This is a genomic window from Hydrogenophaga sp. (assembly GCF_011390835.1).
GTDB lineage: Bacteria > Pseudomonadota > Gammaproteobacteria > Burkholderiales > Burkholderiaceae_C > Hydrogenophaga.
In genome coordinates this window covers 113,142-170,812 of the sequence record NZ_JAABRQ010000002.1, presented here as the reverse complement: position 1 = coordinate 170,812, position 57,671 = coordinate 113,142, and the positions used below count along the sequence as shown (strand labels likewise).

Genomic DNA, 57,671 nt, shown 5'->3' with positions numbered 1-57,671 from the left:
AGCCATGGTCAAGCTCGACAAGGGCCAGATGACCGAAGAGCCGGTGAAGAGCCAGTTTGGCTGGCACATCATCCGCGTGGACGACGTGCGCCAAGCGCAGCTGCCCAACCTGGACGACATCAAGCCCCAGATTTCTCAGCAAATGCAGCAGCAAAAGCTCACCGAGTTCCAGCGCACGTTGCGGGAAAAAGCCAAGATCGAGTGACGCGATCCAATTGCCAGTTGCTCACAGCGCGGCCTCGGCCGCGCTTTTTTTCGTCTGTCTACTGAGCTCTAGGCTCGGCGGGTGGCTCCTTGCAGGCAAGGGCAAGCGGATAGTTGACCCCCGCCGCCGCTGACCATAATGCCGTCAAACCTTTTGATCACACCCATGACACCCGCACCGACCAGCATCCAGGCCTTTCTCAGCGAACACCGCATCCACGAGGTGGAGTGCGTCATTCCCGACATGACGGGCATCGCGCGCGGCAAGATCCTGCCCAAAGACCTGTTCCTGAACTCGGGACACATGCGCCTGCCCAAGAGCGTGCTGCTCAACACGGTCAACGGCCAGCAACCGGACAACGCCGCCTTTGTGGGCGACACCGATCCCGACATGGTTTGCGTGCCCGACCTCGCCACCGCCCGCGTCGTGCCCTGGGCGGCCGAGCAGGTGGCGGTGATCATTCACGACTGCGAAGAGTTCGACGGCTCGCCGGTGGCGCTTTCGCCGCGCAGCGTGTTGCGTCGGGTGTTGAAGCTGTACGACGCCCAGGGCTGGCAGCCAGTGGTGGCGCCCGAGATGGAGTTCTACCTGGTGGCGCGGCATCAGAACCCCCACGAGCCGCTGCAGCCGCCGCTGGGGCGCACCGGCAAGCCGGAGGCTGGCCGCCAGTCCTATTCCATCGACGCGGTCAACGACTTTGATCCGTTTTTCCTGGAGCTTTCGCGCTTCTGCGAGGTGCACCGGCTGGGCGTGGAAACGCTCATCCACGAAGCCGGCGCCGGACAGATGGAGATCAACTTCACCCACGGTGATGCGATGGACCTGGCCGACCGGGTGTTCCTCTTCAAGCGCACCGTGCGCGAGACTGCCCTGCGACACGGCATCTTCGCCACCTTCATGGCCAAGCCCATGGAGACCGAGCCGGGCAGCGCCATGCACATCCACCAGAGCATCCTGGACCGGGCCAGCGGCCACAACATCTTCAGCGGGTCGGGCGGCGAGGTCACACCCGCATTCCGCCACTTCATCGGCGGCCTGCAGCGCTATATACCGCAGTCCATGCCGATCCTGGCGCCGTATGTGAACTCCTACCGCCGGCTGGCGCGCTTCATGTCTGCGCCCATCAACGTGCAATGGGGCTATGACAACCGCACCTGTGGCATCCGCGTGCCCGAGTCGGACCCCGCCAACCGCCGGCTGGAGAACCGCGTACCCGGTGTGGACGTCAACCCCTACCTGGCCATGGCGACCACGCTGGCCTGCGGCTACCTCGGCATGATGGAGAAGCGTGAGCCCACCGAGCCCATGAGTTCCAGCGCCTGGGACGTGGACTTCGAACTCCCCAGCCACATGGAAGACTCGATCCGCCGCATGCGGGAATGTGAACCCATGCGCGAGTTGCTTGGTCATGCCTTTGTGGACGCCTTCCTCGCCGTGAAGCAAGTGGAGTACGCCACCTACAACCGCGTCATCAGTTCCTGGGAGCGCGAGCACCTGTTGCTGCTGGTGTGAACAGGCGTCACCCCCTGCGCCGCTTCGCGGCCTCCCCCTTTCTCTGGCCTTCGGCCGGAGGGGGACGCAGCCCCCAGGCCCGGCGAAGCCGGTTCCACGGCTGCCCTGGGTTGGGGGCACGCGCTCCGCAAGCACTGCAAGCAGTCAAACCTGAAAACAGAGAGGCCAGATGAAAACCACCACGCCTTCCCACGCCACCCGCCTCGGCCTCGACTGGTCTCGCGCCCAGGCTTTCCTGGCCCGTGAGCGCGCAGCTTATGAGCGCCGCAACCCGCGCTCCGCCGAACTTGCCGCCCAGGCCCGCCAACACCTGCTGTTTGGCGTGCCGTTGCACTGGATGACCGACTGGGGCACGCCGTTCGCCCTGCACGTGGACCACGCCCAGGGTGCCCAGGTGACCGATGTCGATGGCCACACGCTGACTGACTTCTGCCTGGGCGACACCGGCGCCATGTTTGGCCATGCGCCGGCGCCGGTGGCTGCTGCGCTGCAGGCGCAGGCCACGCGCGGCTACACCACCATGCTCGCCACCGCCGACGCAGCCACCGTGGGCGCGGCGCTGGCACAGCGATTTGGCTTGCCACTGTGGCAGTTCGCCATGAGCGCCACCGACGCCAACCGCTACATCGTGCGCTGGATCCGCGCCGCCACCGGCCGCAAGAAGCTGCTGGTGTTCAACGGCTGCTACCACGGCACGATCGAAGATGTGTATGTGGACCTGGTCGAAGGCCAGCCTACCCAGCGCGACAGTTTGCTGGGCCAGGTGCACAACCTGCTGGAGCACACGGTGGTGGTCGAGTTCAACGACCTGCCGGCACTGGAAGCTGCGCTGGCGGCGGGCGACGTGGCCTGCGTGCTGGCCGAACCGGTCATGACCAACATCGGCATGGTGCTACCCGAGCCGGGTTACTGGAAAGCCGCGCAGGCCCTCATTCGCCAACACGGCGCGCTGCTGGTCGCAGACGAAACCCACACCATCAGCACCGGCCCCGGCGGCTACACCCAGGCCCATGGCCTGAAACCCGACGCGCTGGTGCTGGGCAAACCGGTGGGGGGCGGCGTGCCTTGCGCGGTCTACGGCATGAGCGCCGAGCTGGCCCAGCGCGCCGTGCAGGCCAAGCAGGACGCGCCCCCCGGCCACAGCGGCATCGGCACCACCCTCACCGGCAACATGCTGGCCATGGCCGCGATGCGCGCCGCGCTCACCGAGGTGATGACACCCGCCGCCTACGCCCACATGCTACCGCTGGCCGAGCGCCTGTCCAGCGGGATCCGGAAGCTCATTGAGCAGCACCAGCTGCCCTGGTGCGTGACCCAGGTCGGCGCGCGCACCGAATTCCAGTTCACCGCTACCCCGCCCCGCAACGGCAGCGAGGCCGGCGCCATCCTCGACGGCGAGCTCGAACACCTGATCCACCTCGGCCTGCTCAACCGCGGCGTGATGATCACGCCCTTCCACAACATGATGTTGGTCTGCCCCCAGACCACGGCGGCGGATGTGGACCAACTGCTGGCGGCGCTGGATGAGGTGTTGGGCGAGATCGTCTAGACTCCCGCCAAATCCTCAAGATCCAAGCTCATGATCAAGACCCTCAGCTCACTGGTGTTCTGTGTCGCAGTGGTCGGATGCGCCTCGGTGGAACCAGAAAGCCTCAAGCAGGTGAACATCGGGATCAACCTTGGCGAGCCTGCGCAGTTCAACTGGGTTGACCAACGGTCTGCCGAAGAGAAGCAAACCAGGCTTGACCCAAGCGTGGGCAGTGGCAATCAGCTGTTTATCTTGGGAGACGACAAGGTATCTCCTCCGCCTGCGGACCTGATGAGGGCCTGGTTGCAGCAAACCGCAGGGAATAGACTAAGTGGTCGATCCGTGTCCTTGGACAAGTTCGAGCTGCGAATTTTTGACCCCAGTGTTTCGGTAGATCAGGAACGGTTGTTCACCGCGTCCGCGTCTGTTCCCGGAGGGCTGATCGCGGCGCCGCTGGCTGGGGCGTTCATCTATGGCATAGAGAAAATGCGCCGGGAAATCGGGGTCTATACCAATATTCACATAGCGATCAATGGGACGGCGATCTTCGCTCAGGGTGAGCGCAAGTACCGCGGCAGCGTGAGTGAAAAAGAGATTGCTCAATCCGTGCAAGTGGCGTTGGACGATCTGGCCAGCAAGATTGAGATCCACTTGCCGACGCTGGAGCCAGCGACTATCGAGTTGTCATCCATAACGTCAGCCCAGCCAGGAGCACCGGCTGATGCAGCAGGTAATAGCTCAGGCTCCAACGCCCCAACACCACCAGGGGCTGCTTCCAGCCGCTAGCTGCGGCGTCGCTGGAACCCAGCCAGTGCGGCTGGTGTTGCAGCGCCCAGCGCCCGGCTGCGACGCCCCACCACATCACGCCCAGCCAGGGGATCAGCGGTACATAGTCTTCGGTCCGGGGCAGGCGGCTAATCAGGCCAAGCCAGTTGAGTGCCGGGCCGTTCAAGACCTCCAGCACGGGCACAGCAGCGATGGCCAGCGGCGCGGCGAACTTGGCGGCGATGGCCAGCGCGCCCAGCGGCCAGAGCCAGAAACCCCAGCCGGCGGTGAGCCGCACCACGATCAGCATCACCGCAATGCCGTGCAACACGCCAAAGTAGATGAAGCTGTTCGGAAACATCACCAGCGAGCCCGCGGTGACCAGCAGCGCCGCACCCGCCACCTGGGCCCAGCGCTTCCAGAAGCGCGACCAGCTCTGGCCTTGGTGTACCGCCACCGCCTGCGACAAGCCGGCGGTGAAGAGAAAGAGGCTGACGATGGCCGTGCGCTGCCAGGTCCAGAACGGGTCGCGGTAAAAGTCTTGGTCGATGAGACCGAAGTGGTCGAGGTCAAAACAGAAGTGGTAGACCGTCATCCAGACCATGGCCAGCGCCCGCAGCAGGTCGATGCGGTCCAGGCGCTGACTCACAGCCGCTTTTCCTGAGTGGCTGCGGAGCGCGTGGCCTGCTGGTGCACGCCGAGCAGCAAGTCGGCGAGGGCCTGCGGCTCGCTCACCATGGGATCGTGCCCGGTTTTCATCTCATGCACCTGCCAGCCTGGCTCCTGCCGCACCCGGATGCGCGAGGCCGCGATGGTGGGCAAGGCCGGCGCGGTGCAGTCGATGAAGGTGCGCGGCAAGGCCGCCACGCGCGCCGCGTCGAAGTGCAGCGGCTGCCGGTACACCGCGAAGGGCTGCGGCGTCTGGCGGCGGTTCACCCAGTCGCGGTCGGCGCCGTCCAGGCCAAACACTGCCGCATCGGGCGGCGGAAAACTCAAACCACCGCTGGGCGCCGCCGCGTCGATGCGGGCCTGTTGCGTTTCCGGTGTGTGGCGGCTGCTCCAGCTCTCACCAGGCTCTGGCACCACCGCGTCCAGATACACCAGGTGGGCCAGGCGTTGCTGGTGCTCGCGCTGCAGGCGGTCCGCCACCCCGGTGATCACGATGCCGCCGTAGCTGTGGCCCACCAGCACCACCCGCGCCAGCTCCTCGGCCTCGATCAGCCCGATCACGTCCTGGATGTGCGTGTGCAGGTCGATCGCTGGCCTCATGAGGTGCGCCCGCTCGCCCACACCGCTCAGCGTGACGGCGTGCGTCTCCACCCCTCGAGCCCGCATCAAAGGCAGCACCCGCCGCCAGCACCAGGCGCCGTGCCAGGCGCCGTGTACCAGCAACACGGCCGGCCATTCCGGATGGTTGGTTTCGGTCAGATGGGGGGCTTGGGTCATTGGTGCTTTCCGGGACAAATCTGCATGCAATTCTGCACGCCTCGGACCCTGTCACCAGCGGCTGGCCCAGCGCATCCACCGGTTCGGTGTCTGCACCTGTAGCGGCGCGAACAGAATCCTGCTTGACGACCAGTCCGTGCCCACGCATCAGCCCGTATGGCTTACATGTGCAATGGCGGCGTGCGATGCACGCTCGATCCATTTCATGGGCTGGTAGAACAGCGGCATTCGCAGGTTGGTGAAGGCCCGCATTCGGCACGGTGCCGGGTCGATCGAGGTCGTTCTGGTGCAGCGTTCGAGGCGACTCGCTCCTGCTGCATCGATCTGATCTTCCGGCATGGAGCCAGTGCAGTTGCAGTGTTCTCGGACCAGCAGGATGGGCCCTGGCAAGCCTGGCCCTTGCCGCCATCCGGCACGATACTGCGACTGCCCAGCGCCGTGCCGAGTCCGGTTTCAGCGCTCGAGCAGGCGCTCAATGGCGGCGCACAGTGCCTCGACCGTGTCGGGCTTGAAGATCACCTCGTCGACGCCAGCCGCAGGCGCCTGTCGGCGCAGTTCCTCGCTGATGTAACCCGAGGCGATGGCCACCGGCAGGTTCGGGTGCAGGGCTTTGATCTCACGCGCCAGCCGCAGCCCGGACATACCCGGCATGTTGAAATCCGTGATGCACAGCGCCACGTCCAGCGGCGCCTTGCGCAGCGCACCCAGTGCGTCCTGCGGGTCGGTAAAGGCGCTAACGCGATAACCGTTGCGCTCCAGCAGGCGCCGCACCAGAAAAGTGATGGCTTCGTCATCGTCGACGTAGAGCACGTGGGGCGCAGGCGCGTTACCAAGCAGTTGAGCGGGTTCAGCGACTTTGGGCGGCTCAGCCAGCGGCGCGTCGGGCACCGCATCCGTCAGGCCGGGGAAGACAGCGGTGAATACCGTACCCGCACCGAGCTCGCTGCGCACCCGCAGGGTCGCGCCGTGCTCGCGCAGGATGCCATGAACCACCGCCAGGCCCAGCCCGGTGCCGGCGCCGGGCGCCTTGGTGGTGAAGAAAGGCTCGAACACGCGAGCGAGCGTCTCGGGCAGCATACCGCTCCCGTTGTCGATCACCGACAGGCGCACGCCTACGCCGGTCCAGATCGCGAGCGGTGGCAGTGCTTCCAGCTCGTCGCCCCCCTTGAGCGCATCGGGCTGTTCGATGCGTTCCAGCTGCAGTCGGACGGCCGCGCCAGCTTGGCCCTGCACCGCCTGCACCGCATTGTTCGCCAGGTTCAGCACCACCTGCTCGATCTGCGTGGCGTTGGCCATCACCGCAGGCAGGGTCGGGTCCACCATCAGCTGCAGTGACACATCGGCCGGCAGGGTGGCGCGCAGCAGATCGTGCGCCTCTTCGAGCACAGCGCGCAGGCAGGTGGGTTGTCGGGTGCTGTCCTGCCGACGGCTGAAGGCCAGGATCTGCTGAACCAGATCGCGCGCCCGCCGTCCGGCCTTGCGAATTTCATACAGGCTGGTGCGCGCTGGGTTGCTCTCGGGCACGTCGTCCAGTCCGAGTTCCACGTTGCCCAGGATGGCCGCCACGATGTTGTTGAAATCGTGCGCCACACCACCGGCGAGGGTACCCAGCGCTTCCATCTTCTGCGACTCGCGCAACTGCGAGAGCAGGTGCAGACGGGCGTCTTCAGCGGTCTTGCGCTCAGACAGGTCGTAATCGATACAGAAGAACTCGGGTGTTTGGCCGTCTCGCTGCAGCAGCACATGGCTGGAGTACACCGAGACGGCGCTGCCATCCTTGCGCTGCAGCGTCAGTTCCCCCGCGGGAATCGCCTGGCCGCTGGCGACCATCTGCTCCGTGGCGGCCACCACGTCGGCGTGCATCGGCGGCGGAATGATGAGGTCCAGCAAACTGGCTCCGACCGCTTCCTGCGCACTGAAACCGTAAAGGCACTCGGACGCGTGGTTCCAGAAGCGGCACACCAGGTTGGCGTCGTAGCCCTGCACCGCCACGTTGGGAATGCCGTCGATCAGTTGCCGGAAGCGGTCTTCGCTTTTGCGCAGATTCTCTTGCGCCTGCTGGCTGTTAGACACATCCAGAATGAACGAATGCCACAGGATGCTGCCGTCGGACTGTGGCTTCGGTCTACCCACCCCGTGCAACCATTTGCGGCGCCCGGATGGCGTGGTGATGCGCCACTGGAAAGACCAGTCCGTCCCGTGCTTGGCGGAATCGGCCACGGAAGCGGCCATGGCTGGCAAATCGTGCGCATCGACCATGCCCCACATGGGGCTTGCGTCCATCACTAGGTCCGCAGCTTCGATCTCCCAGATATCCACACAGCCGCTGCTCATGTGCTCGACCCGGTCCGTGCCGTCGGGCAGCACGCGGTAACGAAACAGTGCTCCCGGCACGAACTCGGCCAGCTGGTCGATCTCGAGTGGGCCTTTCGCCTGCTCGTGCTGTAACGTCATTTAACTCAGTATCCTTGCTTGCTGCCGCTTGCGCAAGCAGCTGAGCTCTGTCTTTCCTCATCAAGCGCAAGCCGTGTGACTTTTTGGTTCTTTTGGGTCCGCCATGGCCCGCCAGCGCGGTTTCAAAGCGCTTCCCGCGCCTCGACCTGCAGCTGCCGGACGCTCGCGCCACTTACCTTCACAACCGCCCTCACCCGCAACGCCTGCTCGGCCTCCAGCCGCACGCGCTGGTGGTACTCCAGTCCATCAGTCTGGCCAGGGTTGTGGGCCGGGATGCGGCGGCTCCACTGGCGCTTGCCATCGAACTCCACCGTGAGTTCCAGCCAGGCAGCGTCGGCGGCTGGCTGGACGGGCACGTCCACCACCAGGGTGGCGTCCACGTCGAAGACGCGGGCGCGGGACAGCAGGCCGGGGATGGTCATCACGGCGACCGTACCGGTGCCGGCGTCGTGCCGCCAGTGTTCGGGCTGAGGGTCTTGGGGCTTGAGCGTCATGGCCCAGCACTGTAGCCCAGCGCTGGCAGCCCCGGACACCGCTGGAGATTCGTGGCAGGGGGTGCGCCCGGCTACTCCACCACCACTGCCGTGCCGCTGGCCGAGACCATGAGCATGCCGTTGCCCTGGCCGAGCACTTCGTAGTCCAGGTCCACGCCCACCACGGCGTTAGCTCCCAGCTCCTGGGCGCGTTGCTGTAACTCGGCAATCGCGATGTCGCGCGCCTTTTGCAGCTCGCGCTCGTAGGTGGCTGAGCGCCCGCCGACCAGGTCGCGGATGCCGGCAAACAGATCCTTGAACAGGTTGGCGCCGAGGATGGCTTCGCCTGCCACCACGCCGTGGTACTTCGTGATGCGCTTGCCTTCGACGCTGGGGGTGGTGGTCACGATCATGGGGTGGCAGCTCCTGCGGGAGTCAGATGTAGGCGTTGACCGGCTTGGCATGCCGCATGTGCAGCGACATACCGAGCGCCGCCATGTGGTTGCTGTTGCGGCTGAGGATGGTTTCGGAGAGAGGCAGGAATTCGGCTTCCTCATAGCCGGCGTGGGCCTTGTATTCAGCCACCAGGCGTTGCAGGTCGGCGATGTTGAGATCGGTTCCCTGTCCCTTGGCCACGCGCTTCAAGCCGCTTTCCAGCGTTTTCCAGAGCGCTTCCACGCGCCGGTGTTCGTCGGTCAGCCGTTGCGTCATGGCTTTCACGCGGGTCAGCTCATCGCCGGGCTGGGCGCTCGCGATCACAGCCGGGAACAGCTCGCGCTCTTCTTCTAGGTGGTGCTCGAAGATGGCTTCTCGGAAGAACTCCAGCGCCTCTTCCGCAATTTGTCGGGCCCGGGCAGCTGGCTCCAGCAACGCCGGCAACTCGCCCAAGGTGTGGAGCTTCTTGAGAATGCCCTCATGACAATTCGAGAAGCTGGCTATGGGGGCGCCGTCGTCAGTGGGAGCAGCTGGGGTGGTGGATAGGGCCATGGTTGTTCCGTTTCACGCAGGCAGCAGACCCCAATTGGGCATGCCCCCACAGGGAGACAGTCTAGGTTTCACAATGGCAAACGTCTTGACCCATGTCAACCGCTAGCCGCCTCACGGCGCCCGATGCGCCAGCAGCTCAAACAGGTCCTTTTCACTTTCGCTGCCGTTGGCCGAGGTCACGCGGCGTTGCATGCGCACATAACGCTTCATGTCTGGTGCGTACCAGATCAGGTAGTGCACGCGCACCGGCTCGATCTGGGCTGTGGCCGAGGTGCCGGTTTGGGCTCGGCTGCTCCAGACTTCGACCTTGTACGCTTGAAAGCTGCCAGCTGGCACGCTCACGGACTCCTGACCCAGCACCTTGGCCTGGGAACTCCAGCCCGACCACGCCGTGTCCAGACTGGGCGTGGGCAGGCCGCTGAGAGAAGCTTGCTGCGCCAGCTGCACAAAGGCGCCGAAATAGGGGCTGAACTCCTGCCCGATGAGGTCCCAGGCAATGAAGTCCGGCTTGCCGCCACGCGAACGCTTCAGTTCAGCGCCAGTCGTGGGCTCCAGCACGTTCAAGGCATCGGTGACCACATCCCCAGCCACCGCCTGCACCACCACCTCAAAACGCCGTTTCGGACTGGTGGGCCACTTGCCACTTGAACGGTAGGTCCAGCGCTCACCTTTCAACGGAAGCGGCGACGCCACGCTGGGTGCAACGGGTGCAGGTGCAGGTGCCGTGGCAAGGACAGGCGCAGGCGCTGCAGCAGGCGGTGCCGCGTCGGGCGACTTTGCCTGGCGCGGCGGCACCACCGCCAGTCGCTGGCGGATGGTCTTGCTGCCTGATCGCGCGGTCAAGGTGAACACGGTGGGCGCATCAAGAGGCACCGTGACGCAATCCTGATCGGCTTTTTCCAGTTCACCCGGCCGTGGCGACAAGGTCAGGCTGTCGGCATGGGTGACGCGGTAGCACAGCCGTGCGCGCCCCGATATCGCTTCGGCCTTAAATTCGCCGATCAAGGGTGCCGGTCGGGGTGCCGGCGTGGGCGCCACAACTGGTGGGGTCGCTGGAGCTGGTGATGGTGATGGAGCTGCAGGAGGTGGGGCAGGAGCAGGTTTTGGTGAGGGTACGGGTGTCTGGGCTGGGGCAGGCGGGTCTTTGGGCGCCACCTCGGAGGGAGGCCCTGGCGCAGCTTCGACAACGACCACAGGCGCATCTGCTGGTTGCAAGTCCCTTCGGTCTGTCGCCGGAAGAGAAGTGTCGATCTGAGGTGGGTCGGTGCCCTTGCTTGCCCACCAGCCCAGTCCGGCTATGCCCACTGCAGCCACGGCACCCAGAGCGCCGACCATGATCCACCGCTGACTGGTCTTCTTTCCCCCTCCGGCACTTTCAGGTGTCGCCGCCAGCACGGGAGCCGTAGAAATCGACGCAGCGGATGCCGCTGCAGTCTCAGGTGCAATCAGAGCCGGTTCATTCAATTTGGGCGCGGGTTCAAGCTGTGGCGCGGCTCTGTCCAGAATGCCCTCCAGCGTGCGAATCAGTTCTGCAGACGAAGCGTCCCATTGCTTGTGGCTGATTTCGATCGCCTGACGCCGGGTCAGGGTCTTGAGCTCTTCGGGCAACTCCGCGGCCAGTGGCATGACCGCGCCTCCAACCAGAACGGGCACCACGCGGATCTTGCGCTTGAGGGCCGTGCCGGTTTCCAGCCGAATGAAATCGTTGGGATCGTCGAGTCGCCGCCGGCCAGCCGCATCGGTGCCGTGGGTCCATTCGTCGCCGATGATGACGATGAGCACCCGGCACGAGTCCACTGCGGCCTCGATGGCTTCGACGAAATCAAGCCCGGGCTCGATGCCTTCGACATCCATGAAGACGCGCTCGGGACCGAAGTACGCAGCCAAGCGGTCGTACAGGCGTCCGGCGTAGCCCGCCGAATCGTCGCGCCGGTAGCTGATAAAAATGCCATCCATCACCGACCAGTCTCCCCATCACCACCCTAAGACGGTGTCTCACCGTGAACGCCAAGAGGTTTCGAAGGAAACCGGCAATCACAAGGCAGATGCTTCTGCGGACCATGATGAAGCATCCCCGAGCAGGGTGCAACCCTGGCGGGAGGTCGATATGGGTAGAACTGAGACCAGTGCCCCCCGCAGGCTCAGTGACCCATGGGCGTCACAGAAGACCGCATTCGCTTGATGAGGCCGAGGATGCCAACCACCGCCACTCCCGCGGCCAGGCCCGCAAGGGCTCCGGCGACGCTGGACAACAGCGCACCCAGCCAGCCCAGCGGGGCCATGGCAGCCTCGATGCCGTGACCCAGGGCGGGCACACCGTGCACCAGGATGCCGCCGCCCACGAGAAACATCGCGGCAGTGCCCACGATCGAGAGCGTTTTCATGAGCCAGGGCGCGGCGATCAGGATGGCACGGCCCAGCGACTGCTTCCAGCTCGCGGCTTGCTCGCTGAGGTGCAGGCCAGCGTCATCGAGCTTGACGATACCGGCCACCAGGCCATAGACGCCCACGGTGATCAACACCGAAATGCCCACCAGCACCGCCAGCTGCCGTTCAAAGCTGGCAGCGGCGACCGTACCCAGGGTGATGACGATGACTTCGGCCGAAAGGATGAAGTCGGTGCGCACCGCACCTTTGATCTTGTCCTTCTCGAAAGCCACCAGGTCCACCTGCTTGTCGGCCAAAGCCGCCAGCCGATTGGCGCGTTTGGCCAGGTCCTCTTCCTTCTGGTGGAAGAACGCGTGTAACACCTTTTCAGCACCCTCAAAACACAGGTAGAGGCCACCGAGCATGAGCAGCGGCGTGATCACCCAGGGCGCCACCGCGCTGATGGCCAGCGCCGCCGGTACCAAAATTGCCTTGTTGCGCAAAGAGCCCTTGGCCACCGCCCAAACCACAGGCAGCTCGCGATCGGCGCGCACGCCAGTGACCTGCTGGGCGTTGAGCGCCAGATCATCACCCAGCACGCCAGCCGTTTTCTTCGCCGCGACCTGCGTCAAGGCCGCCACATCGTCGGCAGCAGCCACGCCCTGGCGAGCCGCCACTTTGGTCATCACCGCCACGTCGTCCAGCAGCGTGGCGATGTCGTCAATGAGGGCGAGAAGACTGGTAGCGGCCATGGAGAGGGTCTCGCAAAAGAATGAGCAGCAGAGGCGTCAGCCCACCCACTTGCGCGCATTGCGCCAGATGCGCATCCACGGACTGGCGGCAGCAGGGTCGCCGCTGGTCCAGCTCATCTGCAGATTGCGGAACACCCGCTCGGGGTGCGGCATCATGGCGGTGAAGCGGCCGTCCGCCGTGGTGACGGCAGTGAGGCCACCCGGACTGCCGTTGGGATTGAACGGGTACTGCTCGGTGGCCGCGCCATGGTGGTCCACGAAGCGCATGGCGGCGATGGCCTTGGCCGGGTCGCCGCGATGCTTGAAGTTGGCATAACCCTCGCCGTGTGCCACCGCGATCGGCAGGCGGCTACCCGCCATGCCTTGCAGGAACAGGCTGGGCGATTCCAGCACCTCCACCAGAGAGTGGCGGGCTTCGAAACGCTCGCTCTGGTTGGTGGTGAAGCGCGGCCAGGCGTCTGCGCCGGGGATGATGTCGGCCAGTTCGGCAAACATCTGACAACCATTGCACACGCCCAGGCCAAAGGTGTTGTTGCGCTTGAAAAAGTCGCGGAACTGGTCGGCCAGCACGTCGTTGAAGGTGATGCTGCGAGCCCAGCCAATGCCGGCGCCCAGCGTGTCGCCATAGCTGAACCCGCCACATGCCACCAAGCCCTGGAAATGGCTCAGGTGGGCGCGTCCCATCTGCAGGTCGGTCATGTGCACGTCAAACGCCTCGAACCCGGCCTGGGTGAAGGCGTAGGCCATTTCCACATGAGAGTTCACGCCCTGCTCGCGCAGGATCGCGACTTTGGGACGAGCCAGGTTGAGGAACGGCGCGGCCACATCCTCGGTCGGGTCGAAACTCAGCGACAGGTGAAGGCCCGGGTCGTCGGGCAGGCCCGCGGCGGCGTGCTCGGCTTCGGCGCAGGCCGGGTTGTCGCGCTGCTGGTTGATCTTCCAGCTCACGCTGTCCCAGACCTGGTGCAGATCGAACAGGTTGGCGCTGAAAACGGCCTTGGCGTCGCGCCAGACCTGCAGCTGGCCCTTGCCCGCGTCGATGGGCGACTCAACCGGGTGGGTTTTGCCGACGAAATGGCTGTGTTTGGACAGGCCGTGTTCGCGCAGGGTTTGCATCACCGCGTTGCGATCTTCGGTTTTCACCTGGATCACCACGCCCAGCTCTTCGCTAAACAAGGCCTTGAGCGTGAGTTCTTCGCGCCGGGCGCTGACCTGCTTGCTCCAGTTCTTGGCGTCACCGTACTCGGCGCGGCTGTCGGAAATGCCGTCGCCCTCGGTGACCAGCAGATCGACGTTGATGGACACGCCCACGTGGCCGGCAAACGCCATTTCTGCCACGGTGGCGAGCAGGCCGCCGTCGCTGCGGTCGTGGTAGGCTAGGATGCGGCCTTGGACGCGCAGCGTGTTGATGGCATCGACCAGGCGCACCAGGGCCTGCGGGTCGTCCAGATCGGGCACCCCGTCCTGCACCGGGCAGCCCGGCTGGTTGAGCGTCTGGCCGAGGATGCTGCCGGCCAGCCGGTGCTGGCCTTGGCCGAGGTCGATCAGGATCAGCGTGGTGTCGCCCACCTCGGTGCTGAGCTGGGGCGTGAGCGTGCCGCGCACGTCGGCCAGGGTGGCAAAACCGCTCACGATCAGGCTGACCGGCGAGGTCACCTTGTGCTGTTCTTCACCGTCGGCCCACTGCGTGCGCATCGACAGGCTGTCCTTGCCCACGGGGATGGATATGCCCAGCGCCGGGCACAGCTCCATGCCGACGGCCTTCACCGTCTCGAACAGCGCGGCGTCTTCGCCCGGCTCGCCGCAAGCCGCCATCCAGTTAGCGCTGAGCTTGACGCGCGAGAGCTCGATGGGTGCGGCCAGCAGGTTGGTGATGGCTTCGGCCACCGCCATGCGGCCAGAGGCCGGGGCCTGCAGCGCGGCCAGCGGCGTGCGCTCGCCCATGCTCATGGCCTCACCTGCAAAGCCCGCAAAGTCGGCCAGGGTGACGGCGCAATCCGCTACCGGCACCTGCCAGGGACCGACCATCTGGTCGCGGTGGCTCAAACCTCCCACGGTACGGTCGCCAATGGTGATGAGAAACCGCTTGGAAGCCACCGTGGGATGGCTGAGCACGTCGATCACGGCCTGCTGAAGCTCAACACCCGTGAGGTCCATGGGCACGGCCTTTCGCACCACCGTTTTGACGTCGCGGTGCATCTTGGGCGGCTTGCCCAAAAGAACATCCATGGGCATATCGACCGGTGGTTCCTTGCCTTCGTCAAACAGCGTCAAATGCCGCTCTTCGGTCGCCACGCCGACCACCGCAAACGGGCAGCGCTCGCGCTCGCAGAAGGCCTTGAATTGCGGCAGCGACTCGGGCGCGATTGCCAGCACGTAGCGTTCCTGACTTTCGTTGCACCAGATTTCCTTGGGTGCCAGGCCGCTTTCTTCCAGCGGCACGGCGTTGAGGTCGAAGCGCGCACCGCGCCCGGCATCGTTGACCAGCTCGGGAAAGGCGTTGGACAAGCCGCCCGCGCCGACGTCGTGGATGAACAGCACCGGGTTCTTTTCCCCCTGCGCCCAGCAGTGGTTGATGACCTCCTGCGCCCGACGTTCGATCTCAGGGTTGCCGCGCTGCACCGAGTCGAAGTCCAGCGAGGCGGCGTTGGTGCCGCTGGCCATGGAACTGGCCGCGCCGCCGCCCATGCCGATCTTCATGCCCGGGCCGCCAAGCTGGATGAGCAGCGAGCCGGCGGGGAAATCGATTTTTTTCGTCTGGGTAGAGTCGATCACGCCCAGGCCGCCCGCAATCATGATGGGTTTGTGGTACCCCCGCATGACGCCGGTGACGGCCTGCTCGTACTCGCGGAAGTAGCCCAGCAGGTTGGGCCGGCCAAACTCGTTGTTGAACGCCGCGCCGCCCAGCGGCCCCTCGGTCATGATCTGCAGCGGGCTGGCGATGTGCTCGGGCTTGCCGCCCGGCTGGTCGCTCAGGCCGCCCCAGAGCTTGGAGACGGTGAAGCCGGTCAGGCCGGCCTTGGGCTTGGAGCCGCGACCGGTGGCACCTTCATCGCGGATCTCGCCACCCGCGCCGGTGGCCGCACCGGGGAATGGCGAAATGGCGGTGGGGTGGTTGTGCGTTTCCACCTTCATCAGGATGTGGTGGGTGGCGGGCTCGGCGCCGTACGCGGGCGATGCCGAGGTGTTGCCCTGCCCGGCTCGCGCCACGAATCGTTCCACCGCGCTGCCTTCCATGATGGAAGCATTGTCGGAGTACGCCACGATGGTGTGCTGCGGCGCGGTCTGGTGGGTGTGGCGGATCATGCCAAACAGCGTTTTGTCCTGCAGCGCGCCGTCGATGGTGAACTGAGCGTTGAATATCTTGTGGCGGCAATGCTCGCTGTTGGCCTGCGCGAACATCATCAACTCCACGTCGGTGGGGTTGCGCTTCAGGCCGGTGAAGGCGTTCACCAGGTACTCGATCTCGTCGTCCGCCAGCGCCAGGCCCCATGACGTGTTGGCGGTCTCAAGCGCCGCCTTGCCGCCGCCCAGTACATCCACATGCGCCATGGGCGCTGGATGCAGCTCGGTGAACAGCGCCTCAGTCTGGCTGCGTTCGGTGGTGACGGCTTCGGTCATGCGGTCGTGCAGCAGGTCGGCCACGTCACGCAATTGCTCGGGCTTGAGGGTGGCCTTGGCGAGCAGCCCGGCCTTGAGCGTGATGCGATATTCCACCAGCCGCTCCACCCGGTGCAGCGCCAGACCACAGTTGTGCGCGATGTCAGTGGCTTTGGAGGCCCAGGGCGATACCGTGCCCAGGCGCGGCATCACCAGCAGCACCGGAGCAGCGGCCTTGGTGGCCGCTTCATGGGCAGGCAGCACCGGTTCGCCGTAGGTCATCAGTTGACCCAGCCGCTCCAGCGCGCGCGCATCAGGCTCGACGTCGAACGCGGCGAGGTGCACAAAACGGGCTGAGAGGCCGGTGATCTTGTCGAGGCCCGGCGTGGGCAAGGCCGCCAGGCGGCTCAGCAGTTGCTGGACTTTGAAGTCGCTGAGCGCGTTGCCGCCCTCAAAAAAACGCAGGTGCAGGGTCACGGCGGGTGGCCTAGGTTCGGGAGAGGGTGGAAACCTGCGATTTTATCCGGCCAGGGTCTGCGGTCTCCGCCCGGGCAGCACCCCGGATCGGGCATGGGTGGGATAATTCGACGCTATGAGCATCACCTACAAAGACGAAGCGGGCGTGGCCGGCATGCGGCTGGCTGGCCGGCTGGCGTCCGAAGTGCTGGACCATCTCACGCCGCTGATCCAGCCAGGCGTGACCACGCTGCAGATTGACCAGTGGGCGGCGGCATTCATGAAGGAACAGGGCACCACCTCGGCCACGATCGGCTACCAGCCCAGCGGCTATCCGCCCTTCCCTGGCCACCTGTGCACCTCGATCAACCATGTGATCTGCCACGGCATCCCCGGCGACAAGGTGCTCAAGAAGGGTGACATCGTCAACGTGGACGTGACCGTCATCAAGGACGGCTGGTACGGCGACACCAGCCGCATGTTCCTGATCGGTGGCGATGCGTCGGCCTCGATCGCGGCCAAGCGCCTGTGCCAGGTGACGTACGAGGCCATGTGGAAGGGCATCGTCATGGTCAAACCGGGTGTGCGCCTGGGCGACATTGGCCACGCCATCCAGGTCTTCGCCGAAGGCAACGGCTATTCGGTGGTGCGCGAGTTCTGCGGCCATGGCATCGGTCAGCGCTTCCACGAAGAACCGCAGGTGCTCCATTACGGCCGCCCGGGCACGCTCGAAGAGCTCAAGCCAGGCATGACCTTCACCATCGAACCCATGATCAACGCTGGCAAGCGCGACATCAAGGAGATGGGCGACGGCTGGACCATCGTCACCAAAGACCGCTCCCTGTCCGCTCAATGGGAACACACGGTGCTGGTCACGCCCACCGGCTACGAGGTGCTCACCCTCTCCGATGGCTACCCGCCGCTGCCCGACTTCGCCGCCCCTGCGTCTGCCGTGGCGGCCTGAGCGCTTGCCCGTGGACCAGCCTGTCGCCGCCCCTGCGGCTCTGCCCACCGAGAACATCGCAGTCCTGCGCCAGCGCTACCGCGATGGCAAGGCCACGCTCATGGAGGAACTGGGCGAGGCCAGCGCCTCGGCGCGCGGCATGCGACGCGCCTTGCGCCAACTGGCCAAACTGACCGACCAGACCCTGCGCACTCTCTGGTACCACGCCGGATTCAAGACCACCTACGCGCTGCTCGCGGTCGGAGGCTACGGCCGCGGCGAGCTTTTCCCCTATTCCGATGTGGATGTGCTGGTGCTGATGCCCGACGGCATGAAGCCCGAGGACGATGAGGTGCTCAAGCGCCGGCTGGAGGTGTTCATCGGCGCGTGCTGGGACGTGGGGCTGGAGATCGGCTCGAGTGTGCGAACCATCGAAGATTGCCTGACCGAAGCCGCCAAGGACGTGACGGTGCAGACCTCGCTGCTGGAATGCCGGCTGATCCGCGGCAACAAGCCCCTGTTTGACCGCCTGGTCCGCCTGCTGCACGAGGCGATGGACCCGCGGGCTTTTTTCGTGGCCAAGAGCCTGGAGATGCGGCAGCGCCACAACAAGTTTGAGAACACGCCTTACGCGCTGGAGCCCAACTGCAAGGAGTCACCCGGTGGCTTGCGCGACCTGCAGATCATCCTCTGGGTGGCCAAGGCAGCGGGCTACGGCCGCAGCTGGGACGAGCTGGCGCGCAAGGGCCTGGCCACGCCGCTGGAGGCGCGCCAGATCAAGGCCAACGAGGCCATGCTGAGTCTGATCCGGGCTCGCCTTCACCTGCTGGCCAAGCGGCGCGAAGACCGACTGGTGTTCGACCTGCAGACGGCGGTGGCGGAGTCGTTCGGCTTCAAGGCCCACACGCCGCCGATGGAAGTGCCCACCGGCGACGGCCCGAACCACGCCCCCACCCCGCCCAGCGCCAAGGGTGTGCGCCGCGCCAGCGAGCTGCTGATGCGCCGCTACTACTGGGCGGCCAAGGCCGTGACCCAGCTCAACCAGATCCTGATGCTCAACATCCGGGAGCGGCTCAACAGCGAAGCCATGATGATCGACCGACTGCGGCCGATCAACGAGCGTTTTTTCGACAAGGGCGGCACACTGGAGATCGCCAGCGACGACCTCTACGAGCAGCAGCCCCACGCAATTCTCGAAACCTTTCTGCTTTATCAGACCACGGTGGGCATCAAGGCGCTGTCGGCGCGCACGCTTCGCGCGCTCTACAACGCCCGACCGATCATGAACGCGGCGTTCCGCGCCGACCCGGTCAACCGCGCCACGTTCCTCTCCATCCTGAAAGAGTCAGACGGCATCACCCACGCCATTCGGCTGATGAACGAAACCTCGGTGCTGGGGCGCTACCTCTGGGTGTTCCGTCACATCGTGGGCCAGATGCAGCACGACCTGTTTCACGTCTACACCGTGGACCAGCACATCCTGATGGTCTTGCGCAATGTGCGCCGTTTTTTCATACCCGAGCATTCGCACGAATACCCGTTCTGCTCGCAGCTGGCGGCCGGCTGGGACAAACCCTGGATTCTGTACATCGCCGCGCTGTTTCACGACATCGCCAAGGGCCGCGGCGGGGATCATTCCGAGTTGGGCGCGCAGGATGTGCGGGTGTTCTGCCGTCAGCACGGCATCCTCAGAGAAGACACCCAGCTGATCGAGTTTCTGGTGGCCGAGCACTTGGCCATGAGCCGCATCGCTCAAAAAGCCGACCTGAGCGACCCGGACGTGATCGGCGCATTTGCCCGCCGCGTGGGCAATGAGCGATACCTCACCGCCCTGTACCTGCTCACCGTGGCCGACATCCGTGGCACCAGCCCCAAGGTCTGGAACACCTGGAAAGGCAAGCTGCTCGAAGACCTGTACCGCTATACCCTGCGTGCGTTGGGTGGTCGGGCTCCCGACCCGGACGCCGTGGTCGAAGCGCGCAAGCGCGAAGCCCTCACCCTGCTGGCGCTGCACGCCCTGCCCCACATGGCGCACGAAAAGCTGTGGGCGACGCTGGACGTGAGCTACTTCATGCGCCACCAGGCCGACGAAATCGCCTGGCACACCCGCGTTCTGACCCGCGCGCTGGCGCAGCAAGCGACGCAGCAGCGTGCCGCTGCCGCCGCCGCCGCCCTGCCCGGCGCACCGGAGTCGGCGCCCCAGAACGAAAAATCCGTCGTTCGTGCCCGTGTCTCGCCGGAAGCAGGCGGTCTGCAGATCATGGTCTACGCCTCGGACCAGAGTGACCTGTTTGCGCGCATCTGCGGCTACTTCGATGAGTCGGACTTCAACATCCTGGACGCCCGCGTGCACACGACCCGCGACGGGCACGCCATGGACACCTTTCAGGTTGTGGCGCCCACGCTCTCGGACCATTACCGCGAGCTCACCGGTATGGTGGAGAACGATCTGGCCAAAGCCATCGACAGCCGGGGCCCGCTGCCCGTACCCAGCAAAGGCCGGCTTTCGCGCCGCGTCAAACACTTCCCCGTCACCCCTCGGGTCGACCTGCGGCCGGACGACAAGGCTCAGCGCTGGCTGCTCAGCGTCTCGGCGAGCGACCGCAACGGCCTGCTTTACTGCATCTCGCGCGTGCTCGCCGAGCACCATGTGAGCGTCGAACTCGCCAAGATCAGCACGCTGGGCGAACGCGTGGAAGACACCTTCCTCATCAGCGGACCCCAGCTGCAGGTCAACAAGCGCCAGATCGAGATCGAGACCGAGCTGCTGAAGGCGCTGGAGAGCTGAGCGCGCAATACAGCAGCTGCGCCCTCAGGCCTGCTGCTCGACCATCGCAGGCCGCGCCGATTCGGCTGGTCGCCGCAACAGCTTGTTGAAGAAGATTGCCACATCGTCCACCACGGTGAACACGGCCGGGATCACCAGCAGGCTCAGGAAGGTGGAGGTGATCAGGCCACCAATCACCGCCCAGGCCATGGGCGAGCGGAAGCTGCTGTCGGCCGCGCCCCAACCCACCGCGATCGGCAACATGCCCGCACCCATGGCGATGGTGGTCATGACGATGGGGCGGGCGCGCTTGTGGCAGGCGTCCATGAGCGCATCGAAGCGGTTGAGGCCGTGTATCCGACGGGCCTCGATGGCGTATTCCACCAGCAGGATGGAGTTTTTGGTGGCGATGCCCATGAGCATGATCAGACCGATGAGCGAAGGCATGGAAAACGCCTTGTCGGCCAGCAGCAGCGCCACAAAGGCGCCACCCAGTGACAGTGGCAGCGCCGCCAGGATGGTGAACGGGTGCAGGAAGGCCTTGAACAGCAGCACCAGCACGATGTAGATGCAGAGCACACCCGTGAGCATGGCCAGACCGAAGCTGGCGAACAGCTCGCTCTGCACTTCCGCATCGCCCAGCTCCAGCACCTTCACGCCCGCCGGCAGGTTGTTCACGCTGGGCAGCGCCTCCACCTGGGTCTTGATGTCGCCCAGCGCGATACCGGCGAGTTCGACCTCGAAGTTGATGTTGCGCGCACGGTTGAAGCGGTCGATCACGGCCGGGCCGCCGCCGAATTCCAGCGTGGCCACCTGACCGATCATGACTGGTCCGCGCGTGCCGGGCACGGTCAGGCGCTCCAGCACCGCCAGGTCTTCGCGTGCAGCGGCGTCCAGCTTGACCACGATGGGAATCTGCCGCTGCGGCAGATTCATCTTGGGCAGCGCGCTGTTGTAGTCGCCCACGGTCGCAATGCGCAGGGTTTCGGCGATGGCGCTGCTGGTCACGCCGAGCTCGGCGGCGCGCGCCAGATCGGGCTTGACGATGATTTCGGTGCGCACCAGCGCAGCGCTGCTCTGGATGCTGCCCACGCCGCCAATGGTGCGCAGCTCTCGCTCGATGGCGTTGGCCGCGGTGCTCAGCGCCGCCGCGTCATTACCGGTCAGGGTGAGCACGTATTTTTCGCCTGACCCTCCCAGGCCGACCTTGCTGCGCACGCCGGGCAGGTTGCTCATGGCATCGCGCAACTGGTTTTCGATTACCTGTTTGCGCGGTCGCTCGCCTCGCGCATCGAGCTGGATGGTGAGCGCCGCCTTGCGCGACTCCACCGCGCCCTGCGGCGCAAACGGGTCGCTGCCCGCCGAGCCTGAGCCGATGGTGGTGTAGACCGACTTCACATGCTTCACCGCAGCGACCAGTTGCCGCGCGCGCTCGGCGGTCTGCACCGTCTGCTGCAGCGTGCTGCCTGGGGGTAGCTCGATGTACACCTGGGTCTGCGAGTTGTCGTCTGGCGGGATGAAGCCTTGCGGCAGCAAGGGAATCAGCATCACCGAGCCGACAAAAAACGCCGCCGCAAAGGCCATGGTGATCCACCGGTGGCGCACGCACCAGCCGGCCCAGCCCTGGTAGGTGTCGAGCCATTTCGGCTCTTCCTGCGGATGCGCCCAGGCCCACAAGCCGCCCAGCAGCGCATTCTTCTTGGCCCAGGCTGGCCGGTCTTCGGTCAGCACAAACGGCCGCAGGATGTAAGCCGCCATCATGGGCGTGAGCGCGCGCGCCACGATCAGCGAGGCAAACACCGCGAGCGATGCCGTCCAGCCGAATTGCTTGAAAAATTTGCCTGGAATGCCCGACATGAACGCCGTGGGCAAAAACACCGCGATCAGGGTGAAGGTGGTGGCGATCACGGCCAGACCGATCTCGTCCGACGCCTCCATCGCCGCCTGGTACGGCGTCTTGCCCATGCGCATGTGACGCACCGTGTTCTCCACCTCCACGATGGCGTCGTCCACCAGGATGCCGATCACCAGCGAGAGCGCCAGCAGCGTCACCACGTTGATGGTGAAGCCCAGGTAGTGCATGCCGATGAAGGCCGGGATGGCGGACAAGGGCAAGGCCACTGCTGAGACGATGGTGGCGCGGAAGTCGCGCAGGAACAGCCACACCACCAGCACCGCGAGGATGGCGCCCTCGTAGAGCAGGATCATCGAGCCGTCAAACTCTTCCTGCACCGGCGTCACGAAGTCGAACGACTCGGTGATCTGCAGGTCAGGCCGCTGAACGCGCAGCTCTTGCAGCTGCTTGCGCACGCCCGTGCCCACTTCGATCTCGCTGGCACCGCGGCTGCGCGCGATCTCGAAGCCCACCACCGGCCGACCGTCGAGAAACGCGGCTGCGGTGCGCTCAGCCACCGTGTCTTCGATCTTCGCGATCTGATCGAGTCGGATGCTGCGCCCGTCCGACAGGGCGATCTCCATGCGCGCCAGTTCATCGGCGGATTTCAGCGCTGAGACAGTGCGCAGCGGCTGTTGGCTGCCGCCGATGTCGGCCACGCCTCCGGCGCTCTCGATCTGCACCCGCGCCAGCTGGCGCGAGATGTCGGCCGCGGTGGTGCCCAGCGCCTGCAACTTGAGCGGGTCGAGCTGGATCTGCACCTCGCGGTCCACACCACCGACCCGGTTGACCGCACCCACGCCGCGCACCGACAGCAGCAGCTTGGACACGTCGTTGTCCACAAACCAGGACAGCGCCTCTTCGTCCATCTTGTCCGAGGCCACGGTGTAGGCCAGCACAGCCCCGCCCGCGAGCTCCAGTTTGTTGATGATGGGCTCTTGCATGTCGCTCGGCAGATCGCCGCGCACCCGGGCGACCGCCGAGCGCACATCGTCCAGCGCCTCCTGCGTACCCTTCTCCAGCCGGAACTCGGCGGTGATGGAGACCACTCCGTCCTGCACCTTGGTGAAGATGTTCTTGAGGCCTTGCACCGAAGCGAGGCTGTTCTCGATCACGCGCGCCACGTCGTTTTCGAGCTGGTTCGGCGCAGCGCCAGGCAGGCTGGCCACAATGGTGATGTTGGGCACGTCCAGGTCGGGGAAGTTCTGCACCTTCATCGACTTGAAAGAAAACAAGCCCGCCAGCGTCAGCATGACAAACAGCATGACCGCAGGAATCGGGTTGCGAATGGACCAGGCGGAGACGTTCATGGTGGATTCCCAGGCGCTAGATCAGCGGGCTGATTTGTTCAGGAATCCCGTGGAACTGGCTTTGCCAAGCCACAGGGATTGCCCCCTGCAGGGGGTCGCGCGAAGCGCGGCGGGGATGGCGTCATGCTTCACTGGACCACCTTGACCAAGTCGCCTTCGTTGAGGAAACCCGCGCCTTGCACGGCCACGCGCTCGTCGCCCTTGAGACCGCTGAGGATTTCGACGCGTTCGCCCACCCGCCGCCCGGTCTGCACCTTGAGCGCACTGGCTTTGCCCACCTCGTCCACCGCAAACACGAAGTTGCTACCGTCGCGCACCACGATGGCCGGCGTGGGCAGGGTCAGTGCTTCGCTCTGGCCAATGGCAAAGACGCCGCGGGCGAAGGTGCCCGCCTTCAGGTCTTTGTGGCGCGGCAGATCCACGTACACCAGGATGTTGCGGGTCTGTTCGTTGGCCGACGGCGCGATCGCGCGCACCTTGCCCTCGACGCTGGCACCCGTGGCCATCGTCACCTGGGCGAGCTGACCTACCTCGATACGCCCCACCTCGCTGGCCGTGACCTCGGCGCGCCACTCCATGCGGCTCTGGCGTACCAGACGAAACAGCTCCTGGCCCGAGCCCACGACAGCGCCTACGGTGGCGCTGCGCGCCGAGATCACGCCATCGTCAGGCGCCTTCACCGAGGTGTTGCCCAGGCGGATCTGGGTGGCACCGAGCACCGCCTTGGCGGCTTCCCACTGGGCTTTGGCCACCTTCTCCTGCGTCAGGTACTGCGCTACCTGCGAGGCTGAGAGCGCGCCCGTGTCCTGGATGGAGCGCGCGCGGTCTGCATCGGCCTTGGCGTTGAGGTAGCTGGCCTCGGCCTGCACCGCGCTGGCCTGGCTTTGCAGGGTCTCGGCCTGTGCGCTGTCGCTGGCGAAAACCGCCAGCAACTGACCCTTGCGTACCGCGTCACCCACGTTCACATTCACCTGCGCCAGCCGCAGGCCGCTCACCTCGGCCCCCACGCTGGCCTCCTGCCAGGCGCTCACATTGCCGTTGGCCTCCAGCGACATCGACAGGGTCTCTCGGCTCGGTTGGGTCACGGTCACCGTCATCGAAGGCTTGGGTGACATCGATTCGCTGGGTGTGGCCGCGGAGGAAGCAGCGCCCGGCGCTGGCTGACGGGAAAACCAGACCAGGGCGGAAATTAGGATGACGGCCAGGACTGCGGCCAGGGCCAGCCAGCGATAGCGGCTGTTGGCGGGGGATGACACATGGCTCATGAGGGATCTCTGGCGGCGTTGGCGTTGAGGGGGTCGGTCACACGGGCGGGGTCGAAACCGCCGCCGAGGGCGACGTAGAGGTCGATCCAGGCCTGGATGCGGTCTTGTTGCAAGGTGACAGCGCTGCTGCTGGCATTGAGCTGCAGGCGACGCGCTTCCTCCAGCTCGTTCAGGTTGGCCAGTCCGACCCTGTAGCGCGCCTGTGTGGCGGTGAACGACTGGCTGTAACCATCGAGTGCGGTCCGGGTAGAGGCGGCCTGATCGCGCAAAGACGCCAGGGCCACCAGTGAGCGCTCAACCTCGGCCACTGCATTGCGCAGCGTGGCGGTGTAAGCCACCGCCGCGCTCTCATAGCGCGCCTGGGCGCTGTCGACCCCGGCTTGCAGCGCACCCCGACCGAGCAGCGGCAGGCTGAGGGTGAAGGGCCCGACCGACCAGCTGTTGAAAGACCCGCTGGCATCCGCGCTGCTGACCCGGCTGCGCAGCAGGCTGCCCGAGAGGTTCAGGCTGGGCAAGAGCGCAGCACGCGCCACACCAACCGACTCGGCGGCGGCCACCAGCTCGCGCTGTGCCCGGTACACATCGGGCCGCTGGCGAATCACGGCTGCCGGCACCGCATCCACCGACAGCCAGTCATCCAGCGCCGCGTCTGCCGCCACCGCGGGCGCCTGCGCGAGCTGGACACGCAGCTCGGGCTCAGCGAGGCCCGTGAGCGCAACCAGCGACTTGATCTGTTGTTCGCAGCGCTGCTGCTGCGCCCGGGTGCGGCTCGCCGCGTCGGCGGCGCTTGCTCGCGCCAGCGCAGCGACAGCGGGCGCGGTCAACCCAACTCGCTCGGTTTCGCCCGTCGCTTGGGCCGTGGCAGCGCGCGAATCGCGGTCGTTTTGAGACACGGTCAGCTGAACCTGGCACTGGCGTTGGGCGTAGTACAGGCTGGCCAGCTCGGCGGCCACCAGCACGCGCGCTTCGTGCCAGCCGGCACCCGCCGCGTCCTGGCGGGCCTGCGCGGCCCCAATGCCAGCCGCGCCGCCACCCCAGAGGTCGAGCGCCCAGGATGCCTGCACCCCGGCTCCCAGCGCTGTCGCAGCGGGTTGGCCCAAAACCTGCCGGCTGCGACTGGCGTTGCCCACCGCGGCCAACTGCGGCCCGCTGGCGGTCTGCTCCCCCTGCAGCTGTGCGCGGGCGTCAAAGACCCGGGCACGGGCGGCCGCGATCGAAGGGCTTTGGGCCTGGGTCAGGTCAATCCAGCGCGTGAGCACCGGATCGTCCAGGCGCGCCCACCATTGGGCTAGCGATTCCGAGCGGCCCTGGTGCGCCAGCGGCGGCGCGTACCAGGCCGCGGGTGTGGCGGCCATAGCTGCATCTGCCGCCGGCAAAGGAGATGTGACCGCGCAGGCGCCCAGCAAGGACGCAGCCATCAACGCGGCGCAGGTTCGGATCATCACTTCGGGTGTCCCTGTGGAAATCTGCCTGGAGGCGACTCTATCGCCGAGCCCACCGCGCCTTGTGCCGATTTGTTTCAAGGGCGCATCGGTTTGTTTCGCGGGCGCTGGCCTGTTCAGTCGTCTTCCTGGTCGACGAGATCGGGAAACAGCACCTCGGTATAGCCGAATCGCGAGAAATCGCGCACCCGCATCGGGTAAAGCTTGCCCCAGAGGTGATCGCATTCATGTTGTACCACGCGGGCATGAAAGTCCTCTGCCACCCGATCAATCACCCCGCCGAGGAGGTCAAATCCCTGGTAGCGGATGCGCGCCCAGCGCGGCACCACGCCGCGCATGCCGGGCACCGACAAACAGCCTTCCCAATCTTCGACCTCTTCATCCCCTATCGGGGTGATGGTCGGGTTGATCAGTACAGTGCGCGGCACCGGCTCGGCGTCCGGGTAGCGGGGCACCACCGCACCGGTGCCAAAAATCACCACCTGCAGGTCCACGCCAATCTGGGGCGCGGCCAGGCCGGCCCCGTTGGCGGCCGCCATGGTGTCGCGCATGTCTTGGATCAGCTGGTGCAGTTCGGGCGTGTCGAAGCGGGCCACCGGTTTCGCGATAGTCAGCAGGCGCGGATCGCCCATTTTGAGAATGGTGTGAAGGGTCATGGTGAGGTGAAGAAACCGCACAGGCGGTGTGTTGGCGGGTGACAGGGCATTTTGATGCAGTTAGAGTGTCATAAACGCGTGATGACCACGCACTGGAGAACCCAAATGACACCAAGCTGCACCACCACCCAAGCCACCCGCCCTAGCTGGAGCCGCCGCGCCCTGCCCTGGGCCACTGCCAGCCTGTTGTTGCTGGGTAGCGCCCTCTCTTGGAGCAACGCCCAGGCCCAGGGCGCCGACATCTTCAAAGGCGCCGATCTCGCGCTGGGACAAAAGCTGATCGCAGACAACAAATGTGTGGCCTGCCACATCAGCAAGGTGGGCGGCGACGGCAGCGCCATGTACAAGCCCGCAGGTCGCATCAACAACGCCGGCCTGCTGCGCGGCATGGTGGAGATGTGCAACACCAACATGAACCTGGGCATGTTCCCCGAGGAGGTCACGGCGGTGGCGGCAGTGCTCAACCGCGATCACTACAAGTTCAAGTGAGCCTGCCCTACCGCTGCTCGGCAGGTACCCAACGCTTCATGATGGCCCAGCGGATACCCCAGTAGCCAGAGCGTTGTTCGAATTCGATTCGGTCACCAACCCGGGCATGTTCGTACAGGCCTTTGGAAACGTGAATCAAACGGAGTTTTTCCGTAGAAGCCCAGTCGTTGACTTCGAGTCGGTGGTAAACCCTCTGTCGGCTGAGGAATCCTCGCCCGCGCCTCTCTTCGGTCGATTTCCAAATCACCGGACGCGAAACAACACTGGGCGCTGAAAAATACCAGTCCATGTTGGCACCTCGCAGCTCAGCTGCGCTGGTGCTGAAAGCGCCAAACGCGCCCACACAGCACATCCATCAGAACCAAGTGAACACGGGCACTGCGCCCCAGCAGTATCAACGTGGCGGTGACCAAGGCGGCGAGGATGACCGACCCGGCCACAAAGCTCAGCGTCCGAAAACGCATCGTGTCGACCACAAACGCGCTGCCATCGAGCACGGTGAGCCCCCACGAAACCACGCCATTGATCGCCAATCCAGAGCTGATGCAAAGAATGGCGATGGAAGGGATGAGGAACCTGTCTCGCCCCTTCGGCGCCGAGGTTGGTGCCTGCTGGCCAAGCGCATCTGCCAGCAACTGAAACTCCGGCAGAAGCAAGGCAGCGCTATCCCTCAAGCGGGTTTCGATGGGGGGTTCCCCCGACCAGTCATGGGCCCAAAACGCCATCCAGATACGACCGTTCGCGAAGGTGATTCGCCTCAGGCGACACCCAATACCTGGCGTGGCAAAGAGGTGCTGGACCGTTTGTAGCAGCTTGGAATTGCTGGCGAGCTGGTGGTTCCGGTGGTCGTCATTGGCGGCAACGTATACCAGCGGATCAAAGCCAAAGTGACCAAACTGTCGTTCGACGGTCAACCCCGTCCATTTGAAAAATCGATCCAGCTCACTTTCTCGTTTGAGCTCGAGGCGGTAGCCGCTGGGAACGTCCAGCGCCACGTGCATCCCGTACACGTCACTTCGGAACGACCGAACTCTGGTCTCGCAGGCCACACCACCGATCGAATCGGAATTCCCGTCCCACGTGCGGTGCCAGCGATGCCAACACTGGAAAGCCAGAGTGACCGACAGAGCGACCAACCCAAGCGGGAACCACAAGGGGAACTCAGTCGCCCAGTTTTTCCAAGAGCGCCAACATGCCTGCTTCGTCGAGCACCGCCACGCCGAGCTCCTGCGCTTTGCTGAGTTTGCTGCCGGCCTCGGTGCCGGCCACCACGTAGTCCGTCTTCTTGCTCACTGAGCCAGCGACCTTGGCCCCAGCGGCCTCCAGCATTGCCTTGGCGGCTTCCCGGCTGAGGGTGGGGAAGGTGCCGGTCATCACAAAGGTTTTGCCGGCGAGGGGCCTCGGAGTCTGCTCTGCTGGTTCTCCTTCGGCCCAGGTGAGGCCGCAGGCGCGCAGCTGGTCCACCACTTCTCTGTTGTGGGGCTGGTCGAAGAAGGTGCGCACGCTTTGCGCCACCACTGGTCCGACGTCGTTGACTTCCAGCAGCTGCTCGACGCTGGCATCCATTACCCGGTCCAGGCTGCCGAAGTGGCGCGCCAAATCTTTGGCGGTGGCTTCGCCCACGTGGCGGATGCCCAGGCCAAACAGGAATCTCGGCAGCGTGGTCTGCTTGGATCTTTGCAGCGCACTCAGGATGTTTTGCGCGGACTTGTCGGCCATGCGATCCAGGGCCAGGAGCGCCGTCAGGCCGAGCCGGTAGAGATCGGGCAAGGTCTTGACCACGCCGGTGTCGACCAGCTGCTCGACCAGCTTGTCGCCGAGCCCTTCAATTTCCACCGCGCGGCGCTGCGCAAAATGCAGGATGGCCTGCTTGCGCTGCGCGCCGCAGAATAGCCCGCCGGTGCAGCGGTGGTCCACTTCGTCTTCCTCGCGCACGGCCGCGCTGCCGCACACCGGGCAGTGCGCCGGCATGGTGAACACAGGCGGTTCTCCCGTGCGTTTCTCAAGCAGCACCGCCACCACCTCGGGAATCACGTCGCCTGCGCGGCGCACGATCACCGTATCGCCCACGCGCACGTCTTTGCGGCGCGCCTCGGCTTCGTTGTGCAGCGTGGCGTTGGTGACGGTGACGCCACCGACAAAAACAGGCGCCAGCTTGGCCACCGGTGTGAGCTTGCCGGTGCGGCCGACCTGCACATCGATGTCCAGTACCGTGGTGAGCTGCTCCTGCGCCGGGTACTTGTGTGCCACCGCCCAGCGCGGCTCGCGCGAGACAAAGCCGAGCTGGCGCTGCAGGGCGAGCGAGTTCACCTTGTAGACCACGCCGTCGATGTCATAAGGCAGCTGATCGCGCGCGGCGCCGATCCGCTGGTGAAACGCCACCAGCTCGTCCGCCCCAGTGGCCAAGGTGGTCTGCTCAGCCACCGGAAAGCCCCAGGCCTTGAGCCGCATGAGCATTTGCAGATGGGTTTCGAACGCCGGTCCGCCTTGCTCGGCCGGCGTGAGCTCTCCCAGCCCGTAGGCGAAAAAGCTCAAGGGGCGCTGGGCTGCGATCCCCGAGTCGAGCTGGCGCACGGCGCCAGCCGCGGCATTGCGCGGGTTCACAAAGGTCTTTTCGCCCTTGGCGCCGGCCGCGATCCTGCCGCGCTGACGTTCGTTGAGTGCATCAAAATCGTCGCGCCGCATGTAGACCTCGCCGCGCACCTCCAGCACCGGCGGCGCGTCGGCTGGCAGGCGCAGCGGGACTTGCTGGATGGTGCGCACGTTGCACGTGACGTCTTCTCCCACCTCGCCATCGCCCCGCGTGGCGGCCTGCACCAGTACGCCCTGGTCGTAGCGCAGGCTCATGGCCAGGCCGTCGAACTTGAGTTCAGCCACGTACTCAACGGGCGGCTCGGTCTCGCTCAGACCCAGCGCACGCCGAACGCGCGCGTCGAAGTTGCGGGCGCCGCTGGGTTCGGTGTCGGTCTCGGTGTTGATCGACAACATGGGCACGGCATGGTGCACCGGCGTGAAGCCGTCGAGCACCTGCCCGCCCACCCGCTGTGTGGGTGAGTCTGGCGTCAACAGTGCCGGGTGCGCTGCCTCCAGCGTCTGCAGCTCCTGGAACAGCCGGTCGTACTCCGCATCGGGAATCTCAGGATCGTCCAGGGTGTAGTAACGGTGCGCGTGGTGGTGCAGCAGCGTTCTCAGCTCGGCCGCTCGGTCAGCAGGCGAAGGAGCTGAAGAAAAGAGGTCGGAGGTGCTCATAAGAAAAGGACGGCAGCAGGCCTGTTGGGGCATTCAGCCCGGGATGCCGCGGAACTGGCTTTGCCAGGCCGCCAGCATCGCCCCCTCGGGGGTCACGGGCAGCGGGGCGGGCTGGTCAACTGAACAGCCTCCGCGCCTGCGCCGACCCCGCTGACAAATCCCGGCTGTCCAGCGCGTCGTACAGCCCTTCCAAATCCGCGCCGATGCGGTCCAACGCTTCGGTCGTCAATGCCCGACCCGCGTCGTCGGTGACCACGCCGTCCATGGCCTCGGCCAGCGCGGTGGCGGCTTCGCGCATGCGCACAAAAGGTTGCTCGCTTCGCGGTACGTGCGTGACCTCCAGCGACAAGGCCAGTTCGCGCAGGGCGCTTTGCTCCGGGTCTTCGGCCATGGCGGCCTGGGGATCAAAGGCCAGGCTCAAGATGGGCGCCTGTCCCGCCGTGCTGCCGGGCAACACCATGCGGCCGGGCAAGGCGCCCGCCACGAAGCCAAGCCGGGCAGCGTGTTGCGTCACATAGCCCGGGCTCCAGGCCGCGCGCCGCGCTCGCAGGGTGAAGCCGAGCTGGGCATCGTGGCCGCTGGCAAATGTGTCGAGTTCGCGCGCGCGCGCCACCTCGGCTCGCATGTCGGGGAAATCGGGCGCGGCGCCCACCGCATCGGCAAACGCCTGCGCCTTGACCACGAACTCGGAAAACTCGATGTCGTTGAGAGCACCTGCGCGGTTGGCCAGCTGCACACCGGCCTGAAGAGCCCGATAGCGCTGCCCCAAGCGCGGGGTCTCCCACTCGCCGTTGAGCTCACTCAGACCTTCCACGGCGAAAGGTTTGCTGCCTACGCGCCGGGTGCCCGGGAAGGCCGCCAGCAGCGCATCGCCCGACACCTCGGACTCCAGGGCCAGCGGGGTGATGACGTCAATCAGCGCGTCCAGGCCGGGCCGCTTCTCCGGAGCGGCCACCACGTGGTTCAACGTGACCGGCACAGCCTGGGGTGTTGCGGGCTCGGCGGGCGGTGCGGTGATGGGCGCGTCTCCAGGCATCACGCCCAGTACGGGATCGATGCGGCCGTCGCCCTCCCCGCCGGGTGAGGTGTCGGCAAACACGGGCGCCGCCACGGGGCCTGCGGGGGCAGCGACGCCCTCGCCCCCACGCTCGCGCAGGGTTCGCGGCACATTGCGGCGGGTGATCCAGGCGTTGTAGGCCACCACCCCCGCCAGAACGAGACCGCCGATGATGGCCAGGCTGACTTGCAGTGTGCTCATGGTGCGTGGGTAGGGCGCGAGGTCAAAAGATCAGGTGGCTTCGAGCATACCGGCAGCCGACTCCATGTCCACCGCCACGATGCGCGAAACACCTTGCTCCTGCATGGTCACGCCGATCAGCTGCTCGGCCATTTCCATGGCGATCTTGTTGTGGCTGATGAACAGGAACTGCGTTTCCTTGGACATGTGGGTCACCAGCTTGGCATAGCGCTCGGTGTTGGCGTCGTCCAGCGGCGCATCGACCTCGTCCAGCAGGCAGAACGGCGCCGGGTTGAGCTGGAAGATGGCAAACACCAGGGCGATCGCGGTCAGCGCCTTCTCACCGCCCGAAAGCAGGTGGATGGTCTGGTTCTTTTTCCCCGGCGGCTGGGCCATCACCTGCACGCCCGCGTCCAGAATTTCTTCCCCAGTCATCACCAGCCGCGCGTTGCCGCCGCCGAAGAGCTCGGGGAACATGCGCCCGAAATGCGTGTTGACGGTAGCGAAGGTACTGCCCAGCAGCTCACGGGTTTCGTTGTCGATCTTCTTGATGGCGTCTTCCAGCGTCGTCATCGCCTCGGTCAGGTCAGCGGTTTGCGCGTCGAGGAAGTTCTTGCGCTCACGCGCGGCGGTGAGCTCGTCCAGCGCGGCCAGGTTGACCGCGCCGAGCGATTGGATCTCGCGGTGCAGGCGCTCGATCTCGCCTTGCAGACCCGTCAGGCGCACGTTGCCTTCGGTGATGCTCTGCGCCACCGCAGCCAGATCAGCCTGGGCTTCCTCGAGCTGCTGGCTGTACTGCTCCACACCCAGGCGGGCGGCCTGCTCCTTGAGCTGAAAGTCGGTGATGCGCTGGCGCAGCGGGTCGAGTTCGCGTTCGAGCTTCAGACGGCGCTCGTCGCTGGCGCGCAGTTTGTTCGTGAGGTCGTCGTAGCCGCTGCGCAAGGCGCCCAGCGATTGTTCGCGCTCCAGCTTGGTGGCCAGTGCGCTCTGCAGTCCTGCCTGCGCAGCCGCATCGTTGAGGCGACCCAGCTCGTCAGACGCGCGTTGCTGCTCATCGGCCAGCAGCTTTTCCTGACTGGCCGCGCCTTCCAGCGAGCGCTGCAATTCGCCTTGGCGCGCCTGCAGGCTGCGCAAGGCAAACACGGCTTCCTGGGCACTGCGCTCCAGACTGCGCTGCTGTTCTCGCGCCTGGGCGAGCTGGCGCTCGGCGTCAATCACCGCGTCGTCGAGCTGGGCGTGACGCTCCTGGTGGTCGGCCAGCTCCAGGTCGAGCTCTTCGAACCGCGCTTCGGCCGTGATCCGGCGCTCCTGCAAGGCCTCTAGCTGGGCATCGACCTCGGCCAGGTCCGCTGCTATCTGCTCACCGCGGGCACGGGTCTGCTCGGCGAGCTGGGTCAGCCGCAAGGCTTCGACCTGCAGCTCGTGGGCACGGGTGCGGGTCTCGGCGCCTTCTCGCCGCGCGCTCACCAAGCGCTGCGAGGCCTCGGTGTAGGCGGCCTCGGCTCGAACCAAGGTGGAGCGAGCCTGCTCGGCGATCAGCACCTGGGCCTTGATCTGCTTGTCGAGGTTCTCGATTTCCTGGGCGCGCGCCAGCAGACCGGCCTGTTCGCTGTCGGGCGCGTAGAAACTCACGCTGTGCGCACTGACCGCGTGGCCGCTGGGCACGTAAATCGCCTCGCCAGGTTGCAGTTGATCGCGCTTGGACATGGCTTCATCCAGGCTGGCGGCGCTCAGGCAGCCTTGCAGCCAGTCGGCGAGCAAGGCGCGTTGGCCTGCGTCAGTCAGGCGCAACCAGTCGGCCAGTGGTTTCAGGCCCGACGCGCCTGGGCTGGCCGCGGCAGCGGTGGCGGGTGGGTGGTAGAAGGCCAACTTGGCGGGCGGCGCGTCGTTGGCAAACGCGCGCACCATCTCCAGCCGGGAGACTTCGAGCGCACCCAGGCGCTCGCGCAGTGCGGCTTCCAGCGCGCTCTCCCAGCCGGTTTCAACATGGATGCGGCTCCACAGCCCCTGCAGGCCGTCCAGCCCGTGCTTGGCCAGCCAGGGCGCGAGCTTGCCGTCGGTCTTGACCTTTTCCTGCAAGGCCTTGAGTGCTTCCGAGCGGGCCGACAGGTCGGATTGCCGACCTGATTCCTGGTTCACCGCCTGCTGGGCGGTGCGGCGCTCTTCATCGAGTTGGGGCACGCGGTCTTGCAGTTCGTGCAGCACACCCTCGGCCACCTCGGCGAGCGCCTGTGCGTTGGCCAGCTCGCTCTGTGCGCTCATCACCCGCGCCTCGTCGGGTGCGGCCAGGGCATTTCGGTCGGCACTCAGTTTTTCGTGCCGCTGGTTGAGCTGGCGACTCTGTTCTTCGATGCTGCGCTGCTCGGCGGCAAGCACCTGGATCTGCTGCTGCACCTGGCCCACGCTGTTGCGCTGCTCGTTGGCACGACTCTGCGCCTGACGCAAGGCGTCTTCAAGGGCTGGCAGGGCGCTGGCCTGCTCTTCGCCCTGGGCGGCCAGCACCACCGAATGTTCTTCAGCATCGACCAGACTGGCCGCGATCTGCTCCAGCTCCGCGCCCGCATCGGCGCTGCGCGTGCTCCAGGACGCGATCTGCTCCTTGAGCTGCACCAAGCGCTGTTCGACCCGCGTGCGGCCCTCGACCACAAAGCGGATTTCGGCTTCCAGCTTGCCCACCTCGGCGGTCGCTTCGTACAGCCGGCCCTGCGCCTGGTTGACCTGATCACCCGCCGCGTAGTGCGCCTGGCGGATGGTCTCCAGCTCGGCCTCAACACGCCGCAGATCGGCTGTTCTCGACTCCAGATCGGTCAGCGCCTGGGCCGCGTTGTTTTTCACCTGCGCCTGGTCGGCCTCGGCCTCGGCCCGCCTGAGGAACCAGAGCTGGTGTTGCTTGAGCGTGGCGCTGGACTGCAGCTGCTGGTATCGGGCGGCCACCTCGGCCTGCTTTTCCAGCTTTTCCAAGTTGGCATTGAGCTCGCGCAGGATGTCTTCCACCCGGGTCAGGTTTTCGCGCGTGTCGGCCAGCCGGTTGGCGGTTTCGCGACGGCGTTCCTTGTACTTGGAGACCCCTGCGGCTTCCTCCAGGAACAGGCGCAGTTCTTCGGGCTTGCTCTCAATGATGCGGCTGATGGTGCCCTGGCCGATGATGGCGTAGGCGCGAGGCCCCAGGCCCGTTCCCAGGAACACATCCTGCACGTCGCGGCGGCGCACCGGCTGGTTGTTGATGTAGTAGCTGCTGGTGCCATCGCGCGTGAGCACGCGCTTGACCGCGATTTCGGTGAACTGGCCCCACTGACCACCCGCGCGGTGGTCGCTGTTGTCGAACACCAGCTCCACGCTGGAGCGGCTGGCCGGCTTGCGGTTGTTGGTGCCGTTGAAGATCACGTCCTGCATCGACTCGCCACGCAGCTCGGAGGCCCTGGACTCGCCCAGCACCCAGCGCACCGCGTCCATGATGTTGGACTTGCCGCAGCCGTTGGGCCCCACCACCCCCACCAGCTGGCCCGGCAGCAGGAAGTTGGTCGGTTCGGCGAAAGACTTGAAGCCGGAGAGCTTGATCGAGTTGAGGCGCACGTGGGGTCGGTCGCAGAACGCTAACTATTTGATTTATAAAGAAACTCCTCCCCCTGACGGGGCCGGACCACGATCCGCATGATACCGCGTCGCTCCGGCGGCACAGCGCGCCGCCAGGGGTTTGCATCGCTGGGGATAATCGGCGCGATGAATCCCAAGTTGTCGCTTCTGCAGCCTTACCCTTTCGAGCGGCTGCGCCAGCTCTTTGCCGGCATCACCCCCGACCCAGCCTACCGCGCAATCAGTCTGGGCATCGGTGAGCCCAAGCACGCCACGCCCGCCTTGCTCAAGCAAGCCTTGGCCGACGCGCTGGACACCGGCCTGGCGGGCTATCCCGCCACGGGCGGCGAGCCTGGTCTGCGTGCCGCCTGCGCGGCGTGGCTGAAGCGCCGTTACGGCATCACGGTGGACCCGGCGACTCAGGTGCTGCCAGTCAACGGATCGCGGGAGGCCTTGTTTGCTTTCGCCCAGACCTTGATCGACCCCACCCAGGCAGGGGCGACGGTGGTGTTTCCCAATCCCTTCTACCAAATCTACGAAGGTGCGGCCTTGCTGGGCGGCGCCACACCGCATTACGTCGCCAGCGACCCGGCGCGCAACTTTGCCCCCGACTGGGACAGCGTGCCGGCAGAGGTCTGGGCACGCACCCAGTTGCTCTACGTGTGTTCACCCGGCAACCCTACCGGCGCGGTCATGCCGCTCGACGAGTGGCGCAAGCTGTTTGCCCTCAGCGACCAGCACGGTTTCGTGATCGCATCGGACGAGTGCTACAGCGAGATCTATTTCCGCGATGAACCGCCCCTGGGCGGACTGCAAGCGGCTCAGCAACTCGGGCGCAGCGACTTTCGGCGCCTGGTGGCCTTCACCAGCCTGTCCAAGCGCAGCAACGCGCCCGGCCTGCGCAGCGGTTTTGTCGCGGGAGATGCGTCGCTCATTAAGCCCTTTCTGCTCTACCGCACCTACCATGGCGGCGCCATGAGCCCGGCGGTGCAGGCTGCCAGCGTGGCTGCCTGGGCGGATGAAGACCATGTGGTGGACAACCGGCGCATGTACCGCGAGAAGTTTGCCCAGGTCACCCCGCTGCTGGCCGAGGTGCTGGAGGTGGCGTTGCCCGATGCCGCCTTCTACCTCTGGGCCGGCGTGCCCGCCCGTTTTGCCAACCACACCCCTGGCCTGAGCGCAGACGAGGCGTTCGCCCGCGCCTTGCTGGCTCAATACAATGTGACGGTGTTGCCTGGCAGCTATCTGGCGCGTGAGGTCGGCGGGCGCAACCCGGGCACCGGCCGGATTCGCATGGCCTTGGTGGCTGAAACCGCCGAATGCCTCGAGGCCGCGCAACGCATCCACCGCTTTGTGAGCGGCGCTCGCTGATGGCTTGAACGCCGCTTTTCATTCCTCATTTCTCTATTCAACCGTTTCTCATGACACAACAACTGCAGACCCTGATCGACAACGCCTGGGACAACCGTGCCGAGCTCACACCTGCATCGGCGCCCAAGGAAGTGCTCGATGCGGTGGAACACGTGATTGCAGAACTTAACAATGGCCAGTTGCGCGTGGCCACCCGCGAGTCGGTGGGCCAGTGGACGGTGCACCAGTGGGTCAAGAAAGCGGTTTTGCTGTCGTTCCGCCTAAAGGACAACGTGGTCATGAAAGCGGGTGACCTCGCCTTCTTCGACAAGGTACAGACGAAATTCGCCCATCTGAGCGAAGCCGAGATGAAGGCGACCGGCGTGCGCGTGGTGCCGCCGGCTGTGGCGCGCCGCGGCAGCTTCATCGCCAAAGGCGCCATCCTGATGCCGAGCTACGTCAACATCGGCGCCTATGTGGACGAAGGCACCATGGTCGACACTTGGGCCACGGTCGGTTCCTGCGCGCAGATCGGCAAGAACGTGCACCTCTCGGGTGGTGTCGGCATTGGTGGTGTGCTGGAGCCACTTCAGGCCGGCCCGACCATCATCGAAGACAACTGCTTCATTGGTGCGCGCTCGGAGGTGGTTGAAGGTGTGGTGATCGAGGAGAACTCGGTGATTTCCATGGGTGTCTACATTGGCCAGAGCACCCCCATTTATGACCGCGCTACTGGAACCACGACCTACGGCCGCGTGCCATCGGGCTCGGTGGTCATCAGCGGCAGCCTGCCCAAGGACGGCGGCAAGTACAGCCTGTATGCAGCCATCATCGTCAAGCGGGTGGACGCGCAGACTCGCGCCAAGACCAGCTTGAATGATCTGTTGAGGGATTGAGTTTGACCCACGCCCGTCGCTGCGCTCCGCCCCTCAAGGGGCAACACTTGCGGCCCGGCAAAGCGGGCTCTGCGGTGTTCCCGGTGGGAGCACTGTCGCCGACTACGTATCTGTTTTTTCCTTTTAAGGACATGGCATGAGCAGCGGAACGATGGAGCGCATCCTGCGCCTGATGGCCGACAAGAAGGCGTCGGACGTGTACCTGTCGGCCCAGGCGCCGGCGATGATCAAGATCAATGGGCAGACGATCCCGATCAACAGCCAGGTGCTGCCGCCCGAGGCGCCGCGCAACCTGCTGTCCGAGCTCGTCCCGTCGACACGCATCGAAGAGCTCACCGAAACCGGCGAGCTCAACATGGCGGTGCCGCTGGAGGGCGTGGGCAATTTCCGCGTCAGCGCCATGCGCCAGCGTGGCAGTTACGCGGTGGTGATCCGCTTTGTGCCAGATGAAGTGCCCTCGCTCGACTCGCTCAATGTGGCGCCAATCCTGGCTGACCTGGTGATGGAAAAGCGCGGACTGATCCTGATGGTCGGCTCTACTGGTGCTGGCAAGAGCACCACGCTCGCAGCCATGATCGACCACCGCAACGAAAACGCCGGCGGTCACATCCTCACCGTCGAGGACCCGATCGAGTACGTCTACAAAAACAAGCGCTCGGTGATCAACCAGCGCGAAGTGGGGCCCGACACCGCCTCGCTCCAGGTCGCGCTCAAAAACGCGCTGCGCCAAGCGCCCGATGTGATCCTTATTGGCGAGATCCGCGACCGCGAGACCATGTCGGCCGCCATCTCCTATTCGCAGTCGGGCCACCTCTGCCTGGCGACCCTGCATGCGAACAACAGCTACCACGCGCTTAACCGCATCCTGAGCTTTTACCCGGTCGAGGTTCGCCCGACCATGCTCGGCGATCTTGGGTCTGCGCTGCGCGCCATCGTGTCGCAGCGCCTGCTGCGCACCCACACCGGAGGCCGCGTGCCAGCGATGGAGGTCATGCTCAACACGGCGCTGATCTCCGACCTGGTCCAGAAAGCCGACTTTTCGGGCGTTCGTGAGGCGATGGAAAAATCACTTGCCGAAGGATCACAAAGCTTCGAGCAGGATCTGGCACGCCTCATAGTCGACGGCATCGTCACCCGCACCGAGGGCTTGGCCCAGGCCGATTCGCCGAACAACCTGCTCTGGCGCCTGCAGAACGACTTCAACGCGGCCAAGTCGGCCAACACCGCGTCGGCACCGCTGGAAGATGAAGCCCAGGATCGAGCGACCTTCACCGAGTTCACTCTCGACGTCAAATTCTAATGACCGCTACCCTGCGCCTGACCGAAGCCCTGATCGCCCGCCCCTCCGTCACCCCGCGCGACGAGGGCTGCCAGGCCATGATCGGCGAGCGGTTGACAGCGCTGGGCTTTGCCTGCGAAACGATGGATAGCGGCCCGGCCGATCTGCGCGTCACCAACCTGTGGGCGCGGTTGGGCAGCGGACGACAACCCACCCTGATCTTTGCGGGCCACACCGATGTGGTGCCCACCGGCCCGGTGAGCGCCTGGGGCAGCGACCCGTTTGTACCCACGCATCGGGACGGCAGGCTGTTTGGTCGAGGCGCGAGCGACATGAAGGCCTCTCTGGCGGCCATGGTAGTCGCCTGCGAGGAGTTTTTGGCCGCCACGCCCCAGCCGCCGATTGACATTGCCTTTTTGCTCACGAGCGATGAAGAAGGCCCGGCCACCGATGGCACGGTGATCGTCTGCCACGAGCTCACCCGACGCGGTGAGAGGCTCGACTGGGCCATCGTGGGCGAGCCCACCTCGGTGGAGAAGACCGGCGACATGATCAAGAACGGCCGCCGCGGCTCGCTCAGCGGCAAGCTCACGATCAAGGGCGTTCAGGGTCACATCGCTTACCCCCATCTCGCCAAAAACCCGATCCACCTGGCTGCGCCAGCATTGGCTGCGCTGGCCGCCGAAGACTGGGACGCGGGCAATGCGTTTTTCCCGCCCACCAGCTGGCAGGTGAGCAACATCCACGGCGGCACGGGTGCCAACAACGTCATCCCCGGCACGGTGGTGATCGACTTCAATTTCCGTTTCTCCACCGAGTCCACCCCCGACAGCCTGCGGCAACGCGTGGCGGCCATTCTGGCGGCGCACCAGCTTCGACCGGGCGACAGCTACGACCTGGACTGGAACTTGAGCGGCCTTCCCTTCCTCACCCCGCCAGGCACCCTGGTCGACGCGGTGCGCGACGCCATTCGCAGCGAAACCGGCGTGGAGACGCAGCTCTCGACCACCGGCGGCACCAGCGATGGCCGCTTCATTGCCCAGGTCTGCCCCCAGGTGATCGAGCTCGGCCCACCCAACGCGACCATTCACAAGATCGACGAGTGCGTGGTCGTGGCCGACATTGAGCCGCTGAAAAACATCTACCGGCGCGTGCTGGACAACCTGGCCGCGCAGGCCCTTGGCCAGCAGCCATGACCCTGCAAGACCTCCTGGCCCAGGCCACCGAGCGCCTGGCGGCCGCGCCATTGGCCTATGGCCACGGCACCAACAATGCTCATGATGAAGCGGCCTGGCTGACGCTCTGGCAGCTCGGCCTGCCGCTGGACAGCGATCTGGATACCCTGGCTGGACAGACCCTCTCTGAAGAGCAGTCGCAAGCAGTTCAGTCGCTGATCACCCGCCGCATCGAGACCCGCCTGCCCGCCGCCTATCTCACCCGCGAAGCCTGGCTGCAGGGCGTGCCGTTTTATGTCGACGAGCGCGCCATCGTGCCGCGCAGCTTCATTGCCGAGCTGATCGCCGAGGGCGGCTTCGACGCCTGGCTCAGCGAGTCCACCCGCGAGATTCTCGATCTGTGCACCGGCAACGGTAGCCTGGCGGTGCTGGCGGCTATGGCCTGGCCCGATGTGCGTGTGCTCGCGGCCGACCTGTCGGTCGACGCCTTGGCTGTGGCGCGCATCAATGTCTACAAACACGAACTGCAAGATCGTATCGGCCTGATCGAGTCGAATGGCTTGCAGGCCTGCCCCGGGCCTTACGACCTCATCCTGTGCAACCCACCCTATGTGAACTCCCTGAGCATGAGCGCCCTGCCCGCCGAGTACCGTGCCGAGCCCGAGCTGGCCCTGGCGGGCGGTGCCGATGGCATGGACTTCATTCGCCAGCTGCTGCGCGACGCGCCCAGCCGCCTCTCGCCCAGTGGTGTGCTGGTGCTGGAAATCGGCAACGAGCGACCATTCTTCGAAAGCGCGTTTCCGCGACTGGAAGCGGTGTGGCTGGCCACCAGCGCCGGCGAAGACCAGGTGCTGCTGCTCACCGCTGAATCCCTATCTGCGCACGCCTGAATCGCGGCGCCTGCTCCATGATCACCATCAAGAACATCGTTCTGCGACGCGGCACCAAGGTGCTGCTGGACAATGCCTCCGTCAACATCAACCCGGGCGAAAAAGTCGGTCTGGTCGGCCGCAACGGAGCGGGCAAGTCCAGCCTGTTTCGCCTGCTCGACCACAGCCTGCACGAAGACAAGGGCGACTTCTACGTGCCACCGCAATGGCGCATGGCGCAGGTGGCGCAGGACATGCCCGAGACGGATATTCCTGCCACCCAGTTCGTGATCGAGGGCGACACCACGCTGCTCGCAGCTCAAGCTGAGGTCACCGCGGCAGAAGCCAGCGACGACGGTGAACGGATGGGCCATGCCTACATGGCACTGCACGATGCCGGCGCTCACGACGCGCCGGCCCGTGCACAGGCCCTCATCCTGGGTCTGGGCTTTCGCACCGACGAGCTGGAGCGCCCAGTCAACAGCTTTTCCGGCGGCTGGCGCATGCGCCTTCAGCTGGCGCGCGCGCTGATGTGCCCGAGCGAACTGCTGCTGCTCGATGAACCCACCAATCACCTGGACCTCGATGCCCTGGTCTGGCTGGAAGCCTGGTTGCAGCGCTACGAGGGCACCATGCTGGTCATCAGCCACGACCGCGAGTTTCTCGACGCGGTGACCAACGTCACCGTGCACATCGAGCGCGCCCAGCTCACGCGCTACGGCGGGAACTACAGCCGTTTCGAAGATATGCGAGCCGAGCAGATGGCCTTACAGGCCTCAGCCTTCTCGCGCCAGCAGGAGAAGATGGCGCACCTGCAGAAGTTCATCGACCGCTTCAAGGCCAAGGCCAGCAAGGCCAAGCAGGCGCAAAGCCGGGTCAAGGCGCTGGAACGCATGGAGAAGATAGGCCCGGTGCTGGCCGAGGCGGATTTCACCTTCGAATTCACCGAGCCGCAGAACCTGCCCAACCCCATGCTGGCCATGCAGAATGTGGATTTTGGTTACCCACCGCCCGCTGGCAGCAGCGAACCGATCACCATCGTGCGCGGCATCAGCCGCTCGGTGCAGGCGGGGCAACGCATCGGCATCCTGGGCGCCAACGGCCAGGGCAAGTCCACCGTGGTCAAGACGATTGCCCGCGCACTGCAGCCGCTGGCGGGTCAGGTCACCGAGGGCAAGGGCCTGAACATCGGCTACTTCGCGCAGCAGGAGCTGGACGTGCTGCGTCCGGCCGATACGCCGCTGGAGCACATGATCCGGCTGGTGAAAGAGTGCACCGCCGAAGGTCGTCTGCAAGGTCAGGCCACGCGCGAGCAGGATCTGCGCAGTTTCCTCGGCAGCTTCAACTTCACGGGTGACCAGGTCAAGCAGACCGTGGGCAGCATGAGCGGTGGCGAAAAAGCCCGCCTGGTGCTGTGCATGATCGTTTGGCAGCGCCCCAACCTGCTGCTGCTGGATGAGCCAACCAACCACCTCGACCTCGCGACGCGCGAGGCCTTGTCGATGGCGCTCAACGAATTCGAAGGCACGGTGATGCTGGTCAGTCATGACCGCGCCTTGCTTCGCGCGGTGTGCGACGAGTTCTGGCTGGTCTCGCGCGGCGGTATCGAGCCCTTCGACGGTGACCTGGACGACTACCAGCGCTACCTGCTCGACGTGGCCAAACAGTCGCGGGAAGCACAGCGGCAGGAACAGCGCGCCGCTCAGGCTGCACCCCCGCCAGCCGCCGCACCCGTGGCGGCTGCTTCACCCACTCCAGGCCCTGATCAACGCAAGCAAGAGGCGCTCAGGCGCGAACAGCTCAAGCCGCTGAAAAAGGAGCTTGAGCGCATCGAGAAGCAAATGGCGCAGTTCACTCAGGAGCGCAACGCACTGGAAGCCAGCCTGAATGGACCGGCCGCGCCAGCCGAGCTGGCCGATGCGGGGCGCCAGCTCAAGGCCGTCAATGCGAGTCTGGAGCCCCTGGAAGAACGCTGGCTGGAACTCACCGAGCAAATCGAGGCGGTGAGCACAACGTAGGCGCAGCTGAAAAAGCCAGGTCGCACGGCACGTGACCCAGGTCAAGTCACGGGGAGTCCTCAGGGCTTCTTTTTCCCGCGCCTGTCATGACTAGGCATGGGACTTTTTGACTCTCGCCCCTGACTGCTTCAAGAAGCTGGTGTTCCTGTGCCCTCATGCGCACCGATTAGCATCGGAGCATGAGTACCCAGCCACTGCGCCGCTTGAGTGCGGCAGAAGCCACCGAACTGGCCCGATCTGCCCCCGCCGGCACCTGCAACCACTGCCGCCCTTTCGCCAGCCCTGGCTGGACGTCGTTTCCGGCAACGGCCAGCGCCGCGGAACTGGAAGCCGTGGGTGCCCTGTGGTTACCCGGTGACGACGAACCCACGCTGGACGAATCGCCGCGCCCGACCGGCGTGGACGACTGGTCGGCCGCAGCGCCGATTTCACTGGTCCACCGCCCCTACAACCGCTGCGAGATCTGGGCCTGCCGGCACTGTCGCCTGCCTTTCCTGCGCTACACGGAATATGGCGGCTACTACATGGACCTGCGTATCCGCGAGTTGCATGCCGAGCGGCTGGTGCGCTGAGTCAGAAGCCTGCCTTTTCAGGGCGCCAGCACACGTGGCAACGGATCCCTGGTCAGCCAGGCCAGCACGCATTCGCGAACATCCTGCACAAAGGTTTCGAATACGGGGCGTGCCACAAAGCCCAGGTGCGGGCTCAGCAGCGCCTGCGGGAAATGGCGCAGGGGGTCGTCCGCGGGCAGCGGTTCGGCATCGAACACATCGAGGGCGACCTGCGCCGGTCGGCCTTGTGGCAGCGCCTGCAGCAGAGCCTCTGTGTCGATCAGACTCGAGCGCGAGGTGTTCACCAGCAGGCTGTCGGGGCGCATCAGGGCCAGCCGCTCAGCATTGATTAGCCCGTGCGTCTGTGGTGCAGACACCAGGTGCAGGCTCACGATGCGCGAGCGCGCCAGTAGTGCGTCCAGATCCACGAAGCTGGCTCCGTGTTCGGCTGCGCGTTCGGCCGTCATGCGCGGGCTCCACGCCAGCACCTCCATGCCAAAAGCCTGCGCGTAGCGGGCCACGCGGCCACCAATTTCGCCCAGGCCCACCAGTCCGAGGGTCTCGCCCTTGAGCATGGGCAGCAGGGCGTGTGACGTGCGCCAATGGCCCTCCTCCTGCGGCTTGCTCTGCATGAGCGCGTTGGAGTTCTCCACCAGCCGCTTGTGGGCCGCCATGATGAGTGCCCAGGTCAGTTCGGCGGTGCTGTCCTTGGACGGGCCCCAGCCGGTGTGGCAAACCGGAATGCCGCGTGTTGCCAGCGCAGCGGTATCAAGCGCGAGGTTGCGCGTGCCGGTGAACACCACCAATTTGAGCCGGGGCAGCTGGGCGATCAGGTCGGCCATCATGGGGGTGCGGTCTCGCATCAGCACCAACACATCGGCACAGGACAGGAGCTCCAGCAGCGGCGCACCTTTCAGCGGCGTGGTCTGTATGTGCAGCCGCGCACGCTCGCGCACGGGCTGCCAGTCGGCCAGGGCGTCGAACGCCTGTTCGTAATCGTCCAGCACCACAATGCATGGCATCTGGCCGGGGGCGGCGGATGGGATTGAAGGAGTCTGATTCATCACAAGGGGTATCCGGCAAAAGCAACATCACAGGTGCCAGCGATCAATGATCGGCGGGGTGCCCGGGATGATAGGCGCGCCAGCACCCGTAGTTCTACGTACAGACATTGACCCTGCGCCGCCCATACTGCGAGGCTCGAGACACAGGCATCCCTCACTTTTCCACCCAGGAGACAAAAACGATGATGAAGAAGCTGCTCGTATCGGCCGTGGTAGCCTTGACCGCCGCAGGCGGCACGCTGGCCCACGCCCAGGCCTGGCCCAGCGCCAAGCCCATCCGCCTGATTGCGGTGTTCCCGCCCGGTGGCTCCGTGGACCAAGTGTCCCGCATTCTGGCCGAAGGCCTGCGCACCGAACTCAAGCAGACGGTGGTGGTTGAGAATATCGGTGGTGCCTCCGGCGTTATCGGTACCGCGGCCGTGGCCCGCGCCGATGCCGATGGCTACACCTTCGGTGTGGTGTTCGACACCCACGCGGTGAACCCGGCGCTCAAACCCGGTATCGCGTTCGACACATTGAAAGACCTGACGCACGTCAACCTGCTGGGCACCGCGCCCATGGTGTTGGTGGCCAGCAAAGGCTCACCCCTGACCAGCTTCGCCCAGCTGGTGACACAGGCCAAGGCCAAGCAGCCCAACAGCTTTGGCACCATCGGCACCGGCAGCCTGGGTCACCTGGTCCTGGCTCAGCTGGCGCAAAACGCCGGCTTCAATTGGACCCACATTCCCTACCGGGGAGGCGGCCCGCTCATGAACGACGCCATCGGTGGTCACGTGCCCCTGGCCGTAGGCTCGCTGTTTCTGGTCAAGCCCCACGCCGATAGCGGCAATGTCACGCCGCTGGCCGTGACCACCAGCACCCGGTCCAAGGACATGCCCAACGTGCCGACCATTGCGGAAAGTGGCTTCCCTGGCTTCGATGCACCGGCCTGGTGGGGTGTGATCGGCCCAGCCAAGATCCCCGCGCCTGTGGTGGCTCAATTCAACGAAGCCCTGCGCAAGGTGCTGCGTGACCCGGCGGTGTCGAGCAAGCTTGAAGCCCAGGGCATCAAGATAGATGGTCGTGGCCCCGAGGTGTTCACACCCTTCGTGGAGCGCCAGATGACGACCTGGGCCAAGTTCATCAAAGATAACAACATCACCGAATGAACGAGGCCGACCGGATCGTTCCCTTCCAGCCGCTGGACCTCGCGGAGCCCGCAGCTCTGGTGAGCGCCATCCGCGAGCGGCGCGGCGGGGAACTGCTGAATCTGGACCGCATGCTGCTGCACAGCGCCCCGCTGGCCACCGGCTGGAACGGGTTTCTGAAGCAGGTGCGCGAGCACATGAGCCTGGAGCCGCAACTGCGGGAACTGGCCATGTGCGGCGTGGCGGTGCTTAACGCGGCCGAGTACGAGTTCACCCAGCATGCCCCACTGTTCCTGAAGGCCGGCGGTACCCAGGCGCAGCTCGATGCGCTCAGGCAACTGGGCACAGAGCGCTTCGACACCGGTGCGTTCCATGCGGTTCTGGCTGATGCGGCCCAGCTCACGCTGGAAATGACGCGGCACATCCGTGTGGAAGACGCGCTGATGCGCCGCCTTCAAGCCGCCCTGGGCAACCAGGCGCTGGTGGAACTGGTGGGTACCGTGGCCGCGTACAACATGGTGTCGCGCTTTCTGGTGGCGCTGCACGTGACGCCGGAATAGCAGGCGGGGCCTTTGCCCGCAACCTCAAGGCTTCTGCTCCCGGCTGGTTCATGTCGCTGCTATTGAGGCACAAGAGGCAAGAGGTCAGTGGCGTCACACTGGATAGGTCCTGACCGCCGCAGGCGCAACGCGCAGAGGTGCGAACAGCTCAAGCCGCTGAAAAAACAACGCGGCGTGATGCTTTGCACCTGGGCAGTCCTGCCCGCCTTGACCTTCACACGACGGCCTGCCTGACCCGCTAAAGTCGAAGCACCAGCCGCCGTCCGGCGCGCTGTGCTTTCAGCTAATCACCAGAAAGGCTTACCTCATCATGTCCCTCATCGTCACCCTCATCATCGGCCTGATCGCGGGCTTCGTGGCACGCGCCATCAAACCAGGAGACGATGGCATGGGCTGGATCATGACCGCGGTGCTCGGCGTGGCCGGGTCATTTCTGGCCAGCTACGGTGGCGCCGCGCTGGGTCTGTATGCCCCTGGACAACCAGTTGGCTTCATCGCCTCCGTGATCGGCGCCATCATCTTGCTGGTGATCTACGGCCTGGTGAAAAAGAAATAGGCCGGCCTCAACCCGGCCCAGAAACAAGAAAGCCCTGATCTTGCGATCAGGGCTTCGTGTTTTTTGGTGGGACGTGCGGGGGTCGAACCCACGACAAACGGATTAAAAGTCCGCTGCTCTACCAACTGAGCTAACGTCCCACTCGGTTCCGCAGTTCGCTTGTAGCTTGCTGCGAAGCCTCAAATTATAGCGTCTTTTTTTGGTGCTTTTGAAGTCTGATGCTCACTCGCTGCGACCCGGTTGGCCAAACGGTTGAGCACCCATCCCGCAGCGCAAAAACCAAACGAGGCGGTCACGCTCACCACCGAGCCATAGCCGTGGCAATTGAGCGAGCCGTCGCCCGCGGTCTCGTCGATGGCGCAAGACGCATCGGGCGGTGCCACCGCTTCACGGCTGAAGACGCAGGCCAAGCCCATGCGGCCCTGCCTCGCACCGCCATGGTGTTTGCGCAAGCGGTAGCGCAGCGCGGCCAGCAGTGGGTCGTGCGTGGTCTCGGCCAGGTCAGCCACCTCCACCGCCTGCGCCAGTCGTTTGCCACCGGCTGCGCCCACGGTGATCATGGGCAGGCCCTGCTCCTGTGCCCAGGCGGCCATCACGGTCTTGGCCTGCACCTGGTCGCAGGCGTCGACGAGCGCCGCGGGTGGCGCATCGGGCGCTACAGCGCTCAGCAGTTGAGGCCAGTTGTGCGGCGTCACGAATTCGTCGACGACGTCCACCACACACGTCGGATGGAACAGCGCGATGCGATCGCGCATGGCTTCGCCTTTGGCCTGACCCAGCGTGGGCTCGGTCGCTTGAATCTGCCGGTTGATGTTGGATTCGGAAACGTGGTCCAGGTCAATCAGAGTCAGGCGCCTCACCCCGCTTCTAGCCAGAGCCTCGACCGCCCACGAGCCCACACCGCCAATGCCCACTACCACCACATGGGCATCAAATACGGCCTGCGCGCCAGTCACCCCGTAGAGGCGGCGCAAGCCGCCAAACCGGCGCTCAAACGTATCGCTCACTCGCGCTCCAGCAGCCACATCTGGAAACGAAATCCCAGCACCGCGCCGGCCGCAATGCCCGCCACCGCAATCACGCTGGTGAGGCTGAGCGTAGACAGGCCTGACAGCCCTTGTCCCACGGTGCAGCCGAGTGCGGTGACGCCACCTACGCCCATGCAGGCTGCGCCCAGCAGGTGCAGCGCGGTGTCTTGGGTGCTGCGAAAACCCTCCCACCGGAAACTGCGGTCCAGCAAGGCCTGCACACAGGCACCGACCACCACACCCACCACCGTCACCACGCCGACTGTCAGCAGCTTGGATGTGTCGCTGAACAGGATCAGCCAATCCAGCGTGTAGGCCATGGGCGCGGTGAAGGTGAGCGACTCCATGCGCCCGGTGTTGGTGGCCAGGTAGACCGACTCCAGCGTTTCGGGGTGCTCGGCGACAAAGCCCATGTGGCCACTGACCCACCACATGGCCACGATCACGGAGCCCAGCCCGAGGCCGGCGAACAGGTTGTTGAAGCTGCGGAAATCGCGCTCGACCAGCGCCCAGATCACCAGCGCGCCACCCACCACCAGCGCCGCCAGCAGACCCGCTAGGCCAGGCTCCAGCCCAAAGCCCGCAGCGATCCAGTGGGGCAAGGCGCCGCCGGCAGGAATTTCAAAAGCCACCTGATCCACCGTGTTCACCCGCAGCACGGCGAACACGCCACGCAAGGTGGCAAAGGCGAAAAAGCCCATAACGAAAAACACCACCAGCGATTTCAGGCTGCCCGCGCCGATGCGCACCAGCGTCTTGCTGCCACAACCAGAGGCAAGCACCATGCCAAAGCCAAACAGCAGGCCGCCGACGGTGGCCGAGAGCCAGATGATGCGACCCGAGGTGTAAATCGTGTTGCCCGCATCGATCCAGCCCAGCCAAGCCATACCGTAGAAGCCGATGCTGGCCACGCCAACCGCCATGCCCCACATGCGCATGCGCGTCCAGGAGCCCATGTTGACCACGTCGCTGACGGCACCCATCGTGCAGAAATGGGTGCGCTGGGCGATGAATCCGAAAGCCAGCGACACCACGAACGCGGCCCACAACACTTGCGTATAGAGGGCTTGGAGGTCGGCGATTTGCATGGCCGACATTGTAGGAGCAGGCCAGGAGCCCTACTCCCAGCCAGCGCACTCAGCGCAGGCGCGCGAGCCGCTCCTTGCCGGCGGTGGCCGCTTCGGACTGAGGGTGATCCTTCACCAGCTGGTCCAGCGTACGGCGGGCACCTTTTGTGTCTTTGAGCTCGACCTGGCTGTTCGCCATGGCCAGCAAAGCCTCGGGGGTGCGCACGTGGCTCGGAAACTGGGTGACCAGTCGCCGATGCGTTTCCAGCGCCGCCGCATAAGCCCGCGTGGCGTACTGGGCATTGCCCAGCCAGTACAGCGCCGACGGCGTGTAGCCACTCTGCGGATAGCGGCGCAGAAACGCAGCATAAGCATCGATCGAGGCGGTAAATTCGGAGCGGCGCAGCTGCTCCAGCGCCGCGTCGAACTCGCGCTTCTCTGCTGGGGCGGCGGTGAAGCTCACCTCATCGTGCGTGATCTTGATCGGTTCGACCTGGCGCAGGCGCTCGTCCAGACCTGTCTGCACATCTTTTTGCTGGCGCTGTAGTTCAGACACTTCACGCGCGAGCTGCTCGTTGAGCCCACGCAGCCGCGCCATCTCGGCACGCAGCTGTTCGATCTGGTTGGACAGCTCCAGCAGGCTGCGGCGCGTGGTGGCGTCATTGTCCTGCTTGCTGGTCTCCAGCGCCTTGCGGGCCGCTTCGGCGGCCTGCTGGTTGGCATCGACCTTTTGGCGCAGTTCGATGATGGCCTTGCGGGCCTCGTCGTCGCCAAACAGGGCATGGGCCTGCAGTGGCCAGGTCAGGGCCAGCGCAAGCGAAGCAAGCGGGATCAGTCGGTGCACATGAGGCTGGGGCAGGCGCATGGTATTCAACGGTAGGTCAGTTCGACGCGGCGGTTCTTGGCAAACGAGGGTTCATCAAAGCCCGTCATCGCTGGCTTTTCTTCGCCGAAACTCACCGCCTCCATCTGGCTGTCGCTCACGCCCAGCAGACCCAGCGCTCGGCGCACCGCTTCGGCACGCTTCTGGCCCAGCGCCAGGTTGTATTCGCGCCCACCGCGCTCGTCGGTGTGGCCTTCCAGTGCCACCCGGCGGCTGGTGTTGGCGTTCAGGTAACGGGCATTGGCTTCCAAGCTCGCCGCGAACTCGGGCCGGATCACAAAACTGTCGTAGTCAAAGTACACGATGCGTTCCAGCGATGCGGGCTGGGCAGAAGCGTTGGAGCCGACCTCAACGCCAGACACTCCGCCCGCGCCGGCCGCACCGGCGGTGCCGCCCGCGGCTGAGCCGGCTCCCAAGGGGCTCACGGCCGTGCCGCTGCGGTCCTGCACCGGGACCTCGTCGAGCTTGACGTTGGTACCGCAGGCAGCGAGCACCAGGGCGCAGGCGCACACACTTAAGCTTGTGAGAAATCGGCGGGCGAGTCCGGGGTTTGCGGATTCGTTAAGGCGAATGCTGAAAGTCATGTTGGTTCCTTGTGTGACTTGAGGTGGGGTCATGAGCGGGAGGTCGGGCCGGCCTGCTCAGCGGAGAAAGGGGCCCCACTCGGGCTCCCGGATATCGCCCTGAGCACCCGCCAGGCGGGACTTGATGCGGCCGTCCACGCTGGTGGTCATCAGCGCCTCCTGGCCCTTGTCGCGCGTGGCGTAAATGATCATGCGGCTGTTGGGCGCAAAACTCGGACTCTCGTCGGCACTGGTTTCGCTGATGGCGGTGACGTTGCCACTGGCCAGCTCCAGCACGTGCAGTCGAAACGCGCCGTTGACGCGTGAAATGAATGCAAGCCAGCGCCCATCGGGACTGGCCGAGGGCGAAATGTTGTAGTTGCCGTTGAAGGTCAGGCGCTTGGCATTGCCGCCACCAGCGTCCATCCGGTAGATCTGCGGTGACCCACCGCGGTCGCTAACGAAAAAGATCGTTTTGCCGTCGGCGCTGAACACCGGCTCGGTGTCGATGCTGGACGTCTGAGTGAGGCGCTTGGGGTCGCCGCCAGTGGCGTCCATAACGTAGATCTGGGCATTGCCCGACAGGGACAACGTGGCCACCAGCTGGCGGCCATCGGGTGACCATGCCGGTGCGCTGTTGGAGCCCTTGAAGTTCGCCAGCAGCCGGCGCCGGCCCGTGGCCACATCGTGGGCATAGATCACCGGCTTGCGCGCCTCGAACGACACGTAGGCCAGCTGCGATCCGTTAGGCGCCCAGTTGGGCGAAATGATGGGCTCGGGGCTGCTGAGCGCAGAGCGGGCACCCTCGCCGTCGGCATCGGCCACCCACAGCGTGTGGCGGGTGCCAGCCTTGGTCACGTAGGCGATGCGGGTGGAAAAAACGCCCTTCTCACCCGTGAGCTTTTCGAACACGTAGTCGGCAATGCGGTGGGAGGCGAGTCGAAGCGCCTGCGCAGCCACCGGGTAGCTCAAGCCCCCCAGGTCCTGCCCACGCACCACGTCCCAGAGGCGAAAACGCACATCGAAGCGGCCGTCGGCCAGGCGCATGACGCTGCCGGTGACCAGCGAGTCGGCGCCTTTGTCGCGCCACGGTGATAGGTCCGGTCGCGAGGTTTCGTCGAGTGCGCCCGGTGCTGGGGCCACAAAACGGAACTGGCCACTGCGCTCCAGGTCGGCGCGCACGATGGCCGCGATGTCTTCGCTGGCAGCGTCGTTGCCACGGAAGGCCACCACGGAGAACGGGAACTGGGTGAGACCGACGCCGGAGACTTCGACACGGAACTGGGCAGCGGCCTCGCGCAGCGGCCAGCTGATGAAGGGGAGCGCGGCCGCAGCACCCAGCAGGTGGCGGCGTTGTGTGGGTGCCCAAGGGTTCAAACGGGTCAAATCGAGCATCCTTAATCTTGCAAACAATCCAGTGCTGAGCAGCTTGGCCAGCGCTACACCACTGCAACCGATAATAACGGAGGGGTTTTGGCGTCCCGTGACAAGATGTGTGCTGCACCAGCGCAGGCCCAAATGCCAAACATCAACGATCGCCACAAGCCCTTTGCGCTGACCTCCTGACCGCCAGAATGTTCCCCGTCCCTCGAACTTTGCGAAACACCTGCCCTTGAATCCGCCCGATACCGACACCGCCCTGCCCGTGGATTCGGTGCGCAAACGCCTGCTGCGCCTATGGCCCTACTTCAGCGCGGCACGCGGCGGCATCGCGCTGGCGGCGGTAGCCACGCTGGCCGGCGCTCTCACCGAGCCGATGATTCCGGCGCTGCTCAAGACCCTGCTCGACAGAGGCTTCACCGATGGCGCGATTGCCCTGTGGATGGTGCCGGTGGCGCTGATCGGGCTGTTTGGACTGCGCGGCGCCGCGGTGTTCATCGCTCAGTACGCACTGGCGCACACCGCGAGCCTGGGCATTCTGAACCTGCGCCGGGCCATGATGGCCAAGCTGGGTCATGCTGAGCTCTCGCTGTTCGCCCAGCAAAGCGCCAGCAAACTCTCCAACACCCTGGTCTACGAGGTACAGACCGGCTCAGCCATGCTGGTGGGCGCCTTCCTCACCCTGGCCAAGGGCGGCCTCACCGTGCTGGCGTTGCTTGGCTATCTGCTGTTCCTGAACTGGAAGCTCACACTGATCGTTCTCCTGCTGTTTCCGCCTCTGGTGCTGGTGATGCGGGTGCTCTCGCGCCGCCTCTACACGCTCACGAAGAGCACCCAGAGCGCCACCGACGAGCTGGCTTATGTGGTGGAGGAAAACGCGCTGGCGCACCGCATGGTGCGGCTGCACGGCGCCCAGGCCCGCCAGGCGCAGCGCTTTGACGGCCTGAGCCTGCAACTGCGCCGGCTGGCGCTGAAATCGACGGTGGCACAGGCCGCCATGACCCCGCTGACCCAGATTCTGGCAGCGGCCGCCCTCTCTGCCGTGATCACCACGGCGTTGTGGCAGAGCAGCAGCAGCGGCGTCACGGTGGGCAACTTTGTGGCGTTTGTCACCGCCATGCTGATGCTGATCACGCCGATCCGCCAGCTGGCCGAGATCGCCGGGCCGATTACCCGCGGCCTGACCGCACTGGAGCGAGGTCTGGCCTTGATCGAAGGCACGCCCGATCAGATCGGCGGCGCGCACCAAGCCAACCGCGCCGAAGGACGTCTGGAGCTTGACAGCGTGTGGGTCCGCTACGCCCGGCGTGAGAGCGAGGGCGGCTTGGCTGCCGACGCCGAAGGCCCGGCCGCGCTGCGTGGCGTGAGTCTTGTGGTCACACCTGGTGAGGTGGTGGCCTTTGTCGGCCCGTCCGGATCGGGCAAGACCACGCTGATCAACCTGCTGCCGCGCTTCGTCGAACTCGAACATGGCAGCGTGCTGCTCGACGGCGTGCCCCTGACCGACTGGGACCTGGCCAGTCTGCGCAGCCAGTTTGCGATGGTGACCCAGGACGTGGTGATGCTCAACGACAGCCTGGCGGCCAACGTAGCCCTCGGCGCCGGCTCCAACGAAATCGATGAGCTGCGGGTGCATGCCGCGCTCAATTCGGCCAATCTCGGGGAGCTGATTGACCGCCTGCCGCAAGGCATCCACACCACAGTCGGGCACAACGCCGCCGAACTTTCGGGCGGTCAGCGCCAGCGCCTGGCGATCGCCCGCGCCATCTACAAAGATGCGCCCATCCTCATCCTCGACGAAGCCACCTCAGCACTCGACAACGAGTCCGAGCGCCTGGTACAAGACGCACTCGCCAAGCTCATGAAGGGCCGTACCACCCTCGTGATCGCCCACCGCCTGTCCACCATCGAACACGCCGACCGCGTCGTGGTGCTGGCCGATGGCCACATCGTTGAGCAAGGCAGCCACGCCGAACTCATTGCAGCCGACGGCCTGTATGCACGGCTGCATTCACAAGGCCTGAGCACCTCAGGCTGAGCTGGCCAAGCCAGCCGCGCTCTACAAACAATGGCACCGGAGCGAGGGGCAATGGGTCAGCACACGCCGTGGAACCGGCTCGGCCGGGCAAAAGGCGTGGTCCCCCTGGGCGAAGCCGCGCGGCGGCGCAAGGGGGATTCAGATCAACACAATATCGTATTGCTCTTGCGTCATGGCGCTGTCGGCCTGGAGCGAAATCGGCTTGCCAACAAAATCCGACAAGCCAGCCAGGTGCTGACTTTCTTCATCCAGAAACAGCTCGACCACCTGGGGTGAAGCGATGACACGAAACTCTCGCGGGTTGAATGCGCGCGCCTCACGCAGGATCTCGCGCAAGATGTCGTAGCACAGGCTGCGCGCTGTTTTGACCACGCCCCGGCCACTGCACGCAGCGCATGGTTCGCTGAGCAGCTGCGCCAGCGACTCGCGGGTGCGCTTGCGCGTCATCTCCACTAGGCCGAGCTGGGAGAAACCGCCCGTCATGGTCTTGACGCGGTCGCGCGCCAGCTGCTTGCGGAACTCGGACAATACCGCCTCGCAGTGGTCCTCGCGCAACATGTCAATGAAATCCACGATGACGATGCCACCCAAGTTGCGCAGTCTCAGCTGCCTGGCGATGGCCTGTGCCGCTTCGAGGTTCGTGCGGAAGATGGTGTCGTCGAAGTTGCGCGCACCGACAAAACCGCCGGTGTTCACATCGACCGTGGTCAGCGCCTCGGTCTGGTCGATCACCAGGTAGCCGCCGGATTTCAGATCGACCCGCCGGCTGAGCGCCCGCACAATGTCTTCGTCGATGTTGAACAGATCAAAGATGGGGCGTTCACCCGCGTAGTGCTGGATCTTCTCCACCGTGTCCGGCATGAACTCGGCGGCAAAGGCCCGCATCAGCCCATGCTGTTCGCGCGAGTCAATGCGGATGCTCTGCGTCTGGCTGCCCACCAGATCGCGCAGCACGCGATGCATGAGGTTCAGGTCTTCGTGCAGCATGGTCGGCGGCGGCTGACGCGTGGCCGCCTCCCTGATGCGCTGCCAGGTCTTGCGCAGGTAGGCGATGTCGTCCGACAGTTCCTCGTTGCTGGCGTCTTCGGCGTTGGTACGCAAGATGAAACCGCCCGGTGCGCCGCCACCCGGCGGCGCCGCCAGTGCGGCCACGCGTTGCCGCAAGGCCTCGCGCTGCGCCGCAGGAATCTTTTGCGACACGCCGATGTGGTTGTCCTGGGGCAGGAACACCAGCAGCCGCCCCGCGATACTGATCTGCGCGGTGAGGCGCGCGCCCTTGCTGCCGATCGGGTCCTTCAGCACCTGCACCATCAGCGCCTGACCCTCAAAGATCTGGCGCTCAATGGGCAGCACCGGGTCTGGTGGCAGCACACGCGGGTTGCCGCCCTGGGCGGGCAGTGTGTCCACCGCCGGCTGGGCCGGCGTGGACTCACGAGCTCGCGGCGCGGCGTGCTTGGCGGTGATGTTGGGCATGAGATCGGCCACATGCAGGAACGCCGCGCGGTCCAGCCCGATGTCGATGAAAGCCGATTGCATGCCCGGCAGCACTCTGGACACCTTGCCCAGGTAAACATTGCCCACCAGGCCACGCTCCAGCGTGCGCTCCAGGTGCACCTCTTGCACTGCGCCCTGCTCCACCACCGCCACCCGCGTTTCCTGCGGTGCCCAATTGATCAGAATTTCCTGGCTCATCGTGTGGCGTCTCGCATCGTGTGGTGGTGAGGGCGTCGACTCAAATCAGGGGCACGCCAGCGGCGGCCAGCACCTGCGCCGTCTCGCTCGCAGGCAGGCCCATGATGCCCGAGTAGCTGCCGCTGATGCGAGGCGTCCACAGCGCCGCCAGGCCCTGAATGGCGTAGGCTCCCGCCTTGCCCATGGGTTCGCCGGTGGCCACATAGCGCCGAATCTGTGTCGGGCTCAATGTGGCAAACCGCACCCGCGACACCGACAGCGCCGCCCAGCTGCGGGTGCTCCGACCCGCCAGCTTGCCCACTGCCACCGCGGTCAGCACTCGGTGTTCTCGGCCTGACAGATCGGCCAGCATGGCGCGCGCCTCAGCTGCGTCCTGCGGCTTGCCCAGGATGCGCCGGCCGAGGGCCACGGTGGTGTCGGCACACAGCACGGGCGCCTGCGCCAGTCCGCGTCGCCTCAGGCGCGCCAGCGCCGCCTGCAGCTTGAGCGCGGTGACCCGCTGCACATAGGCCGCTGGCGCCTCGCCGGGCGACACGGCTTCGAGCGACTCCACGTCCTCATCAACATCGGGCAGCAGCAGCTCGCAGCGAACGCCCCACTGCTCGAGCAACTGGAGGCGGCGCGGACTTTGGGACGCGAGATAAATCATGGGGCTGGGCGGCATGAAGCGGAACCTTTGAACGTGGTCGCGGAGGGCAAAGCCACCGCCTCACTCCCGGTGATAAGGGTGCCCGGCGTTGATCGACCAGGCGCGGTAGAGCTGTTCGATCAGCAGTACCCGGGCCAGCGCGTGCGGCAAGGTCAGGTCGGACAAGCGGATGCGCTGGTGCGCGGCCGCGCGAAACGCGGGTTCCAGGCCATCGGGGCCGCCGATCACGAGCGCGACATCGATTGCTTCCAGCTGCCAGCCACGCAGTTGCTCGGCCAGCGCCTGCGTGGTGAGAGCCGTGCCGCGCTCGTCGAGCACCACCACGCGACACCCCCGGGGCAACACTGCCTGAATGCGATCGCGCTCGGCCGACAGCAGTGTTTCGAGCGTTTTGGAGCCGCGGGTTTCGGTCTTTACGGTCTTGATATCGACCCGAAGTTCGGGCGGAAATCGTTTGGCGTAATCGTCGTAGGCACTCTGAGCCCAGTCGGGCATGCGCTGCCCGACCGCGACGATCAGCAGCTTCATGCCTTTTTGCGGGCGGGCGACTTGACGGCCGAGGTTTTCCTGGCGCCCGGCTTCGCGCTGGTCTTGGCACCGGGCTTCGCCGCCTTGGCCTTGATCACGACCGTTTTCACAGCCGCTTTGGGAGTGGACTTCACTGGCGCCTTGGTCGCTGTCTTGGCTGTTGTCTTGGCGGGGGCCTTGCGCACCGCCGCCTTGCCTGCTGCCGACTTGACCGGTGCCGCTTTCCTAGCGGGTGCCTTCTGGGCTGCCACGGCGGTGGCCTTGGCCTGCTGGCGAACCACCGTTTTGGCGGGTACCGGTGCCGCAGACGCCGGGCTGCCCTTCTTGGCAGCGGCTTTCTTTTTTGCCACCGGCTTGGTGGCCGACTGCACAGGCTTGGGCGCGCCGTGCTTCATGCGCACCGGCTTGCCACCCCAGATTTCTTCCAGGCGGTAGTACTGCCGGATCACTGGCTGCATCACATGAGCCACGGCAGCGCCACAGTCCACGATGATCCATTCGCCGTTGTCTTCGCCCTCGATGCGGGGCTTGTCAAAGCCCGCCTCGCGCACCGCATCACGAACGCTGGCGGCCAGCGCCTTGGTCTGGCGGTTCGAGGTGCCACTGGCGATGATGACCCGCTCAAAGAGGGGCGAAAGGGATTCGGTGTCGAACACCACAATGTCTTGCCCTTTGACATCCTCAAGACCATCAATGATGGCCCGCTGGAGTTTCTGGACGTCTTTTTTGGCGGTGGTTTCGCTGCTCATGTAGGGTCTTGATAGAGGTGATGTTGCTCAATATAGCTTGCGACGGGCTCGGGCACCAGAACGTCGAGCGGCCCGTGGCGGCTCGCGGGCTGCCCAATCCGGGCACGCACCGCCGTGGCGCTGATATTTTTGAGCGGCATGGACAGCCGTTCGAATGGCAGGCGCACGCCAGACAGGTCCATTTCCTGCATCTGATCCAGCGGAGCGTCGGCGCCGATGTGGGTGGCGCGGTTGGCCACGGCCAGCGTGGCCTTTCCCAGCACGTCTTCCCATCGCACC

47 protein-coding genes and 1 tRNA gene (2 of these 48 cut by a window edge) are annotated in these 57,671 nt (G+C 65.4%); 18 read left to right on the top strand and 30 right to left on the bottom strand.

Annotated features, from left to right (window positions below):
• From GPT34_RS02735 to GPT34_RS02720, 4 genes are all read left to right on the top strand, one after another.
• A protein-coding gene (locus GPT34_RS02735) for a peptidylprolyl isomerase (protein WP_291009436.1) crosses the window boundary here: on the top strand, positions 1-205 show its end. Its footprint begins 575 nt before the window's first position; 205 of the gene's 780 nt are visible here — the last part of the coding sequence; the start codon falls outside the window, past its left edge; its stop codon occupies positions 203-205.
• A gap of 165 nt (positions 206-370) precedes the next feature.
• Positions 371-1,717, top strand: coding sequence for a glutamine synthetase family protein (locus GPT34_RS02730; protein ID WP_291009434.1), 1,347 nt, complete (start codon positions 371-373; stop codon positions 1,715-1,717).
• Positions 1,718-1,886: 169 nt separating this feature from the next.
• Positions 1,887-3,266 carry an aspartate aminotransferase family protein gene (locus tag GPT34_RS02725; RefSeq protein WP_291009432.1) on the top strand — a complete coding sequence of 460 codons (1,380 nt, stop codon included), beginning with the start codon at positions 1,887-1,889 and terminating at the stop codon, positions 3,264-3,266.
• A gap of 30 nt (positions 3,267-3,296) precedes the next feature.
• Complete coding sequence (locus GPT34_RS02720; RefSeq protein ID WP_291009430.1) at positions 3,297-4,031, top strand: hypothetical protein; 735 nt, start codon at positions 3,297-3,299, stop codon at positions 4,029-4,031.
• Here GPT34_RS02720 and GPT34_RS02715 read toward each other — a convergent pair.
• The 10 genes from GPT34_RS02715 to purL form a co-directional block, all read right to left on the bottom strand.
• The gene (locus GPT34_RS02715) at positions 3,919-4,614 is read right to left on the bottom strand and encodes a heparan-alpha-glucosaminide N-acetyltransferase (protein WP_291009530.1); all 696 of its coding nucleotides are present in this window, start codon (positions 4,612-4,614) and stop codon (positions 3,919-3,921) included. The genes GPT34_RS02720 and GPT34_RS02715 overlap by 113 nt on opposite strands.
• 41 nt (positions 4,615-4,655) lie before the next feature.
• Positions 4,656-5,456, bottom strand: a complete 801-nt coding sequence (locus tag GPT34_RS02710) for an alpha/beta hydrolase (RefSeq protein ID WP_291009428.1) — start codon at positions 5,454-5,456, stop codon at positions 4,656-4,658.
• 147 nt (positions 5,457-5,603) lie between these two features.
• Complete coding sequence (locus tag GPT34_RS02705) at positions 5,604-5,795, bottom strand: hypothetical protein (RefSeq protein ID WP_291009426.1); 192 nt, start codon at positions 5,793-5,795, stop codon at positions 5,604-5,606.
• Positions 5,796-5,909: 114 nt separating this feature from the next.
• Entirely contained in the window at positions 5,910-7,910 is a 2,001-nt protein-coding gene (locus GPT34_RS02700; RefSeq protein WP_291009424.1) for a PAS domain-containing sensor histidine kinase, read from the bottom strand.
• Positions 7,911-8,032: 122 nt separating this feature from the next.
• Entirely contained in the window at positions 8,033-8,404 is a 372-nt protein-coding gene (locus tag GPT34_RS02695; protein ID WP_291009422.1) for a hypothetical protein, read from the bottom strand.
• Positions 8,405-8,475: 71 nt separating this feature from the next.
• Positions 8,476-8,796, bottom strand: a complete 321-nt coding sequence (locus tag GPT34_RS02690; RefSeq protein ID WP_291009421.1) for a heavy metal-binding domain-containing protein — start codon at positions 8,794-8,796, stop codon at positions 8,476-8,478.
• A 22-nt stretch (positions 8,797-8,818) separates the two neighbouring features.
• Positions 8,819-9,370, bottom strand: coding sequence for a hemerythrin domain-containing protein (locus GPT34_RS02685; protein ID WP_291009419.1), 552 nt, complete (start codon positions 9,368-9,370; stop codon positions 8,819-8,821).
• Between the two features lie 111 nt (positions 9,371-9,481).
• A complete protein-coding gene (locus tag GPT34_RS02680) occupies positions 9,482-11,326 on the bottom strand; it encodes a TIR domain-containing protein (protein ID WP_291009417.1) in 1,845 nt (614 codons plus the stop codon).
• A gap of 185 nt (positions 11,327-11,511) precedes the next feature.
• Positions 11,512-12,489: a DUF808 domain-containing protein gene (locus tag GPT34_RS02675; protein ID WP_291009415.1), complete on the bottom strand. Its 978-nt coding sequence runs from the start codon at positions 12,487-12,489 to the stop codon at positions 11,512-11,514.
• Between the two features lie 36 nt (positions 12,490-12,525).
• The gene (gene purL / locus GPT34_RS02670) at positions 12,526-16,566 is read right to left on the bottom strand and encodes a phosphoribosylformylglycinamidine synthase (RefSeq protein ID WP_291009413.1); all 4,041 of its coding nucleotides are present in this window, start codon (positions 16,564-16,566) and stop codon (positions 12,526-12,528) included.
• A 115-nt stretch (positions 16,567-16,681) separates the two neighbouring features.
• Between purL and map the strand changes: the two genes are divergently transcribed.
• Together map and GPT34_RS02660 are read left to right on the top strand one after the other, a co-directional pair.
• Positions 16,682-17,509: a type I methionyl aminopeptidase gene (gene map, locus GPT34_RS02665; protein ID WP_291009412.1), complete on the top strand. Its 828-nt coding sequence runs from the start codon at positions 16,682-16,684 to the stop codon at positions 17,507-17,509.
• A gap of 10 nt (positions 17,510-17,519) precedes the next feature.
• Entirely contained in the window at positions 17,520-20,276 is a 2,757-nt protein-coding gene (locus GPT34_RS02660) for a [protein-PII] uridylyltransferase (RefSeq protein ID WP_291009410.1), read from the top strand.
• Between the two features lie 24 nt (positions 20,277-20,300).
• Here GPT34_RS02660 and GPT34_RS02655 read toward each other — a convergent pair whose 3' ends face one another.
• The 4 genes from GPT34_RS02655 to def form a co-directional block, all read right to left on the bottom strand.
• A complete protein-coding gene (locus GPT34_RS02655; RefSeq protein ID WP_291009408.1) occupies positions 20,301-23,459 on the bottom strand; it encodes an efflux RND transporter permease subunit in 3,159 nt (1,052 codons plus the stop codon).
• Between the two features lie 128 nt (positions 23,460-23,587).
• On the bottom strand, positions 23,588-24,724 hold the full coding sequence (locus GPT34_RS02650) for an efflux RND transporter periplasmic adaptor subunit (RefSeq protein ID WP_291009406.1): 1,137 nt from the start codon (positions 24,722-24,724) through the stop codon (positions 23,588-23,590).
• Positions 24,721-26,166, bottom strand: coding sequence for an efflux transporter outer membrane subunit (locus tag GPT34_RS02645; RefSeq protein ID WP_291009528.1), 1,446 nt, complete (start codon positions 26,164-26,166; stop codon positions 24,721-24,723). Before GPT34_RS02645 ends, GPT34_RS02650 begins: the two co-directional genes overlap by 4 nt.
• 116 nt (positions 26,167-26,282) lie before the next feature.
• On the bottom strand, positions 26,283-26,822 hold the full coding sequence (gene def, locus GPT34_RS02640) for a peptide deformylase (protein WP_291009404.1): 540 nt from the start codon (positions 26,820-26,822) through the stop codon (positions 26,283-26,285).
• A 105-nt stretch (positions 26,823-26,927) separates the two neighbouring features.
• On the opposite strand from def, the gene GPT34_RS02635 reads away from it, so the two are divergent.
• A complete protein-coding gene (locus GPT34_RS02635; RefSeq protein ID WP_291009402.1) occupies positions 26,928-27,311 on the top strand; it encodes a hypothetical protein in 384 nt (127 codons plus the stop codon).
• A gap of 305 nt (positions 27,312-27,616) precedes the next feature.
• On the opposite strand, the gene GPT34_RS02630 is transcribed toward GPT34_RS02635, so the two are convergent.
• The 4 genes from GPT34_RS02630 to smc form a co-directional block, all read right to left on the bottom strand.
• Positions 27,617-28,306: a hypothetical protein gene (locus tag GPT34_RS02630; protein ID WP_291009400.1), complete on the bottom strand. Its 690-nt coding sequence runs from the start codon at positions 28,304-28,306 to the stop codon at positions 27,617-27,619.
• A gap of 166 nt (positions 28,307-28,472) precedes the next feature.
• Positions 28,473-30,560: an NAD-dependent DNA ligase LigA gene (gene ligA, locus GPT34_RS02625; protein ID WP_291009399.1), complete on the bottom strand. Its 2,088-nt coding sequence runs from the start codon at positions 30,558-30,560 to the stop codon at positions 28,473-28,475.
• 115 nt (positions 30,561-30,675) lie between these two features.
• Positions 30,676-31,818, bottom strand: coding sequence for a cell division protein ZipA C-terminal FtsZ-binding domain-containing protein (locus GPT34_RS02620; RefSeq protein ID WP_291009397.1), 1,143 nt, complete (start codon positions 31,816-31,818; stop codon positions 30,676-30,678).
• A gap of 30 nt (positions 31,819-31,848) precedes the next feature.
• Positions 31,849-35,370: a chromosome segregation protein SMC gene (smc, locus tag GPT34_RS02615; RefSeq protein WP_291009395.1), complete on the bottom strand. Its 3,522-nt coding sequence runs from the start codon at positions 35,368-35,370 to the stop codon at positions 31,849-31,851.
• 147 nt (positions 35,371-35,517) lie between these two features.
• Here smc and dapC point away from each other — a divergent pair, with 147 nt between their 5' ends.
• From dapC to GPT34_RS02580, 7 genes are all read left to right on the top strand, one after another.
• Positions 35,518-36,741 (top strand): succinyldiaminopimelate transaminase, encoded by a 1,224-nt coding sequence (dapC, locus tag GPT34_RS02610; protein WP_291009393.1) that lies wholly within the window; start codon positions 35,518-35,520, stop codon positions 36,739-36,741.
• A gap of 50 nt (positions 36,742-36,791) precedes the next feature.
• Positions 36,792-37,616: a 2,3,4,5-tetrahydropyridine-2,6-dicarboxylate N-succinyltransferase gene (gene dapD, locus GPT34_RS02605; RefSeq protein WP_291009391.1), complete on the top strand. Its 825-nt coding sequence runs from the start codon at positions 36,792-36,794 to the stop codon at positions 37,614-37,616.
• 136 nt (positions 37,617-37,752) lie between these two features.
• On the top strand, positions 37,753-38,916 hold the full coding sequence (locus tag GPT34_RS02600; protein WP_291009390.1) for a PilT/PilU family type 4a pilus ATPase: 1,164 nt from the start codon (positions 37,753-37,755) through the stop codon (positions 38,914-38,916).
• Positions 38,916-40,091 carry a succinyl-diaminopimelate desuccinylase gene (gene dapE, locus GPT34_RS02595; RefSeq protein WP_291009389.1) on the top strand — a complete coding sequence of 392 codons (1,176 nt, stop codon included), beginning with the start codon at positions 38,916-38,918 and terminating at the stop codon, positions 40,089-40,091. Before GPT34_RS02600 ends, dapE begins: the two co-directional genes overlap by 1 nt.
• A complete protein-coding gene (prmB, locus tag GPT34_RS02590; RefSeq protein WP_291009387.1) occupies positions 40,088-40,960 on the top strand; it encodes a 50S ribosomal protein L3 N(5)-glutamine methyltransferase in 873 nt (290 codons plus the stop codon). The genes dapE and prmB overlap by 4 nt, the downstream gene beginning before the upstream one ends.
• Positions 40,961-40,977: 17 nt before the next feature.
• Positions 40,978-42,957, top strand: a complete 1,980-nt coding sequence (locus GPT34_RS02585) for an ATP-binding cassette domain-containing protein (RefSeq protein WP_291009385.1) — start codon at positions 40,978-40,980, stop codon at positions 42,955-42,957.
• Positions 42,958-43,136: 179 nt separating this feature from the next.
• Positions 43,137-43,529, top strand: coding sequence for a hypothetical protein (locus GPT34_RS02580; protein WP_291009383.1), 393 nt, complete (start codon positions 43,137-43,139; stop codon positions 43,527-43,529).
• A 17-nt stretch (positions 43,530-43,546) separates the two neighbouring features.
• Here the strand turns inward: GPT34_RS02580 and GPT34_RS02575 are convergent, their stop codons facing one another.
• The gene (locus GPT34_RS02575) at positions 43,547-44,530 is read right to left on the bottom strand and encodes a D-2-hydroxyacid dehydrogenase family protein (protein ID WP_291009381.1); all 984 of its coding nucleotides are present in this window, start codon (positions 44,528-44,530) and stop codon (positions 43,547-43,549) included.
• Positions 44,531-44,754: 224 nt separating this feature from the next.
• Here GPT34_RS02575 and GPT34_RS02570 point away from each other — a divergent pair, with 224 nt between their 5' ends.
• The 3 genes from GPT34_RS02570 (at position 44,755) to GPT34_RS02560 (ending at position 46,815) form a co-directional block, all read left to right on the top strand.
• Entirely contained in the window at positions 44,755-45,720 is a 966-nt protein-coding gene (locus GPT34_RS02570) for a tripartite tricarboxylate transporter substrate binding protein (protein ID WP_291009379.1), read from the top strand.
• The gene (locus GPT34_RS02565) at positions 45,717-46,259 is read left to right on the top strand and encodes a carboxymuconolactone decarboxylase family protein (protein WP_291009377.1); all 543 of its coding nucleotides are present in this window, start codon (positions 45,717-45,719) and stop codon (positions 46,257-46,259) included. Before GPT34_RS02570 ends, GPT34_RS02565 begins: the two co-directional genes overlap by 4 nt.
• 307 nt (positions 46,260-46,566) lie before the next feature.
• Positions 46,567-46,815: a GlsB/YeaQ/YmgE family stress response membrane protein gene (locus GPT34_RS02560; RefSeq protein WP_291009526.1), complete on the top strand. Its 249-nt coding sequence runs from the start codon at positions 46,567-46,569 to the stop codon at positions 46,813-46,815.
• 64 nt (positions 46,816-46,879) lie between these two features.
• Here the strand turns inward: GPT34_RS02560 and GPT34_RS02555 are convergent.
• The 6 genes from GPT34_RS02555 to tolB form a co-directional block, all read right to left on the bottom strand.
• Positions 46,880-46,955: transfer RNA gene (locus GPT34_RS02555), tRNA-Lys, on the bottom strand.
• 39 nt (positions 46,956-46,994) lie between these two features.
• Positions 46,995-47,822, bottom strand: a complete 828-nt coding sequence (locus GPT34_RS02550) for a tRNA threonylcarbamoyladenosine dehydratase (protein ID WP_291009374.1) — start codon at positions 47,820-47,822, stop codon at positions 46,995-46,997.
• Entirely contained in the window at positions 47,819-48,931 is a 1,113-nt protein-coding gene (locus GPT34_RS02545) for a YeeE/YedE family protein (RefSeq protein WP_291009373.1), read from the bottom strand. The genes GPT34_RS02550 and GPT34_RS02545 overlap by 4 nt, the downstream gene beginning before the upstream one ends.
• 49 nt (positions 48,932-48,980) lie before the next feature.
• The gene (gene ybgF, locus GPT34_RS02540) at positions 48,981-49,775 is read right to left on the bottom strand and encodes a tol-pal system protein YbgF (RefSeq protein WP_291009371.1); all 795 of its coding nucleotides are present in this window, start codon (positions 49,773-49,775) and stop codon (positions 48,981-48,983) included.
• Between the two features lie 5 nt (positions 49,776-49,780).
• The gene (pal, locus tag GPT34_RS02535; RefSeq protein WP_291009369.1) at positions 49,781-50,305 is read right to left on the bottom strand and encodes a peptidoglycan-associated lipoprotein Pal; all 525 of its coding nucleotides are present in this window, start codon (positions 50,303-50,305) and stop codon (positions 49,781-49,783) included.
• A gap of 129 nt (positions 50,306-50,434) precedes the next feature.
• Entirely contained in the window at positions 50,435-51,751 is a 1,317-nt protein-coding gene (tolB, locus tag GPT34_RS02530) for a Tol-Pal system beta propeller repeat protein TolB (protein WP_291009367.1), read from the bottom strand.
• Positions 51,752-51,968: 217 nt separating this feature from the next.
• Between tolB and msbA the strand changes: the two genes are divergently transcribed.
• On the top strand, positions 51,969-53,774 hold the full coding sequence (gene msbA / locus GPT34_RS02525) for a lipid A export permease/ATP-binding protein MsbA (protein WP_291009365.1): 1,806 nt from the start codon (positions 51,969-51,971) through the stop codon (positions 53,772-53,774).
• A 138-nt stretch (positions 53,775-53,912) separates the two neighbouring features.
• Here the strand turns inward: msbA and GPT34_RS02520 are convergent, their stop codons facing one another.
• The 5 genes in view from GPT34_RS02520 to nadD are tightly spaced (at most 45 nt apart) and all read right to left on the bottom strand, a layout consistent with a single transcriptional unit that may run on beyond the window.
• Entirely contained in the window at positions 53,913-55,466 is a 1,554-nt protein-coding gene (locus GPT34_RS02520; RefSeq protein ID WP_291009363.1) for an Rne/Rng family ribonuclease, read from the bottom strand.
• 40 nt (positions 55,467-55,506) lie between these two features.
• Positions 55,507-56,130, bottom strand: coding sequence for a Maf family protein (locus GPT34_RS02515; protein WP_291009361.1), 624 nt, complete (start codon positions 56,128-56,130; stop codon positions 55,507-55,509).
• A 45-nt stretch (positions 56,131-56,175) separates the two neighbouring features.
• Positions 56,176-56,643, bottom strand: a complete 468-nt coding sequence (gene rlmH, locus GPT34_RS02510; protein WP_291009359.1) for a 23S rRNA (pseudouridine(1915)-N(3))-methyltransferase RlmH — start codon at positions 56,641-56,643, stop codon at positions 56,176-56,178.
• On the bottom strand, positions 56,640-57,392 hold the full coding sequence (rsfS, locus tag GPT34_RS02505) for a ribosome silencing factor (RefSeq protein ID WP_291009357.1): 753 nt from the start codon (positions 57,390-57,392) through the stop codon (positions 56,640-56,642). The genes rlmH and rsfS overlap by 4 nt, the downstream gene beginning before the upstream one ends.
• On the bottom strand, positions 57,389-57,671 hold the end of the coding sequence (gene nadD, locus GPT34_RS02500) for a nicotinate (nicotinamide) nucleotide adenylyltransferase (protein WP_291009355.1). 371 nt of this gene lie beyond the right edge of the window; the window shows 283 of its 654 coding nt (coding positions 372-654); the start codon falls outside the window, past its right edge — the gene reads right to left on this strand; its stop codon occupies positions 57,389-57,391. The genes rsfS and nadD overlap by 4 nt, the downstream gene beginning before the upstream one ends.

What these genes read in the sequence shown, in the direction of transcription:
- GPT34_RS02730 (WP_291009434.1), top strand. Translation starts at nt 371, where the DNA reads ATGACACCCGCACCGACCAGCATCCAGGCCTTTCTCAGCGAACACCGC.
- GPT34_RS02725 (WP_291009432.1), top strand. Translation starts at nt 1,887, where the DNA reads ATGAAAACCACCACGCCTTCCCACGCCACCCGCCTCGGCCTCGACTGG.
- GPT34_RS02720 (WP_291009430.1), top strand. Translation starts at nt 3,297, where the DNA reads ATGATCAAGACCCTCAGCTCACTGGTGTTCTGTGTCGCAGTGGTCGGA.
- GPT34_RS02715 (WP_291009530.1), bottom strand. Translation starts at nt 4,614, where the DNA reads ATGGTCTGGATGACGGTCTACCACTTCTGTTTTGACCTCGACCACTTC.
- GPT34_RS02710 (WP_291009428.1), bottom strand. Translation starts at nt 5,456, where the DNA reads ATGACCCAAGCCCCCCATCTGACCGAAACCAACCATCCGGAATGGCCG.
- GPT34_RS02705 (WP_291009426.1), bottom strand. Translation starts at nt 5,795, where the DNA reads ATGCCGGAAGATCAGATCGATGCAGCAGGAGCGAGTCGCCTCGAACGC.
- GPT34_RS02700 (WP_291009424.1), bottom strand. Translation starts at nt 7,910, where the DNA reads ATGACGTTACAGCACGAGCAGGCGAAAGGCCCACTCGAGATCGACCAG.
- GPT34_RS02695 (WP_291009422.1), bottom strand. Translation starts at nt 8,404, where the DNA reads ATGACGCTCAAGCCCCAAGACCCTCAGCCCGAACACTGGCGGCACGAC.
- GPT34_RS02690 (WP_291009421.1), bottom strand. Translation starts at nt 8,796, where the DNA reads ATGATCGTGACCACCACCCCCAGCGTCGAAGGCAAGCGCATCACGAAG.
- GPT34_RS02685 (WP_291009419.1), bottom strand. Translation starts at nt 9,370, where the DNA reads ATGGCCCTATCCACCACCCCAGCTGCTCCCACTGACGACGGCGCCCCC.
- GPT34_RS02680 (WP_291009417.1), bottom strand. Translation starts at nt 11,326, where the DNA reads ATGGATGGCATTTTTATCAGCTACCGGCGCGACGATTCGGCGGGCTAC.
- GPT34_RS02675 (WP_291009415.1), bottom strand. Translation starts at nt 12,489, where the DNA reads ATGGCCGCTACCAGTCTTCTCGCCCTCATTGACGACATCGCCACGCTG.
- map (WP_291009412.1), top strand. Translation starts at nt 16,682, where the DNA reads ATGAGCATCACCTACAAAGACGAAGCGGGCGTGGCCGGCATGCGGCTG.
- GPT34_RS02655 (WP_291009408.1), bottom strand. Translation starts at nt 23,459, where the DNA reads ATGAACGTCTCCGCCTGGTCCATTCGCAACCCGATTCCTGCGGTCATG.
- GPT34_RS02650 (WP_291009406.1), bottom strand. Translation starts at nt 24,724, where the DNA reads ATGAGCCATGTGTCATCCCCCGCCAACAGCCGCTATCGCTGGCTGGCC.
- GPT34_RS02645 (WP_291009528.1), bottom strand. Translation starts at nt 26,166, where the DNA reads ATGATCCGAACCTGCGCCGCGTTGATGGCTGCGTCCTTGCTGGGCGCC.
- def (WP_291009404.1), bottom strand. Translation starts at nt 26,822, where the DNA reads ATGACCCTTCACACCATTCTCAAAATGGGCGATCCGCGCCTGCTGACT.
- GPT34_RS02635 (WP_291009402.1), top strand. Translation starts at nt 26,928, where the DNA reads ATGACACCAAGCTGCACCACCACCCAAGCCACCCGCCCTAGCTGGAGC.
- ligA (WP_291009399.1), bottom strand. Translation starts at nt 30,560, where the DNA reads ATGAGCACCTCCGACCTCTTTTCTTCAGCTCCTTCGCCTGCTGACCGA.
- GPT34_RS02620 (WP_291009397.1), bottom strand. Translation starts at nt 31,818, where the DNA reads ATGAGCACACTGCAAGTCAGCCTGGCCATCATCGGCGGTCTCGTTCTG.
- dapC (WP_291009393.1), top strand. Translation starts at nt 35,518, where the DNA reads ATGAATCCCAAGTTGTCGCTTCTGCAGCCTTACCCTTTCGAGCGGCTG.
- dapD (WP_291009391.1), top strand. Translation starts at nt 36,792, where the DNA reads ATGACACAACAACTGCAGACCCTGATCGACAACGCCTGGGACAACCGT.
- GPT34_RS02600 (WP_291009390.1), top strand. Translation starts at nt 37,753, where the DNA reads ATGAGCAGCGGAACGATGGAGCGCATCCTGCGCCTGATGGCCGACAAG.
- dapE (WP_291009389.1), top strand. Translation starts at nt 38,916, where the DNA reads ATGACCGCTACCCTGCGCCTGACCGAAGCCCTGATCGCCCGCCCCTCC.
- prmB (WP_291009387.1), top strand. Translation starts at nt 40,088, where the DNA reads ATGACCCTGCAAGACCTCCTGGCCCAGGCCACCGAGCGCCTGGCGGCC.
- GPT34_RS02585 (WP_291009385.1), top strand. Translation starts at nt 40,978, where the DNA reads ATGATCACCATCAAGAACATCGTTCTGCGACGCGGCACCAAGGTGCTG.
- GPT34_RS02580 (WP_291009383.1), top strand. Translation starts at nt 43,137, where the DNA reads ATGAGTACCCAGCCACTGCGCCGCTTGAGTGCGGCAGAAGCCACCGAA.
- GPT34_RS02575 (WP_291009381.1), bottom strand. Translation starts at nt 44,530, where the DNA reads ATGCCATGCATTGTGGTGCTGGACGATTACGAACAGGCGTTCGACGCC.
- GPT34_RS02570 (WP_291009379.1), top strand. Translation starts at nt 44,755, where the DNA reads ATGATGAAGAAGCTGCTCGTATCGGCCGTGGTAGCCTTGACCGCCGCA.
- GPT34_RS02565 (WP_291009377.1), top strand. Translation starts at nt 45,717, where the DNA reads ATGAACGAGGCCGACCGGATCGTTCCCTTCCAGCCGCTGGACCTCGCG.
- GPT34_RS02545 (WP_291009373.1), bottom strand. Translation starts at nt 48,931, where the DNA reads ATGCAAATCGCCGACCTCCAAGCCCTCTATACGCAAGTGTTGTGGGCC.
- ybgF (WP_291009371.1), bottom strand. Translation starts at nt 49,775, where the DNA reads ATGCGCCTGCCCCAGCCTCATGTGCACCGACTGATCCCGCTTGCTTCG.
- tolB (WP_291009367.1), bottom strand. Translation starts at nt 51,751, where the DNA reads ATGCTCGATTTGACCCGTTTGAACCCTTGGGCACCCACACAACGCCGC.
- GPT34_RS02520 (WP_291009363.1), bottom strand. Translation starts at nt 55,466, where the DNA reads ATGAGCCAGGAAATTCTGATCAATTGGGCACCGCAGGAAACGCGGGTG.
- GPT34_RS02515 (WP_291009361.1), bottom strand. Translation starts at nt 56,130, where the DNA reads ATGCCGCCCAGCCCCATGATTTATCTCGCGTCCCAAAGTCCGCGCCGC.
- rlmH (WP_291009359.1), bottom strand. Translation starts at nt 56,643, where the DNA reads ATGAAGCTGCTGATCGTCGCGGTCGGGCAGCGCATGCCCGACTGGGCT.
- rsfS (WP_291009357.1), bottom strand. Translation starts at nt 57,392, where the DNA reads ATGAGCAGCGAAACCACCGCCAAAAAAGACGTCCAGAAACTCCAGCGG.